The following is a 55,649-nucleotide window of genomic DNA, read 5'->3' on the forward strand; positions in this document are numbered from 1 at the left end:
CTTCCCGCTCCCGCTCCCAGCCCAGCCCCCACCTCCAGCCCGGCGCCCGATCCTCACCTCGCACCCGTCCCCAGCCCGGCACCCGCTTCCAACCCGGCCCCCACCGCCAATCTGGCGTCCGCGGTCGTCTCCGCGCTCACCACCGGCGGGGCGAACGCAACCGCGCCGTCCCCCGTCCCGGACGTCGTGGTCGCCTGCGTGGGCGGCGGATCGAACGCGGCCGGCACGTTCACCGCCTTCACCGGCACCACGGCCCGCCTGGTCGGCGTCGAGGCCGCCGGGGGAGCCGCCATGAGCCACGGCACTCCCGGAGTGGTCCACGGCACCCGGTCGATGGTCCTGCAGGACGAGGCGGGCCAGATCGCCGAAGCCCACTCGATCGCCGCCGGCCTCGACTATCCCGGCGTAGGCCCCGAGCACGCCCACTGGGGCACCTCCGGCCGGGCCACCTACGTCACGGTGAACGACGACGAAGTGCTCGCCGCGCTGACCACCCTCGCCCGCACCGAAGGCATCATCTGCGCCCTCGAGTCGGCACACGCCGTGGCCTGGGTCCTGCGCGCCGCCGGAACGCCCGAGCTGCCCCATGGTTCGACCGTCCTCCTCACCCTTTCCGGCCGCGGCGACAAGGACATGGCCCAGCTCGCCGAGGACTCCCTGCTTGGAACGGCCGAGCATGCCGCCGCCCCACCGGCACCCCGTCATCCGGCCACTCCTGCCGGAACGGCACGCCCGTGACCCTGAACCTGCGCCCCGGCGGCGCACTCCTCGTCCCGTACCTCACCGGTGCCATCACCCCCGACTGGACCGACCACCTCCTCGCCTGCCAGGACGCGGGCGCCGACGCCGTCGAGGTCGGGCTGCCCTTCTCCGACCCCATGCTGGACGGCACCACCATCCAGCTCGCTTCCGACCGCGCCCTGGCCCGCGGGGCCACCCCGGCCGGCATCCTCGACGACCTCGCCGCCGTCCGCGACCGCCTCACCATCCCTGTCGTCGTCATGACCTACGCCAACCTCGCTCTCCGCCTCGGACCCGCCCGCCTGGCCACCGCGGGCGTGTCCGGCCTGATCGTTCCCGACCTCCCGCTCGAGGAGTCGGAAGAGCTCGAAGCCGCCTCGGCCGCCGCCGGCGTCGACCTCGTGCTCCTGGCTGCCCCGTCCACCCCGGACGACCGCCTCCGCGAGATCTGCCGCCGCTCCCGGGGCTTCGTCTACGCCGTCAGCACCATGGGCACCACCGGCGAACGCGCCCGTCTCGACCCCGCGGCGGCCGTCCTCGCCACCCGCCTTCGCCGCGCCGTCCGGGACGCCCGGCCGCCCCTGAGCCCGCCGGACCCGCTGCCCGTACTCGTGGGCTTCGGGGTGTCGACGCCGGAACAGGCCGCCGAAGCGGGACGCGCCGGGGACGGGGTGATCGTCGGGGCGGCCCTGATGCGTAGGGTGCTGGACGGGGCCACACCAGCCGAACTTCGGCGCGACGTGGCGGCCCTGCGCGCCGCACTCGGCGTGCCCCGCCTCCCGGCCGTGCGCGGCGCGGAGGCCGGGCCGCCGTCCGACCAGGGGGTGTCCACTGCCACCGCGTACGCCGAAGTACCAGGTGATCGCCGATGACCTGACCAGCAGAATCCGCAGCGGCGAGCTGGCGCCGGACACCATGCTGCCGCCGCAGAAGGAGCTCAGCGCCACCTACGGCGTCACGCTCGCCACGCTGCGTCAGGCCCTGCAACGCCTGGAGAGCGAGGGCCTGATCTCCCAGCAGCCGGGGCGCGGCACCTTCGTGGCGTCGCCCCGGCTCGCCTACCGCCTCGACTCCCTGCGCGGTTTCGCCGAGGACCTGCGGGCCCAGGGGCAGACCGTCACCACCCTGATCGTCGCCCAGGACATGCGCCGCCCGCCGTCCTGGGCGGCGGCGCGTCTGGACCTTCCGGCCACCCGCCGTGTGCTTCGCCTGGAACGGCTCCGCCTGCTCGCCGGCCGCCCCGCGGTCCACCAGCTCTCGTGGGTCCCGGACCATCCGGACGTCCACCTCGCCGACCTCGACTACAGCGGCGAGAGCCTCTACGCCGTCCTGGCCGCCCACGGCCTCACCGCCCACCGCGCCACCGAGTCGGTCCGGCCCGGCCTGCTCGACGACGGCACCGCCACGCTGATGCACCAGCCCGCCGGCACTCCGGTCTTCGTCTCCGAACGTCTCACCTTCGACCCGGACGACCACCCTCTCCTGCTGGACCGCGCCACCATCCTGGGCAGCGTGATGGAGATCCGCACGGACCGAGGCGCGGCCGGCCTCTCCATGCAGTGGACCCGCCACCAGAGCTGACCTCCTCGCCTCCGGGACCTGTGCCGAAGGTCGGGGACCGGGCCAGACACGGCGCACCGGGCCCCGCAGCGGGCCGGCCGCCGGGCCGGCGCTCCTCGTCATTCTCATAGCAGCCTCGCATCGCGCACGAGGACAGCCACCTGGCCCCGGTTGGTGAGGCTCAGCTTCCGAAACACGTTCGACGTGTACTTCTTCACCGTGGTGAGCTCCAGCCCCAGCTGCTCGGCGATCGTGGCATTGGTCCAGCACCGTCCTATCGCCACCGCCACATCGCGCTCGCGCTCCGTCAGCTTGGCCACCTCACGAAGCGCTACCTGCCGCCGCTGGTCGTCGGCCGGACCGGCGACCTGCTCGACGAGCGAGCGGACGACCTCCGGAGACATGCTGGGTGCGCCCGCCGCCACCGATCGGATGGCCGCCAGGATCTGCATGGGCGGCGATTCCTTGAGCAGGAAGCCGCTCGCCCCGGCCCGCAACGCATTGAGCACGTACTCGTCGACGTGGAAAGCGGTCAGCACGATGATCTGTGGTGGCCGGACCCGCGCCCGCAACCGCTTGGTCGTCTCGAGCCCGTCCCGCCTGGGCATGCGGATGTCCATCAGCAAGACGTCGGGCCGGTGCGCGTCGGTGATCGCCTCCGCTTCGATCCCGTCCGCGGCCTCGGCCACGACCTCCATGTCCGGTGACCCGCCCAGCAACAGCCGCAGCGCGGCGCGAACCATCGGGTCGTCGTCGACCAGCGCGATCCTGATCGGCCGGGCCGGCGCCGTCGTCCCGGGCCGCTCGCTCGTCACGGCAGCCATGGCAACTGCGCTCTCAACCGGAACTTGTCCTGCCTTGCTCCGTACTCCACGTGCCCTCCTGCCATTTCGACCCGCTCGGTGATGCCGACCAGCCCCATGCCGGATCCGGGAACGGAATCAGGGGCCGCATGCCCGAGCGGATTCACAATCTCCACTTCCAAGCCCTCGCCGATGGTGCCGCCGACGACGATGTCCACGTGGCATCCCGGTGCGTGCTTGCGGGCATTCGTCAGCCCCTCCTGCACCAGCCGGTACGCCGTCCGGCCGAGCAACGCGGACACCTGCTCCACCAGCGGGTCGCAGCGGTACTCCACAGTCATGCCGATGTCCCGCGCACTCGAGATGAGCTCCGGCACGTCACGAAGCTCCGGCTGCGGCAGCTCAGCTGCTACGACGGTGTCGTCGCGCAGCAGTCCGATGACTGCTCGCAGCTCCCGCAGTGCATCATGGGCGCTGCTGCGAATGGATTCGGCCACCGACGTGACGTCCCGTGGGTCGGCGTCGGGGCGGATCGACAGCGCTCCGGCGTGGAGGCTGATGAGTGAGATCCGGTGCGCGAGCACATCGTGCATCTCCCGGGCGATCCGCGTGCGCTCCGTGAGACGCGCCTGCTCCATCCGCAGCTGCTGCTCGGCCAGAGCCTGCGCGGCCCGGGCCCGCAACGAGTGCACCAATCTGCGGTAGGCCCCGATGAACTTGCCCCAGCCGAGCGCTGCCGTGCCCGTGACGATTCGGGCGATCAGATCGACCCAGATCGGGAACGCCGATGCCTCGTGCAGCTCGTGGTAGAGCGGCCCGGTCGCGACGAAGAACAGGAACAGCGCCGTGGCGACTCTGGTGCGGCACCGGATCGCGACGGTGAAGAGCGCCAGCGTCGCGGCGCCGCACGCCATCACCGACACCGCGCTGACCGGGACAAGTAACGAGGCCACGGCCACGGGCCACCGGCGCCGGGCCACCAGCGCCAGGCAACAGGCGGTGCCGATCGCCACGTCCACCGGCCATGGCAGGAAGGCCGACGGAGACATGGCATCGCCCAGTGGCACCGTCACAGCGCCGTAGAGGAGGGCAAGGAACACGACGAGGGCGTCGGCCAGCCGGTCACGCAGCACCGCGCGCCGGCTGCCCGGCGGCTTGGGCACGAGAAGCGCGAAGAGCAAGCCGTTCATGCCGCCGAGACTAGGGCGCCGGGCCGGAGCCGGACACCCTCCAAAGTAGGTACGGCACACCATCTTTGGTCCGGTGCCGGATCGCCGGCGCCGCGTCAGGATGGCCGCCATGAAACGAGCAATCGCAGTCGTCGTCCTCGCCGCAGCAGGGGGCATCGTGATGGGAATCAGCATGCCCCGCGGCCCGATGACCGGGTCGCAAGCCGTGCTGTCCGTCCTGCTCAGCATCGTCGTGGGCGGGCTGGCCGGCCTGATGTCGCGGTCCGGGTGGGCGCTTGTCGCAGCGCCGCTCCTCTTCTGGACGGCGGTCGAGATCATCCGCATCCGGGCTCGCGGACCCTCGGTGGATGCCCCTCATGCCAGCGCCTTCGGCCTGATCGCCCTCCTCAGCGGCCGGGGCATGCACCTGCTCCTGTCGGTGGTGCCGATGGCCCTGGCTGCTGCCTACGGTGCTGCATGGGCGCGGAAGAGCAGGCCAACGGGCATCGCGGCGCGGCTCCGCCAGATCACGGCCGCCGCCCTCTCGATCGGCACACTCACCCTGACGGTGGCCACCGTCGTCCCGCCGAGCACCCCGTCCATAGCCGGGGGAGTGGCCCAGCTCACCACGGTGGATGCGAACGGCTATCGGATCGGTGTCCTGCTCCGTGGTGCGAGCCCTGACCTGCCCGTGCTGCTGATCGTGCCCGGGCCACCGGGCGGCTCGGAGACGGGAGCCGTCCGGAAGAGCCTCGCGGCCCTCGAGCAGCGCTTCGTCGTCGCCACCATGGACCGGCGGGGTGGCGGGGCATCCTCTGCTGCCCTGGACGCTCACCCGGGACCGACGGTGGACACCGAGGTGGCGGACGTGCTGGCGGTGACGGACGAGTTGCGCCGCCGCTTCGCCGAGGACAAGATCGTCCTGGTCGGCCACTCCGGTGGCTCGGTCGTGAGCGTCCTTGCCGTGCAGCGGCACCCCGACAGATTCCGCGCCTACGTCGGCACGGGCCAGGCGGTCGACCTGCCCGAGACCGACCGGATCGCGTACGCCGACCTGCTCGCCTGGGCTCGGAGCACCGGCCGTGACGACGTGGCCGGCCGGGTGGCGCGGCAGGGTCCACCGCCCTACCACGACGTCTACGACTACGAGCCGATCATGCTTTACCAGCGGCAGGTCTATGCCCAGCGGGACGCGGGCTTCGTGATCGACGTGCCGGAGTATTCGCTGCTGCAGAAGGTGCACACCCTGTCCACGCTCCTCGACACCTGGGATGCGCTGTATCCACGGATGCAGGACATCGACCTGAGACGGGACGTTCCTCGCCTCGGCGTGCCGGTGTACTTCGTCCAGGGAGGCGAAGAGATGCGCAGCATGACGGGCTTGTTCGCCGACTGGTACCGGATCCTGCAGGCGCCGGCCAAGCAGCTGACCACGGTTCCCGGAGCCGGTCACCGGGTGATGTTCGAGGAGCCGGCCCGATTTGCCGAGGTGATGACCAGGGTGCTCGACGAGACGGCAGCCTCGTGAGCTCGGGGCGGATCCCGGCCCGTTCAGTGGCCGGCGCGCTGCGTCTCGTCGTCGATGGCTCCGGCCACCTCCGCGGTGGCGGGGCGGCCCGTGCGGAGACCGTCGAAAGCCATCGCGGTGACCGCGTCGGCGATGGCGGTGGCGTTGCCTCGCCCGGGCTCGTACCACTCGGCCAGAGAGTTGACCATGCCGAAAAGCAGCCGGGCGGCCGTGGCCGGATCCACGTCCGGGCGGACGCCGCCCTCGGCCTGAGCCGCCTTGACCAGCTCGGTCACCTCGTGGTCGAAGGCGCGCCGGCGGGCCAGCGCCGCGAGCTCCACCTCACTGTTGCCCCGAACGCGCAGCAGCAGTGTCACGTAGGGCAGGCGATCGGCCAGCACCAGGACGCTGAGCCGGATCAGTGTCTCGAGCCGGTCGAGGGCGCTCAGCCCGACCAATGCCCGCACCTCGGCCATCGCTGCGTCGAGACCGTCCAGGGCATGGCTCACCGCGAGGCGCAGCAGCTCCTCCTTGCCGCGCACGTGGTGATAGAGGCTGGATTTGGTGATGTTCAGGCGCCGGGCCACGTCGTCCATGCTCGCGGCGTCGTAACCCTGGGCGTTGAAGAGCGCGACCGCGGCGGCGAGCACGGCCTCGAGGTCGTGCCCAGGACGCCCCCGCCGAGCCCGGGGCGCGGTGCTCACCGCGGCCACCCGCCGCCCGCGTCATGCTCGCCGGTCATGATCGCATCGTAGACGGCGGCCATCGACGACCCGTCCCAGCCGGTCGGGAGGGCCGCTGCCGGTGCACCCATCCATCCCTCCCTCAGATCCTGCACATTCCCCGAAGCGTCTTGATTTACCGACCGACCGGACGGTAGGAAATACGTACAGCCCATCGCAAAGGAGCGCTGGTGACAACCCCCGCCGAGTTCTACGAGCGCCACCGTGAGCTGCTGGACCGCGCGATCCGGGCCACCGGCGCCCGCGACTTCTGGTCCGCCTTCCCCGAGTCGCCGAGCAAGAGTGTGTACGGCGAGGACGCCGCCCCGGCCGGGGAGCGGGCCTTCCGAGACCTGCTCGGCCGTCCGTTCCCGATCGAGGTGCCGGGCGCGACGACGAGCGTGTCGACGGAGCGCTCGCCGTACGGGGTCGAGCTGGACATCGCCTATCCCAAGGGCGAGCCCGCCGCCCTGCTCGCGGCCGCGACCGCCGGGGTCCGGGCCTGGCGTGACGCCGGGCCGCACGGGCGGGCCGGGGTCGCCGCCGAGATCCTGACCCGGCTCAACGGCCGCATCTTCGAGATCGCCCATGCGGTGCAGCACACCACCGGCCAAGCCTTCGTCATGGCGTTCCAGGCCGGCGGCGCGCACGCGCAGGACCGTGGCCTGGAGGCAGTCGCGGTCACGCTCGCCGAGACCACCCGCATTCCGGCACGCTCAACCTGGAGCAAGCCGCAGCGGTCCGGCGAGCCGCCCGTCCTCGAGCGCACCAGCACGGTCGCAGGGCGCGGCATTGGTCTGGTGATCGGGTGCACCACGTTCCCGACCTGGAACAGCTATCCGGGCTTGTTTGCGAGCCTGGTCGCCGGCAACCCGGTGATCGTCAAGCCGCATCCGGGGGCGGTGCTGCCGCTCGCCATCACCGTGCAGGTGGCGCGGGAGGTCCTGGCGGAGGCCGGCCTGGATCCGCACCTGGTAGGACTGGCAGTCGAGGAGCGCGGTGACGGCATCGCCGCCGAGCTCGCGACGCGGCCGGAGGTCCGGATCGTCGACTTCACCGGGTCCAGCGAGTTCGGATCCTGGCTGGAGGCCAACGCCCGGCAGGCGGTGGTGTATGCGGAGAAGGCCGGCCTCAACACGGTGGTGCTGGACTCGACCGCCGACTACAGGGGCCTGATGCGCAACCTGGCCTTCTCCCTGTCGCTCTACAGCGGCCAGATGTGCACGACTCCGCAGAACCTTCTCGTGCCTACCGGGGGCATCGGCACCGACGAGGGGCAGAAGAGCCCCGCACAATTCGCAGCCGACCTGGGCGCGGCCCTCGACAAGCTGCTCGGCGACCCGAAGCGGGCGGCCGGCACGCTCGGCGCGATCGTCAACGACGGCGTGCTCGCCCGCCTGACGGAGGCCGGCACACTTCCCGGCGTGCTGCACCCCTCCGCCACGATCACCGACGAGCAGTTTCCCGGGGCGATCATCCGCACGCCGCTGATCGCCCGGCTCGACGCCGAGGACGAGAAGGTCTACACGCGAGAGTGGTTCGGCCCGATCTCATTTGTGATCACCAGTGCGGACACGGCGCACAGCCTGCGTCTTCTCACGTCGACGATCCGCCAGCACGGCGCCCTGACAGCCTCGGTGCACTCGACGTCGGAGGAGGTCCTGGCTGCGGCCCGGGAGGCCGCGTTGGACGCCGGTGTGCACCTGGCGGAGAACTTCACCGGCGGCGTCTTCGTGAACCAGACGGCGGCCTTCGGTGACCTGCACGGCACCCCCGCCAACCCGGCGGCAACCGCGTCGCTGACCGATGCGGCCTTCGTGACAGGGCGGTTCGTGACGCTCGAGTCGCGACGGGAGGTCGCCCGATGACAACCGAGGCGGAGCCCGGTGAGAACGAGCGGATCTTCGCCCGGACCATCGAGCGGGATCAGCGGGTCGAGCCGCGGGACTGGATGCCGGAGGGCTATCGCAAGACGATGATCCGGCAGATCGCGCAGCACGCCCACTCGGAGATCATCGGGATGCAGCCGGAGGGCGAGTGGATCACCCGCGCGCCGACGCTGCGGCGCAAGGCGATCCTTCTCGCCAAGGTGCAGGACGAGGCGGGCCACGGGCTCTACCTCTACTCGGCCGCCGAGACGCTCGGCGCCGACCGCGCCGACCTGACCCGGCGCCTCATCGAGGGCCGGCAGAAGTACTCGTCGATCTTCAACTACCCGACGCTGTCCTTCGCCGACGTGGGCGTCATCGGCTGGCTGGTGGACGGCGCCGCGATCTGCAACCAGGTGCCGCTGTGCCGCAGCTCCTACGGCCCGTACGGGCGGGCGATGATCCGCATCTGCAAGGAGGAGTCGTTCCACCAGCGGCAGGGCTACGAGCTGCTGCTGACCATGATGGGCGGCACGACCCAGCAGCGTGACATGGTCCAGGATGCCGTGAATCGGTGGTGGTGTCCGTCGCTGATGATGTTCGGGCCGCCCGACGATCGCTCGCCCAACTCCGCGCAGTCCATGGCCTGGAAGATCAAGCGGCACAGCAACGACGAGCTGCGTCAGCGCTTCGTCGACATGACCGTCCCGCAGGCCGAGGCGATCGGTGTGACACTGCCGGACCCCGCGCTGACCTGGAACTCCGGCCGCGGCCACTACGACTTCGGCGAGCCCGACTGGTCCGAGCTGACGCGGGTCATCTCCGGGGACGGCCCGTGCAACGCCCGCCGGATCGCCCGCCGCCGGCAGGCCGACGAGGAGGGCGCCTGGGTCCGTGAGGCCGCCGCCGCCCACGCCGCCAAGCGCCAACACCCGCGGGACGCGGCGGCATGAGCGAGCCGAGCCGGCACGAGTGGCCGCTGTTCGAGGTGTTCGTGCGGGCCAAGCGGGGTCTCAACCACGTGCACGTCGGTTCGCTGCGCGCCGCCGACCATGACATGGCCCTGCACCACGCCCGCGACCTCTACACGCGTCGCAACGAGGGGGTCAGCATCTGGGTCGTCCGCTCCGACGACGTGGTGGCTTCCGCGCCGGCCGAGAAGGACGCCTTCTTCGAGCCGAGCGGCGACAAGGTCTACCGCCATCCGACCCACTACACGATCCCCGGCTCCGTGCCGCACATCTGAGGTGACGACCCGATGCCAGACGAGCCCGGCAGCGCCTACGACGCGCTGACCGATCACGAGGACGATGCCCGCTGGGCGTACGGGACGGGCTTCACCGACCCGCTCGCCGGGGTGCCGACCGCGGTGCCCGGCGGGGCCGACCGTGCGGCGCTGGCGGCTTACTGCCTGATGCTCGGCGACGACGCCTTGATCATGTCGCACCGGCTGCAGGAGTGGGTCACCCGGGCGCCCGAGATCGAGGACGAGCTGGCGCTGGCCAACATCGCCCTCGACCTGCTCGGGCAGGCGCGACTGTTGCTGGGGAGAGCTGCGGAGGTCGAAGGTGCGGGAGGCGACGAGGACACCCTGGCGTACGGGCGTGAGCCGGCCGAGTTCCGCAACGTCTGCCTGACCGAGCCGGCCGACGGGGACTTCGCCCATCTGATGGCGCGCCTGCTCGCCTTCGCCACGTGGCGGCTCGCTCTGTTGGACAGGCTGAGCGCGTCCGGCGACCCGGTGCTCGCGGCGATCGCGACGAAGGGAGTCAAGGAAGTCACCTATCACCGTGACTACGCGGCCCGCTGGGTCGTCCGGCTCGGCGACGGCACCGACCTGTCCCACCAGCGCATGCTGGCGGCGGTGGCGGACATCGCCGCGCAGGCGGGAGAGCTGTTCGCGGTCCACCCGATCGAGCGCGGCATGGCCGAGGCGGGTCTCGGTGTCGATCCCTCTGAGCTGCGCACGGAATTCGCGACGGTGTGGTCGCAAGTGCTGGAGGCCGCCACTCTGACGGCGTCGGCGGAGCTTGCGCCCGGAGTCTGCGCGGGGCGGGAAGGCCGGCACACGGCGGCACTCACCAGCATCCTCGACGAGTTGCAGAGCGTCGCCCGGGCGACTCCCGGCGGTGTGTGGTGACCGCTGCCATGGTGGCCGCCGAGGTCCAGGATCCTGAGCTGCCGCTGCTGACCCTCGCCGACCTGGGCATCCTGCGCGACGTGGACGAGCGCGACGGGCGCGTCGTCGTCACGATCACGCCGACCTACTCGGGATGCCCGGCGCTGCGGACGATCCGCGACGATCTCGGCTCCGCATTGCGGGCGGCCGGGTACCGCCAGGTCGAGGTGCGCGTGGCTCTCAGCCCCGCGTGGACCACCGACTGGATCACCCCTACCGGCCGGGAGAAACTCGCCGCGGCCGGGATTTCCCCACCAGGCCCGGTGCCGCGGCGGGCGTCCGGGCCGGTCCCGCTCACCCTCCATCCGATACGCACGGCGGTGCGCTGTCCCCGCTGTGGCCACCCGGACACCGAGCAGCTGTCGGCGTTCGGAGCGACCGCGTGCCGCTCCCTGCACCGGTGCCACGCGTGCCGTGAGCCGTTTGAGCACGTGAAGGAGATCTGACGTGACGGACGGCGGCAAACGGGAGTTCCATCCCCTGCGGGTCGCGGCCGTGGACCGGCTGTGCGCCGATGCGGTGGCCTTGTCGTTCGACGTGCCGCCGGAGCTGGTGGATCGGTTCACGTTCCGGCCGGGGCAGGCGCTGACGGTGCGGCACACCGGCGCGGGCCGGGACGAACGCCGTACCTATTCGATCTGCGCCCCCGCCGGCAGCAGGCCGCGGATCGGGGTGCGGGAGGTGCCCGGCGGTCTGGTCTCGTCCTGGCTGGTACACGACGTGCGGCCCGGCGACGTGGTCGAAGTGGCGCCACCCACCGGCACGTTCACGCCCCAGCTCGGGGTCGCCGGGGAGCATGTGCTCATCGCGGCGGGCTCCGGCATCACGCCCGTGCTGTCGATCGCAGCGTCGCTCCTGCAGGCGGGCGGCACGCGAGTCGTCATCCTGTACGGCAACCGGCGCGCCGACACGGTGATGTTCGCCGAGGAGTTGGCCGACCTCAAGGACTCCTGGCCGTCACGGGTGGAGCTGGTGCACCTGTTGTCGCGGGAGGCTCGGGAGACCGACCTGCTGACCGGCCGCTTGGACGCCGGCAAGCTGCGCCTGCTGCTGCCCCTGCTCCTCGATGTGCCGCGCGTGGACCATTGGTGGCTCTGCGGTCCGTACGGAATGGTCACCGCGGCCACCGGTGTGCTGGGTGAGCACGGCGTGGCGGCGGAGCGCATCCATCGGGAGCTGTTCTGGGTCGACGAGGCGCCGCCCGAACCGGTGCGGGACCAGGACTCCGCAGGCGACGCGGAGGGCCGGAAGGTCACAGTCATGCTCGACGGCCGCAGCACCACCGCGCTCGTACCGGCGGGCTTGTCGGTTCTGGATGGGGTGCAGCGGTCGCGGCCGGACCTTCCGTTCGCGTGCAAGGGCGGCGTGTGCGGGACGTGCCGGGCGCGGGTCACCGAGGGCGAGGTGCGGATGCGGCGCAACTTTGCCCTGGAGCCGGCCGAGATCGATGCGGGTTTCGTGCTGACCTGTCAAGCCCTCCCGATGTCACCCAATGTAGTGGTTGATTTCGATGTCTGACCGGCCGACCGGTACGGAGAGGATCATCGCTTGGTTCGATGATGTGAACAAACAAGCAGGACACGTCGTCCGGCGGTGCTTTGTGCGTATCAAGTGCACGAAGTTTCCGCGTAGAAGGGATGACGGAAATGCGGTTACGGACAGTTCTCTCCATCACGGCGGCGAGCGTGGTCGGTGCGGCCGGGCTCGCGGTCGCACCGCTCACCTTCGCCGCTCAGGCACCGGCGAACGCCTGCCCCGACGTGGAGGTCATCGGGGCCCGTGGCACGACCGAACGGCCCGGCCTCGGGGTGCTGCTCACCCCGCTGGCCCGGCAGCTCACCCAGGATCTGCCCCAGACGGTGCGGACGACGGCCGTGGACTACCCCGCGAACTTCAACTACACGGCGAGCGTGCGCCAGGGCGTGCAAGCGCTCGCCGGGGACATCGCGGACACGGCCGCGGAGTGCGAGGACACGAAGTTCGTGCTGATGGGCTACTCCCAGGGCGCCAACGTGGTCGGCGACGCCCTGGTCGGCAGCTCGGTGCGGGGCCGGGCGACCGGCCAGGCGGCGATCCCGGCGGAGCTGAGCGACCGGGTGGCGGCGGTTCTGCTGTTCGGCGATCCGACCTTCACCGCGGGCGAGTCCTTCAATGCCGGCACCGGCACGCGCAACGGCATTTTCTCGCGCGGCGCCGGCAGGCTCGACACGTTCGCGGACCGGACGCAGTCCTTCTGCAACCGCAACGACCAGTTCTGCCAGGGCGGGACGAGTCTGGCGGCGCACCTGGACTATGCCAAGTTCGCGGACGACGCCACGGAGTTCGTGGGTCAGCAGCTCGGCTGATCACCGGCTTCGCCCGAGCTGTGCAGCGCATCGCCACGGTCGCCGGTGCGAGCGTCACGTGGTGCACAGGGAACACCGGCGGTGGCAACGGAGGGGTCCGTCGCTGCCACCGCCGGCCCTCGCTGCGCAGCTCACCGCAGCACCGATCGAGAGGTACGGGAGGCGGGTCAGGCGCCGGAACGGCTGCTCAGGTCGTCGCCGAGCGGCGTGCGTTCGTACAGCAGGCGGCGGCCGGTGCGGTAGGCGGTGACCAGGCCCGCATCCCGCAGGATGGTGAGGTGGTGCGACGCGGTCGCCGGAGCGAGCGCCAGGGCGTCGGCCACCTCGCCGGTGCTGTGCGGCGCACCGACGAGCGAGAGCACAGCCGCGCGCGTGGGACCGAGCAAGGCTCCGAGCCGCGGCGAGACGGCAGGTGCCGTCCAGACCGCGCCGAAGCCGTAGGGCGGATAGAACAGCGCCCGGCCCGTGTCCGGCCGGGCCAGCGAAAGGACCTTGGGCCCGGTGAATGCCGATGGCACCAGGGTGAAGTGCAGGTCCCCGGCGGTGAAGTCGCCGTGGTGCTGCGGCCCGTAATCCACCGTCAGGGCCTCACCGTCCCACCTCACACCGGGGTGCAGCGCTGCGACGATGGCACGGGAGCCTTGTTCCGCCGCCGCCCGGCCACGCCGTGCGATGTCGGCCTCCGCCACGGCGCGGAGCCGTGGCCAGTAAGGAGCCAGCGCCACGGCGAAGTACTCCCTGATCTCCCCGATCAGGGCGTCCAGCGCACCGCGCGGGTCACGGGCGAAACGCGCGACTGCCGGCGGCGCCGACGCCCCGTCCCACGCCTCTGCTACCTCTGCGGCGACCCGGTCGAGCGGGGTCGCGGCCACCACGGCGAGCTCGTCGCGCAGCCGGGGCCGGACCACCGTCGGCACCGGCGTCAGAAAGTCCGGGACATGCCGGTGCGGACCGCGGACGAGCGCGTCGAAACTGCTCAAGCGCCGGCCGTCCAGCCGTGCGGAGACCTCCGCACGCCACGTCGCGTACATCTCGAAACGGGAGGACCGGCGCAGCGCGACAGCGCTCGCGACGACCTCGGCCATGGGGGAGTGGGCGAAGCGGACTCCGGCGAGATCCGCCGCGGTGAACTCGAAGCGGAGCATGCCGACATTCGAGCACGGTCGAACGCTTCGGAGCCACCGTCCGGACGTGCCTATGGTGCCGGGCATGGACTACACCGCCCTGGGGCGTACCGGCCTGCGGGTCTCCCGGATCTGTCTGGGCACTATGAACTTCGCCTGGCAGATCGGCGAGCAGGAGAGCCACGCGATCCTCGACCGGGCCCTCGGAGCGGGCGTCAACTTCGTGGACACCGCCAACATGTACGGCAGCCGCGACGGCGACGGGATGAGCGAGCAGTTCATCGGCAGCTGGTTCGCGAACTCCGGCGCACGCGACAAGATCGTGCTCGCGACGAAGGTGTACGCGCCGATGAGCGACTGGCCCAACGACGGCGGCCTGTCCGCGCGTCACATCATCGCGTCGTGCGAGGCATCCCTGCGGCGCCTGCGCACCGACTGGATCGACCTGTTCCAGATGCACCACATCCAGCGGGAGACCCCGTGGGAGGAGATCTGGCAGGCCATGGAAACCCTCACCGTCCAGGGCAAGATCCGCTACGCGGGCTCGTCGAACTTCGCGGGCTGGCACCTGGCCCGGGCGCAGGCGGCCGCGGATGCGCGCCATTATCTCGGCCTCGTGTCGGAACAGGCCAAGTACAACCTGCTCACCCGGCACGTGGAGCTGGAGGTGCTGCCCTCGGCCCGCGCCCTGGGGATCGGGATCCTGGCCTACTCGCCGCTGCACTTCGGTGCGCTCTCCGGGGCCCTGCGGAAACAACGAGATCAGCAGGGGGTACGCACTCTGATGCACGCCCCGGAGAGGGTCGAGCCGCACCGCGCGGCGCTGGAACGGTACGAGAAGTTGTGCGCCGGCCTGGGCCTGGCGCCGGCCACGGTGGCCCTCGCCTGGCTGCTGTCCCGGCCGGGGGTGACGGCGCCGGTGATCGGCCCCCGCACCCCCGAGCAGCTCGACGTGCCGCTGGAGGCCCTGACGACCAGGCTCGGCGACGAGGTGCTGCGCGAGCTCGATGCGATCTTCCCGCCGATAGGCGCCGGCGGGCCCGGCCCGGAAGCCTGGGCCTGGTAGAGCCGCCGCCATCCGGTCGCGCTGGCGGACAAGGAGGGCGTGCCGGCTTTCCCGCAGCCTCGCGAGGCGGGGTCACAGCTCGCCGGGGACCGGGCCGCACGGGGGTCGGCCCGGCCCCCGGCGTGAAATCCGTGGTGCGACGGCTCGTAATACGGCTGACCGCCATAGTGCTCGGCGGTGAGCCGCTCGGCCGAGCTGGCGAGTGTTGCCGGTCGATGCTGCGTGCTCTCGGCCTGCTGACGTGGACCCTCGGACGCGGGCGGCAGGTGCGGGCGCGTCCGGACGGGGTAAGACGGCGGGCGTGACAGAATTCCGCAGTTCGTGGACCGAGGTCGGGGGCTTGCGCCTGTACGACATGGCAAGCACGGCCGCGCCGGGGATGCCGGTGGTGTTCGTGCACGGGCTGGCGGTGTCGCACCGCTATCTGATGCCCACGGCGCGGCAGCTCGCGGCGCGGCACCCGGTGCTGGTGCCGGACCTGCCCGGGTTCGGGCGGAGCAGCAAGCCCCGCCGGGCGTACGACGTTAGTGAGCACGCTGCGTGCCTCGCCGCCTGGCTCGAGGCCCGGGCTCTCGGGCCGGTGTGCCTGGCCGGACACTCCTTCGGGGCGGAGGTCGCCGCGCGCGTCGCCGTCGACCGTCCCGGGCTGGTCGCCGGGCTCGTCCTCGCGAGCCCGACGACCGATCCCGCCGCCCGAAGCCGCCGGGCGCTGATCGGAAGGTGGTCGGGTGATCTGTTCGTGGAGCAGCCGTGGCAGGCGCCGGTCCTGATACGCGACATCGTCGACGCCCGGCCGTGGCGGGTGCTGGCCACGGTGGGGCACTCGGTGCGCAACGCGATCGAGGAGGACCTGTGCCGGCTGCGGGTGCGGCCGCTGGTGCTGGGCGGCTCGCTGGACCCGGTGGCGCCGCTGCGCTGGCGCGTGCAGGCCGCCGAGCTCAGCGGGGGGATCGAGGTCACCATCCCCGGCGCCGCCCACAACGTGCTGACGACGTCGGGCCGCCGCTCGGCCGCCGCCATCGCGGCCTATCTGGCCAGCGACGTGCCGCGCGCCGCCGTCCCGTGGCGGTGACCCGGGACGGCAGCGGCAGGGCGCGATGTCTGGGCTCGGTCAGCCATGGGCGAGCAGGCTGCGTGGCCGGGACTTTGAGAAAACGTGCGGAGCCGGGACCGCAACAACCGGTGCGCCATCGGAGCGTCGCCGAGTCGTTGGTGTTGGACGCCTTCCCTGCGCGTAGGGCTCCCATGCCGCGCGTGGGAATCCCGTGTCGAGGAGTGCGTGGCCAGGGCTCCCAGGGCGCCGGCGCGACGGAGGGTTTGTCGGCGGCAGTGAGTTGACGGTGGGTCCGGAGGCGTCAGCGCGACAGTGAGCGTCGACGGGGGATGGGGCCGACGTCCGAATGTCTGCCCGGCGCCTTGGCGGCGTGCTGTTGGCCGGGGCCGGGGCCAGAACGTGCGGCCAGGGCGTCGGCGACGGCGCCGGTCGTGAAGCCGTACACCGTCTTGTGCAGCAGGTCGACCGCGAGTTCGCGGCGGGGCCAGGTCCAGGGCGGCGCGCCTACGCCGGTGGCGTTCTCCAGGATCTGGTCGCTGGTCAGCCGGACCACCGTGAACATCGCCGACGCCCACGGGCCGCGGAGGCCGGCGTTGGCCATCAGACCGCGGACGACGCCGACCGCGGCCGCCTGGCCGGTGTGCATGGCCCAGTTCCACGAGTCCGGCTGCTTGCCGGGGTGCTCGGGGCGGCCGGCGAGCCGTTCGAGCACTCGCGCGGGGACGTAGGAGCCGGGCCGGCCGGTGCGGCTCTGCTCCAGCTTCTCGGTCACTGCCATGACCAGGGCGCCGGTGACTCCCGCAACGGCGCCCTGCCACAGGGAGCGTGTGAGCATGCCCATCAGGAACCCTGCGGCTGGTCTGCGGACTGCTCGTCGTCGCGGTCCGCCGAACTGTCGTCGCGGTCCGGCGCACCGGCGGTCTTGCTCGGCGGGGTGCGGCTCGCCTCGACATCGGTGGGCGTCACCGGGACGCCGTAGCCGTCCTCGGCCGCGCCACGCTCCACATCGCTGTCCGTCATGGTTCCTCCGGCGTCTCGTACGGTCAGATCGTTGCCGCCTACCCGCGCGACACCGGACGAAACTGCCCGGTGTCCGGACGGATCGAGGAGCTCAGAACTGACGCGGTTGGAGTACGGACGGATCTCGCAGAGCAGTAGACCGCCAGGACAGGCGAGAGGCGCGGGGTTCGAGCGGCACAGAACTGGAGCAGGCGACGGACGCGGGGACGGGCGCGCTGGACCAGGGCGTGTGATGGGCGCGGATCAGGGCAGCGAAGCGCCAGGGTGGGCGACGGGCGCGAGGCCGAGCGCGGAGCGGAGCAGGGGCGACTGGGGCGGGGCGGCGACGGGTGCGGGGCGCGGACGCCAGCGGGCACGGGGGCGGGCGGCTTGTCGCGGTCAGGAGGGTCCGTCGAGGCGGTTGAGGATCTGGGTGGTGAGGCGGTGCAGGACCTCGGCGTCGCCGGGTTGGAGGGCGTCGAAGAACAGGTTGCGGACGGCGCCGACGTGACCGGGTGCGGCCGCGGTGAGGGCTTCGCGGCCGGTTTCGGTAAGGACGATGTACGCGCCGCGGCCGTCGTCGTCGCACTCCTCGCGGCGGACGAGGCCTCGGCGTTGCATGCGGCTGAGGTGGTGGGAGAGGCGGCTCTGTTCCCAGTCGAGTTCGCGCTGGAGCTCGTAGGGGCGGAGGCGGCCGCTCGGGGTGTCGCTCAGCTTGACCAGGACGTCGTAGTCGGCCAGCGACAGCTGCGAGGTGGCCTGCAACTGCCGGTTCAGCTCGGTGGTCAGGCGGGCCTGCATGCGCAGGTACGCCCGCCAGGCCCGCTGCTCGTCGTCGGCCAGCCAGCGTGTGTCGGTCATCTCGGCTCCTCATGCTGCCTTGCGCCTCGAGAGCGCGTGCGTCTGCCGCGTGCGTGCGTCACCTGAAGCGCGTGCGTGTGCCGCCTGAAGCGCGTGCGTGCGTCACCTGAAGCGCGTGCGTGTGCCACGTGAGCGCGTACTTGCGCCTCGTGAGGGCGTGCATGCGCGACCTGAGCGCGTGCCTTGTCGTCTGCCGCGATCCGGGTTTGGAGCGTATGGCCACGTGCCGTGCGCATCGGGCGGGACACCGGGCGCCGGCTGGGCACGGTGCCGAGGCAGGTGCTCAGCCGCTGCCCGGTGGGGGACGGCCGCTTCGGTGGGTGACCGCTGCGGTGCCCCCGGCGGATCGCCGGGGGCGGTTGACGGTCGCCGGGTATTGGCTACCCCAGTGGTTGGCCACCCGGGTGCTGGGTCACCCCGGTGCTGGGTCACCGGGTGGTAGGTCAGAGGGCGGCGGGCGCCTCGTCGCGGACCTGGCCGGTCACGTCGTCGGCGGCGGCGTAGACGGTGGCGTCCTTCTCGCCGCCGGCCTTGGCGACCAGGCTGGCGTGGGTCGGGGCGTCCGGGACGTGGGCCGGCTTGAGGGCGGCGAACTCCTTGCGGAGCACCGGGACGACCTCCTCGCCCAGGATGTCCAGCTGCTCGAGGACCGTCTTCAGCGGCAGGCCGGCGTGGTCGATGAGGAACATCTGGCGCTGGTAGTCGCCGACGTAGTCGCGGAAGCCGAGCGTACGGTCGATGATCTGCTGGGGGCTGCCGACCGTGAGCGGCGTCTCCCGGCTGAAGTCCTCGAGCGAGGGGCCGTGGCCGTAGACGGGGGCGTTGTCGAAGTACGGCCGGAACTCCTTGACGGCGTCCTGGCTGTTCTTGCGGATGAACACCTGACCGCCGAGGCCGACGATGGCCTGGTCGGGGTCGCCGTGGCCGTAGTGGGCGAACCGCGTGCGGTACAGCTCCACCATGCGCTGGGTGTGCTCCTTCGGCCAGAAGATGTGGTTGTGGAAGAAGCCGTCACCGTAGAACGCGGCCTGCTCGGCGATCTCGGGGCTGCGGATCGAGCCGTGCCACACGAACGGCGGCACGCCGTCGAGCGGGCGCGGGGTCGAGGTGAAGCCCTGCAGCGGAGTGCGGAAGCGGCCCTTCCAGTCGACGACGTCCTCGCGCCAGAGCTTGTGCAGCAGGGCGTAGTTCTCGATGGCGAGCGGGATGCCGGCGCGGATGTCCTTGCCGAACCACGGGTAGACCGGGCCGGTGTTGCCGCGGCCCATCATCAGGTCGACGCGACCCTTGGAGAGGTGCTGCAGCATCGCGTAGTCCTCGGCGATCTTCACCGGGTCGTTCGTGGTGATGAGCGTCGTGGACGTGCTGAGCAGCAGCTTCTCGGTCTGCGCCGCGATGTAGGCGAGCGTCGTGGTGGGCGAGGAGGAGAAGAACGGCGGGTTGTGGTGCTCGCCGAGCGCGAAGACGTCGAGGCCGACCTCCTCGACCTTCTTGGCGATCGTGACGACCGCGTCGATGCGCGAAGCCTCGGACGGCGTCTTGCCCGTCGTGGGATCGGTGGTGATGTCGCTGACCGTGAAGACACCGAACTGCATGATCTCCACCCCGTCCTTCTAGATGATGTGTCATGTACGTGCCTCACAACCTACATGACGCGTCATGCATTCCGGAAGTGACGGGGACCACAGCACCGCCGGTCGAGATCATGGCGTATCGCGCATTCGTGCCACCCGAGGCCCGTCTGCGAGACGGCGCGGCGGGGAGCGGGCACCGTCGAGGAGGACAAGCACACGTACGAGATGGGGAGTCGACTGATGCGTACCCGTACCCCGCGCCTTGCGCTGTTCGCCACGGCTGCCCTGGGCGCGGCGCTCAGCCAGCAGGCGTGCTCGTCGTCGGCGGAACCGGTGACGAACGCCGCCGCGACGCCCTCCGCCTCGGCCGCCGCCGGTGGGGATGCCGAGGCGAGCGAAGACACCGCGGGCGACGAGGCGGGCGGAGACACGGCCGGAGACGCGGAGGACGCGGCCGACGACACGACCGGCGCTCCTGCCGCGCCGGCGGGCGACGCCGTCGCGGGGAAGAAGGTGCCCGCCTGTACGAACGACGACGTGAGCGTCGACATCACCGCGCAGGACCAGCGCACGTCCGGCGCGACCCGGATGGCGCTCGTCACGGTCACCAATACGTCGTCGTCGACGTGCCGGGTCGAGGGGCGCGCCGCGATCTCCTTGACCAATGCGGCGGCCGAAGTGGTGGACGTACCGGTGAAGAATGTGAACCAGCCCGGCAAGGCCGCGCCGATCCTCCTGCGCAAGGGCACGACCGCCTGGCAGGGGATCAAGTGGACCGTCTGCGACAAGGGCGACACGACGTGCGGCGCGGGCAACTCGCTGCGCTTCAACCTGCAGGCGTCCACGGACGGTCCGTACGCGAAGCTGGTCGGGTTCCCGGCGCCGGAGCGCAGTGACATCACGATGGCGTCGCTGCAGATCGGTACGTTGCAGCCGAGCAACCAGGGCGTCGTCGCCTGGTGATGCGCGGTTCACTGCAGTTGTGACGTGTGCGGCCCGCCGGACTCGACCGGCGGGCCGCCGTCCGTCACCGCGCGGGTGTGCGCCCTGTCACGGACTTGTGTGTCATCGAGTGGCGGCTTCGAGTGCCGCACGGACCTTGTCGACGCCGGCCGGCGTGCCCTTCGGGTCGTCGAACGAGCCGTAGGGCGGACCGTAGGCCGGCTGGCCCGGCTCCTGGCGCCAGCTGTCGGCGAGGGAACCCGCGTCCACGGTGTCGTAGCCGATCGCGTCGAGGAACGCCGCCGCGGTCTTCTTCGCCTCGTCGTCGTCGGCGGCCACGGGGAGGGCGCTGCGGTCGGGCGCTCCGGCGGGGCGGGCGAGCGAGGCGAGGTGGGCGTAGAAGATGTTGTTGAACACCTTGACGAGCCGCGCCGTACGGAGGGTGCGCTGCTCGAACTCGGTGTGGGTGACCGTGCCGTCGGAGAGCTCGGGGACGGCGCCGTCGCGGGCCGGGTAGAAGTTGTTCGTGTCGAGGACCACCTTGCCGGCGAGCTGCTCGGTCGGCAGACTCCGGAACGCCTTGTAGGGCACGCTGAGCACCACGAGTTCGCCGGCTTCGGCCGCGTCGGCAGCCGTGGCCGCCCGGGCGTGCGGGCCGAGTTCGGCCACGAGATCCGCGAGCGTCTCCGGGCCGCGCGAGTTGCTCACCACCACGTCGTAGCCGGCGGCGACCGCGAGCCGGGCAACCGTGCTGCCGATGTGACCGCTTCCGATGAAACCAACAGTCGTCATGTCGTCGCCAACAGTGCGTCCGGCGCCGTCATTTCGGGTCGGCGGCGACCGTCACAAGTGTGAACGCGCGAGGCGGGCGCGCGGATCGGCCGGTGGTGGCGTGGGGCTCGCTGTTGGGTGGTGCGGGCGCATGGCTTGATGGTCGTTTGCCAGCGGTCGCGCGGAGCAGACGGCTGCGCGTAGTCGGAGGGCCGGAGTTGGGAGGCGCGCGCAGTCAGGGGGCGGAGTTGGCGGGAGCGCAGAGTGGGGAGGCGTGCGGACGCAAGTGGGCGCGGAGTTGGCGGGCGCGCGGAGTTAGAGGGCACGGAGTTAGGGAGCACGCGGAGTTAGGGGCGCGCAGTTGGAGGGGCGGGCGGACTTGGAGGGGCGTGCGTGCCGATGGGCTGGGGCTGGTGGCCGCGTGGGGCTCGTGGACAGGCGGTGGCGGGAGCGTCGGTCCTGTGGCGTTCGGTGGTGGTGAGGTGGGTGGCGTAGGCGGTCAGAGGGCGGCGGCGGCCCAGAGGAGGCCGCGTTCGGTGATGGTGCGGGTCGGGGGGATGGTGAGGTCGGCCGGGCTGTGGCCGAGCGTGGAGACGAAGACGCGGCCGCGGCCGAAGCGGCGCACCCACACGACCGGCATCACCGCGCCGGCCGTTTCCGGGGCTTCGTGGTCGCCGGTGAAGGTGGTTGTGGCGAGGACCTCCAGCGTGGGGTCGACATGGCAGAAGTACTGCTCGGTGTGCACGGAGAACTCGGTGATGTCGCGCACGATCGGGTGGTCGGCGCTGACGGTGACGTCGTAGTCGACGAAGCCGCCCGGGTGGCACACGAAACGCCCGCCGACCATGAACTGGTATTGGGGCGCTTCGTAGCCGAAGGCCAGGATGCCGCCGTGCCAGCCCGCGAGCCCGGCGCCCGCGCGGACCCGGTCGACGAGGTTGTGCTCCTGTCGCTCGGTGAGGCCCCCGTTGGTCCAGCAGTGCACGATCAGGTCGGCCTCGGCGAGCGCCGCCGCGTCGTCGTAGGCGTCGAGGGATTCCGCCGTGCGGACGGTGAAGCCGTGCTCGCGCAGGAACGGGAGGAACAGCTCGGTGCAGGCCTCGGGCTCGTGCCCGTCCCAGCCACCGCGAACCACAAGAGCCCTCATGGTCACGGAAGCCTAATCCAGGTGATCACCGCTCGCTGTGTGGTGTGTCGCGATGGGTGGGGCGGCTGGTCGGTGCTGGTGGGTGGCGAGGGCGGTGTCGATGGGCAGGGGGAACGGCGGCTGGACGGTGGTGGGAGGTGGCGAGGGCGGTGTCGATGGGCTGGGAGAAGGGCGGCTGGACGGTGGTGGGTGGCGGAGGCGGTGTCGATGGGCGGGGATGCGAACAACCCCTCGTCCCCGTCGAGCTGGTGGCTGGGTGGGCGCGTCAGGTGGGTAGGTGTGGAGCGGGCCGCGTCAGGGCTTGCGGGCGACACCGGCCCAGCCGTTGGCGACCTGCGGCGAGAGGGGGCGGGGCGGGGGCGTCAGGCGGGGAGCTGGGCCAGGGCGAAGATCTGGCGCTCGGGTGGGCCGGCGGCCGGGGTGAAGTCGACCGTTTCGATGGTGGTGATGTCGAAGCCGGCGGCGGTGAGGCGGGCGGCGAGGGCGTCTTGCGGGTAGCCCGAGACCTTGACCGGGACGCCGAGGAACTCGACCGGGAGGCTGTCGGCGTCGAGCTCGACCATGCCGAGGGCGAGGTGGCCGCCCGGGGTGAGCCAGGAGGCGGCGCGCTCGAGGGTGGCCTCGATCTCGGCGCGGCTGAGCATGAGGAGGGAGAAGAAGGCCGTGATCGCGCCGAAGGGGCCGAGGTCGGCCGGGAGGTCGCGCAGGTCGGCGTGGCGGAACTCCGCCTCCGGGACCTGCTCGCGCGCGAGGCGCAGCATGCCCTCGGAGACGTCGACGCCGAGGACCTTGTGGCCGGCGGCGGTGAGGATCTGCGCCGTGGGCACGCCGGTGCCGCAGCCCAGGTCGAGGATCGTGGACGCGGCGGGGACGAGGGCGGCGACGCGCTCGGTGAGGGCCGCCTGGAACGGATTGTGGCTGTGCTCGCCCTGGTAGAGCTCGGCGAGTTGATCGAAGACCTCCATGGCGCAAGAACCTATCCGCTCCGCCCGGCGCTGACTACCTACCCTGGAGGGTGGATGAGCACCTACTTTGGAGGATGGACGACGGCACCCCGGGCTGTCAGGCTGACAACCCGGGGCGCGGTGGAGGTGCTTGTCAGTCCTCGGCTCCGGCGCGGCGGCGCCGGGTGATGCCGAGGGCGAGTGCGCCGCCCAGGATCAGGACGGCGCCGCCCAGGCTGATCGCCATCACGTTGGCGCCGGTGAGGGCGAGCTTGTTGTCCGAGGCGGGCAGGTCCTGGGCCACCTCGGCGTCCGTGGCTGCCTGGGCGTCCTGGCCCGCGTCGGGGGCGCCGGTGTCCTCGTCGTCCGTGGCCGCCACGGCCTGCGTCGACTTGCTGGCCTTCGGCGTGGCCTTGCCGGTCGAGGTCCCGGACTCGGTGTCCTCCGACGAGTCCCCGCTGGAGTCCGAGCCGGAGGAGTCGGAGCCGGAAGAGTCAGAGGAGTCAGAGTCGGAGGAAGAACCGGAGGTGTCGGAGGAGGAACCGGAGTCGGAGGAGGAGTCGGAACCCGAGCCCTTGGCGTCGTCGTTGCTGTTGCCCGAGGCGTCCTTGCCGTCCGAGCTGCTGTCGCCCTGCGTCGGCTTCGTCGTCTTGCCGGGCTTCGGGGACGCGGGGATGGTCACGGTCGGGCTCTTCGGGGGAGTGGTGCCCGTCTCGGTGTTCGGCGTCGTGGCACCGGGCTCCGGCTGGTCACCGTCGTCGCCCTGGTCACCGCCGTTGCCGCCGTTGCCCTGACCGTCGCCGTTGTCACCGCCGTCGCCGTTGTCACCGCCGGTGCCCTGGTCGCCCCCGTTGTTGTCACCGTCGCCCTGGCCGTCGCCGTTGCCCTGACCGTTGTCGCCGTCGCCCTGGCCGTCGTCCTGGCCGTTGTCGCCGTCGCCCTGGTTGCCGCCATTGCCCTGGTCGCCGTTGCCACCATTGCCCTGGTCGCCGCCATTGCCGCCGTCGCCCTGGTCGCCGCCGTTGCCGCCGTTGTCGTCGTCGCCGTCGGCGGCGGTGACCCGGACGCGGACCGCGTCGATGCCCGGGGTCTGGTTGGCGCGCTGCATCATCGGCACCCGGTGCGAGCCGTCACCGGCCCACGACGCGCACTGTGCGAGCCCCTCCTGCGGCAGCCCCGGCACCTGGATCGTCACGGTGTCCGGCTGCGCGCCGCCCTTGTTGTCCTCGGTGGCGACGAAGAACGCCGGCACCGGCGACGGGTCGGGCGCCTCGTCGGTGCTCTGCAGCATCCGGCACGCCGTGTGGAAGTGGCCGCGGACCAGGCCCTCGGCGGTCAGCACCGAGCTTTCCACGTAGTAGCCGCCCTGGCCGGCCGCGAGGAACCGGTCGCGAACGAGGTTGCGGGTGCTCACCTTGAGGGTGAACGGCTCGCCCGCCTTGACCTGCTCGGGGAACTCGGTGATGAGCAGCGTCGGGTTCTTGGCGGCCTCGCCGACCTCACCGAACTCGGTGGAGACGCACCGGTTGCCGATCTGGAACCCGTCGTGCGGGTCGAGGTCGCTGTCGTCGCACGTGTTGGTGAGAATCTCCAGGCCGTTGACGGTCTTCTTGACCGTGTCGCCGTCCTTGCACTCGGCGACCGGCTTCGCCTCGGGCGCCTTCTCGCCCTTGGCGAGCTGGCCGTCGCCCTTGTGCTGGACGTCGCCGTCCTTGTCGGTGTAGGTGCCGACCTTCGGATCGGTCGCCGCCCCGCTGCTCTTGGGCGCGGACGTGTCGGCGGCGGTGGTGGCGCAGGCCGCGACGTCGGTCTCGTCGGCGTTGGAGATCTGGGTGATGCCGACGACGCTGCCGGCGGCGAGGAGCACCGCTGCCGCGGCGATGAGACGACGGTCAAGACCGCGACGGGTAGCGGCCCGGCGGTAGGACGACCTTCGCATGGGTGGTACCTCTTCTGTAGTCTCTCGCTCATCGTCAGTCACCGTTTTGCGGTGTGCCGACGCCGTTTCCGGTCCCCTTATGAGCTGGCTTTGTGACGGTAAGGGGCGCGGGCCGGAAGCACTAATGAGCGCCAGATTCTTGAGGCATTCTTAGGGACTATTTAAAGAAGAAATATGCCGCCGGTCCCGAACGGCGGGGGTCATCCGAACGGATGATGTCCGGGGTTCACCGGCGCCCCGATTTTTTCTTCATCCAGGGGCGAAACGGACGTCCGGGCCGGGCGCGAAGGCCACCAGAAACGATCTCCGAGCAATGTTGCCAGGGCCGGCACGAGAACGGTACGGACCAGCAGCGTGTCGAGCAGAACACCTACGCCGACAATGACGCCGATCTGCGTGAGAGTGATCACCGGAAGCACGCCCAGAACGGCGAAGACCGCGGCGAGCAGGATGCCCGCGCTGGTGATGACGGCCCCGGTGGCGGCGAGGGCGTGGACCGTGCCGTCGCGGGTGCCCCGGTGCGCGGCCTCCTCGCGGGCACGGGTGACGAGGAAGATGTTGTAGTCGACGCCGAGGGCGACGAGGAAGAGGAAGGCGTACAGGGGGACCTGGTTGTCGAGGGCCGGATAGCCGAGCGCCACGCGGAAGAGCAGGGAGCCGGCACCGAGGGCCGCGGCGAAGCTGGCGATCACCGTGGCGATGAGCACGAGGGCGGCGACGGCGGCGCGCAGCAGGACGGCCAGGACGAGGAGCACCACGAGCAGGATCACCGGGACGATCACCCGGAGGTCGCGGCGGGAGGCGTCGCGGTCGTCGAGGGCCGTGGCGACGCTGCCGCCCACGAGGGCGCCGGCGCCGGGGACGGCGTGGACGGCGCTGCGCAGCGTACGGATGGTGGTGTAGCTCTCGTCCGTGTCCGGCGCTGCCGTGAGCGTGGCGTCGATCCGGACCACCGGCCCGGCCTGCGCGGGTGACGTGATGCGCGCCTGCGCGACGCCGGGAGTGGCGGTGACGGCGGCGAGGACCTGGTCCGCCTGTGCGGGGTTCGCGACGATGACGGCGGGGTCGGCGGCGCCCGCGGGGAAGGAGCGGCTCAGCGTCTCGAGGCCCGCGACGGACTCGGCCTCCACCCGGAACTGCTCGGTCTGCGACAGGCCGAGCCGGGTGCCCGGGATGCCGGCGGCGAGCCCGGCCAGCACCGCGACGGACAGGACGGTGACCAGCCCCGGGCGGCGGGCGACCGCGTGACCGACCCGGGACCACACGCCGTGGCGGAGCGTGTCGCCGACCCGGGGCACGAAGGGCCAGAACAGGCCGCGCCCGCACACCACCAGGGCCGGCGGCAGGACCGCCAGCGCGAACAGGGCCGCGACGCCGATGCCCAGGGCCGCGGTCACGCCGAGTGCCACGGTGTCGCCGAGGCTCGCGAGCAGCAGCGTGAGCAGGCTCAGCACCACGGTGGCCGCGCTCGCGACCACGGCCGGGCCCGCCCCGCGCAGGGCGCGCCGCATGGCCTCGCGCCGGTCCTCGTGCTGGTGCAGCTCCTCACGATAGCGGGAGATGAGCAGCAGGGCGTAATCCGTGCCCGCCCCGAACACGAGCACCGTGACGATGCCCACTGTGGAGTCGCCGACGGTCAGGCCGGTGTGCCGCGACAGCAGGGCGACCAGCTTGCTGCTGACCTGATCGGCGACGCCGACCACGGCGAGGGGCACAAGCCACAAGACCGGGCTCCGGTACGTCACCAGCAGCAGCACCGCGACCACGACGACCGTGACGACGAGCAGAGTCGTGTTCGCACCCGTGAAGCTGTCCGCGATGTCGGCGGCGAACCCGGCGCCCCCGGTGACCTGGGCCGTCAGCCCGTCGGGCAGGTCCGCGCCGGCGACGGCCCGCAGACCCGTGACCCGGGCGATGAGCTCGTCGGCGGACAGGTCGGCCGGCAGCGTGACGGCCAGCAGGGCGGCGGTGCGGTCCTCGGCGTAGATCGCGGGCGAGGCCGCCCGGACAGCCGTGGCGTCCGCGCTGATCTTCGCCTGATCGGCCGGCGTGAGCCGCGGGCCGCCGCGGCTGTAGACGATGAGCGCCGACGTGTCCTCGCCGGACGGCAGCTGGCGCAGCAGGGCGGCCACACGCGTGGACTCCGCGCCCTCGGGCAGGGTGGCGGTCGGGTCGTTCGACGTCCGGACGGAGCCGGCCAGGGCGATGACCGCTCCGGCGGCGGCGAGGGCCACGAGCAGGACCAGCCAGGCCGTCAGGCGTCCGGTGAGGGTGCGCAGCACGAGCTTCCTCTCGATGGCAAAGTATCTCGACAGTAAAGATTCTCGGTCATGCGGCGACGGTCTGCAACACTGGGGTACGTGTATCGGCCACGGGAGTCGGAGCGGGACGTGCTCCGCGAGGAGATCGTCACGCTGCTGCGGACGTACAGTGTGCGGGCGCAGCATGTCGGCCAGGCCTTCGCCCACCGGCACGGCCTGCACCACACGGACCTGCAGGCGCTGATCGCGGTCATGCACGCCGAGGGGCGCGGGGCGCCGCTGACCCCCGGCCGGCTGGGCGAGGAGCTCGGCCTCTCCTCCGGCGCGACGACCGCCGCGATCGACCGCCTCGAACGGGCCGGCCACCTGCGGCGCAGCCGGGAGAGCGCGGACCGGCGGGTCGTGCACCTGCGCTACGGCGAGCCCGGCATGGCGCTGGCGCAGGACTTCTTCGGGCCGCTCGGGGGGCGTACGGACGCCGTGATGGCGGATTTCACCGACGCCGAGCTGGACACGGTCCGCCGCTTCCTCGCCGGCATGGACGCCGCCCTCGCCGAGCACCACCAGGAAGTCCGCTCCGGGCCCGGACACGGATAGGGGCCTGTCTCCGACGGGATCGCCGGCCGCGGCCCGGCGGTCGCGTCCGGAAGAGGCCCTACCATGGCGGCATGAACGAGCCGCCGTCGCTGGGACTCGGGCCGCTCTCCCGGGTGCGCCTGGACGAGCTGCTGCAGGAGATGCTGGACCGGGTCGGGGACGTGGTGGCCAGCCGGGAGCGGCTGCGGGCGCTGCTGGACGCCGTCGTCGGGATCGGCACCGACCTCGATCTGCGCAGCACGCTGGAGCGCATCGTGCAGGCGGCCTGCGCGCTGGCCGGGGCCCGTTACGGCGCGCTCGGGGTGCTGGCGCCCGACCGGCAGCGGCTGTCCGACTTCGTGACGCACGGCATCGATCCCGAGGCGCACGCGAAGATCGGTGATCTGCCCCACGGGCGGGGCGTGCTGGGGGTGCTCATCACCGATCCCCACCCGGTGCGGCTGCCCGACATCACCCGGCACCCCCACTCGTACGGTTTCCCGCCGCACCACCCGCCGATGCACAGCTTCCTGGGCGTGCCCGTCCGGACGCGGGAGCAGATCTTCGGCAACCTGTACCTGGCGGAGAAGCAGGGCGCCGACCAGTTCACCGAGGACGACGAGGAGATCGTGGTGGCCCTCGCCGCGGCGGCGGGCGTGGCCATCGACAACGCGCGGCTGTTCGCGCTCGCCAAGCGCCGGGAGCGCTGGCTGGCTGCCGCGGCGGAGATCACGTCGGTGCTGCTCGGTCCCGTACGCCGCCAGGAGGCCCTCGAGCTCGTCGCCCGCCGCGCCCGGGAGATCGCCGGAGCGGACCTGGTGCTGGTGCTGCTGGCCGCCGGCGACGGCGACGGGCGGTGGACCGTCGAGGTCGCGGACGGCGCGCAGAGCCTCGCGGGGCGCGTGCTGCCCGTGGACGTGGAGGCGTTGCAACAGCCCGGGGCGTGCCTGCGGGACGCGGCGGAGTGGCCGGCGGCCGTACCGGATGGTCCTGCGCTCGCGGCACCGCTCACCGGGTCGCAGGGTGTGTTGATCGTCGCAGGAGCCGCCGGCGGCGGGGACGACGAGGCGGCGCTGCTGGAGAGCTTCGCGGGGCAGGCAGCGCTCGCGCTGGAGCGGGCGCGGGCCCAGGAGGAACGGGAGCTGCTGGTGGTTCTGGAGGACCGCGAGCGGATCGCGCGGGACCTGCACGACGTCGTGATCCAGCGGCTGTTCGCGACGGGGATGCAGCTGCAGGCGCTGTCCCCGCACGCGCTGCGGCCCGAGGCGGCGGCCCGGATCGACGCGGCCGTCGACGACCTCGACGCGACGATCCGCGACATCCGCCGGTCGATCTTCGAGCTGCGGGCGCCCGCCGGGGCGTCGCTGCGCGCGGAGCTGCTCGAGGCGGCCGAGGCGGCGGCGGGCGCGCTGGGCTTCCGCCCTGTGCTCGACGTCACCGGGCCCGTCGACAGCGTGGTGCCCGACGACGTGGTGCCCGAGCTGCTGGCGGTCGTTCGCGAGGCGCTGTCCAACGCCGCGCGGCACGCGCACGCCAAGGCCGTACGCGTGTCGGTGCACGCCGCGGCGGAGGAGGTCAGCATCCGCGTCGAGGACGACGGGGTCGGCACGGACCCGGCGGCCGCCCGCGGCGGCCTGGTCAACATGGGCGAGCGCGCCGCCGACCTGGGCGGCAGCTTCGAGATCGCGCCGGCCCCCGGCGGCGGCACCGCCATAACCTGGCGCGTGCCCCTGCGATAGGGACTTTGGTCCCTGTCGGGCGAGCAGCCGGCGCGCGACCGTGGAGGCATGACGAACCCGTCCGATGCCCTCGCCGCGGCGGCCCGGACCGCCCTGCGCGCCCCCTCGGTCTTCAACACCCAGCCGTGGCGCTGGCGGATCGACGGCGACACCATGCTGCTGTGGGCCGACCGCGAGCGCGCCCTCACCGCCACCGACCCCGACGGCCGCCTCCTGCTGCTCAGCTGTGGCGCCGCCCTGCACCACGCCCGCGTGGCCCTGGCCGCCGCCGGATGGCTGGCCACGGTGGAGCGGCTTCCCGATCCGGGCGTGCCCGACCTGCTCGCCCGGATCACGTTCACCGGGGCGCGGCCGGCCGACCCCGGCGCCGTGCGGCTGCTCGAGGCCGTCGGGCGCCGGCGCTCCGACCGGCGGGCTTACGCGGACCGGCCCGTCACCGACGACCAGGTCACCGCGCTGCGGCGGGCGGCCGAGGCGGAGGGCGCCTATCTGCACCACGTGCGCGGCGACCAGGTGCCCCTGCTCGCCGTCTCGACCGACCTGGCCGGGGAGGCGGAGCGGCTCGACGACGACTACCGCGGCGAGCTGGCCCGGTGGACCCACCGGCCCGGGGCCGCCGGCGACGGCATCCCGGCCGGCACCGCCGTCCGCCCGGCGCTGCGCCGCGTCCCCGTGCGCGACTTCGCCCCCGACGGCGACGCGGGGCTGGAGGCCGGGCACGGGCACGACGCGGGCTCGGCCTACCTGCTGCTCTTCGGCACCACCGACCGGGCGGGCGACTTCCTGCGCGGCGGCGAGGCGCTGTCGGCGGTGCTGCTCACCGCGACCGCCGACGGGCTCGCCACCGACCCGATCAGCGACAGCATCGAGGTCGAGTGGTCCCGGCACCTGCTCACCGGGCTGCTCGCCGACGTCGGCGAGCCCTATGTGGTGGTGCGCACGGGCTATGCCGAGGGCGACGCGCCGCTGCCGCCCGCGCCGCGCCGGCACCCGGAAAGTGTCATAGAGGTCCGTTAGATTCCAGCGATGGAACGCTTCGTGGAGGTTCAGCCCGGCGTCGCCCTGTGGACCGAGGAGTCGGGGGACCCGGCCGCCCCGGCCCTGCTGCTGGTCATGGGGGCCAACGCGCCGGGGCTCACCTGGCCGGACGACCTCGTCGCCCGGCTCGCGGCGCGGCACCGGGTCATCCGCTACGACCATCGCGACACGGGACGATCGGCGTGGGCCTACGAGGAGCATCCGTACGCGATCGCGGACCTCGCGGGCGACGCGGTGGCGGTGCTGGACGCGTACGGGATCGACAGTGCGCACGTCGTCGGCATGTCCATGGGCGGGGTGCTCGTGCAGCTGCTCCTGCTCGACCATCCCACGCGGGTGCGCACCGCGACCATGCTGAACACCACGGCCCTGGGCTCCGGGTTGGCGGGCCCGGGGCAGGACGATCTGCCGCCGGTCGATCCGCGGCTGCTCGCGCTCTGGGCGGAGCTGGACGGCGAGCGCGACGAGGCCGCCGAGCTCGACTGGCGCGTGCGGCACTGGCGGCTGCTCAACGGCGACGCGCTGCCGTTCCCGGAGGAGGAGTTCCGGCGGTGGGAGGAGCGTGCGATCGCCCACGCCGGCCGGCACGACAACGCCGCCGCCCACGCGCTGGCCTCCCAGGAGGGGCTCGAGCGCGGCGCGGAGCTGGCCGGGGTCGCCATCCCCGCGCTGGTCATCGACGCGCCGCAGGATCCGGTCAACCCGCCCCCGCACGCCGAGCGCCTGGCGGCCGCGATTCCCGGTGCCCGGCTGGTGACGATCCCGGGCATGGGCCACGCGCTCAACCCGGTGATCGTCCCCTCCCTGGCCGGCGCGATCCTGGACTTCACGACGGCCCGCTGATGACCCGCGCCGGCCCGCCCCGCCGTGATCCGGATGGCCGCGGCCGCGGCCGCGATCATGGCCGGCCGAGCTGCGGGAGGCGCTGGACAGGGACGTTGAACTCCTCCCGGGCGAGCAGCGGGCGGATGCGGCGCTCGAAGGCCGGCGTGACGAAGGCCCGCTTGAGGACATCCCCGGCGAGCTCGTTGCCCAGCGCGCCCATGATCATGGACTGGTCGAGCGACAGGTGGCGCCGGGCGACCTGGCCGGTGCCCACGTTCACGGCGTCGGCGAAGCCGCCCGGGCCGTAGACGGCGAAGTCGCGGCGCAGGGCGGCCAGGTTCGCCAGGACCGGCCCGCGGGCGTACGGGAGGGCCAGGAACGCCGCGTGCGGGGTCACCACGCCGTCGCCGTAGTCCGGGGCGGGGCCGGGCTCGCGGCAGCCCTCGAAGCCGGCGTCGTAGCGGGTCGCCTGCGCGTCCGACGGGTAGCCGTTCGTGTCCATGCCCATCGCGTCGACGCCCCACACCGCGTAGCCGCCGGCCGGGTCCGCGGCGGGCGAGAAGCCCCAGTAGCCGTACCCGGCGTCGTGCAGGCCGTGCTCGATCTGCGCCGCCACCGTGGCCGGATGGTTGCGCCCCCACGAGCGCGGTCCCCACGCGGCCTCGGGCACGAACAGGTCCGGCATCAGCGCCTCGAACATGTCCCCGCCCCAGCTCGGCACGAACGTGATCCCGCGGTAGCGGTACGAGCCCTCGAACACGCTGCGGCCCAGGTGCGTCACCGTGAAGCCCGTCGGCCGCATCTCCTGCCACGCGTAGTCACAGGTGTCCGGCAGGGTGCGCATGGTGGCGAAGTACGCGTCCGGCGGGATCTGCCCGGCGGCGATCCCCAGGTACGTGGCGATGCGCGGCTCGGTCACCGTGATGTCGTAGTGGTTGCAGGTGAACCACACCCCGTCCTGCGGCACCGAGCAGTCCACCGGCGGCGGGGCCTCCCAGAAGCCGCCCCGGATCAGCCCCCGCTCCGGGTCGTGGAAGAAGCCGAAGTCCATCGGGGCGAGCACCCGGTCCACCGGCAGCCCGGGCATGGTGCCCTTGACCACGTGCAGCGCCGCCGCCAGCCAGCCGTTGTCCACACTCGACAGGAACGGGAAGTCCCGGGCCGAGACGGCGCCGGTCGCCGGGTCGTACCAGTTGTAGAACATGCCCGACACCGCGTGACGCGGCATCGTGGCCAGGGTGTCCAGGGTCCGCACCACCCGGGATCGGGCCTCCGCGCGGGAGATGATGCCGAGCCGGGAGGCGACGACGGCCGACCACAGGTACCCGCCGATGTTCGTGGGCGACGTGTAGTCGGCGCGCGTGGTGAGCGCGCTGTCGATCGAGTCGGCCACGAGCCCGGTCCGCGGGTCGGTCATCGCGGCGAGGGAGCGCCAGGTGTCCCGCGCGTAGCCGAGCAGCGGGTCCGGGGCCGCCAGGGCGGGCGCCGGCACGAGAACCAGACAGATGAGGAGCGCACAGAAGCGTCTCATGACAGATGACGGTAACCACGCATGACAGATGTCAGAAGGCGACAGGACTTTCGGCCCTGGGCGCGCGCCTTCGGACTTGGGTAAGAAAGAGGGGTGATTCGTGTCTTCCTGCTCGACGACCACGAGGTGGTCCGCCGGGGCCTCGCCGACCTGCTGCACGCCGCCGGCGACATCGAGGTGGTGGGGGAGTCGGGCTCGGCGCAGGAGGCCGCCCGCCGCATCCCGGCGCTGCGCCCCGACGTGGCGGTCCTCGACGCGCGGCTGCCCGACGGCAACGGCATCGACGTGTGCCGCGACGTGCGGGCGGTGGACTCGTCGATCCAGGGCCTGATCCTCACGTCGTACGAGGACGACGAGGCGCTCTTCGCCGCGATCATGGCCGGGGCGGCGGGCTACGTGCTCAAGCAGATCCGCGGCACCGACCTGGTCGACGCCGTCCGCCGGGTCGCCGCCGGGCAGTCGCTGCTCGACCCGGCCGTCACCCAGCGCGTCCTCGAGCGCATCCGCAACGGCGTCGAGCAGCCCCGCGAGCTGGCGTCGCTGACCGACCAGGAGCGGCGCATCCTCGAGTACGTCGCCGAGGGCCTCACCAACCGCGAGATCGCCGGCAAGATGTTTCTCGCCGAGAAGACGGTCAAGAACTACGTCTCCAGCCTGCTCGCGAAGCTGGGCCTCGAACGCCGCACCCAGGCCGCCGTCCTCGCCACCCGCCTCCTCGGCGACCGCAGAAGCTGACCGCCACCCGCCTGCCCGGCGACTGCGGAGGCCGGCCGGGAAGTGCTGGGCGCTACCGCCTGCTCGGTGACCGCGGAGGCCGGCCGGGGAGTGCTGACCGCGATCCGCCTGCCCGGTGACCGCGGAGGCCGGCCGGGGGGGTGCTGACCGCGATCCGCCTGCGCGGCGACTGCGGAGGCTGGTCTGGTGCTGGGCGCCACCGCCTGCGCGGCGACCGCAAGGGGCGAGCGCGAGGGCCGGCTGCGAGGGCTGGCCACCACTCGCTCGCGCGACGGCCATAAGAGAGCGGCCGGAGGAGCCTGGCTGGAGGACAGTGGCTGAGGGGAGCGGCGGGAGGGGAGTGGCTGGGGGAGCGGCCGGAAGGGCTAGCCGCCGACCAGCGTGCGGATGACGGGGGCGCCGGGGGCGGTGAGGGTGAGGACGACGCGGGTCTTCTGCTCGACGGCCGGGTCCTCGGTCAGCCGGCCCCGGTGGTCGCCGAGGTCGACGCGCAGGCCGAGCAGCGGGGCCTCGGCGGGGGTCAGCGCGCCCGTGAGGACGGCCGCCGCGAGCGGGTCGTGCAGCGGGACGCGGCGCTCGCCGAACTGGGGCTCGTAGAAGTCGTAGTAGCCGGTCAGCATCTCGCCCAGCACCGGGGCCAGGGGCGCGGTCGAGGTCAGGAGGGTCTCGCGGTCGGCGGCGTCGAAGCAGTGGTTCATGGTGACGTCGAGGGGCACCAGCGTGACCGGCCACGGGGCGGCGAGGACCTCGGCAGCGGCCTCGGGGTCGTTGTGGATGTTGGCCTCGGCGCGGCCGGTGATGTTGCCCGGTGCGCGCACGGCGCCGCCCATGACGGTGACGTCGCGTACCAGGGCGGGCAGGCGCGGCTCGCGGCGCAGGGCGATCGCCAGGTTGGTGAGCGGCCCGGTGGCCAGGATGCGCAGCTCGCCGGGGCGGGCGCGGGCGATGGCCAGCAGCAGCTCGGCGGCGTCGGACGGGATCGGGTCGGCCGCCGAGCGCGGCAGCTCCACGCCGTGGATGCCGTTCCCGCCGTGGACGCTGGTCGCGCCCCCGGCGAAGGCGCCGGCCAGCGGGTGGGCCGCCCCGACCGCGACGGGTACGCCGGGCCGCCCGCCCAGCGCGAGCAGATCGAGCGTGTTGCGGGCGGCCTGCGCCGCGCCGGTGTTCCCGCTGACCGTGCCGATGCCGACGAGGTCCACCTCGGGACTGGCGAGCAGCAGGGCGATCGCGATCGCGTCGTCGACTCCGGTGTCACAGTCCAGGTACAGCGCGTCGGCCACGGCTCGTCCCTCTCACGCGGGTTGACGGTGGGTCAGACAGTAGACGCCGCCGGCCGGGTCGCGCATGACGGTCCACTCCGGGAACTCGGCGACGAAGGTGGCGCCCAGCGACTCGTGCCGCGCGCGTTCGGCTGCCACGTCGGTGCACGCGAGGTCGAGGTGGGCGGAGGGCGGCTGCTCGCCGTCCGTACGCTGCAGGAGAAGGTGCACCGGCAGGCCCGGCGGCCGGACGAGGCGGTGGAACTCCGGGGGGAAGGCCCGCAGCTCCCAGCCGGTGAGCGCGGCCCAGAAGGCGACCTCGGTGTCGTACGCGCCGGGGGAGATGTCCAGGCAGACCTGGTCGACAAGGCTGGTCCGGCGCTCGGGCGGCGGATGCCCGCCCGTCCAGGGCACGACCGTGAACGGGAAGCCGCCGGGTGACCGCAGCTCCAGCCGGTCACCGTGGCGGGCGACCACCTCGGCCCGCGCCGGATCGCCGCCACGTTGCCGAAGATGCTGCTCGAACGCTGCCACGTCGTCCACGCACAGCTCGGGGTGGGCCGGGCCCGGGCCGTCCGTCCTGAGCCAAGGGCCGCCGCACCGCGCCCAGAAGTCCTCGGCGCCGGACGTGACCGCGTACGTCCACCGGATCATGCCTCCAAGGTAGGACTCAGGTTGTGTCCCGCACGAGCGGGGTAGGTAGTGCGGCCATGACGGACTACGGCCTTCACTGTTCGCACGAGCAGATCCCGCCCGCCGACCTCCTGACCGCGGTGATCGCGGCCGAGCGCGCGGGCTTCGACGCCGCCATGTGCTCGGACCACTTCTCGCCGTGGAGCGAGCGGCAGGGACAGTCCGCCTTCGCCTGGTCGTGGCTGGGCGCCGCGCTGCAGGCCACCAACCTGTCCTTCGGCGTGGTCAACGCGCCCGGCCAGCGCTACCACCCGGCGATCATCGCCCAGGCCATCGGCACGCTGGGCAGCATGTTCCCGGGCCGGTTCTGGGCGGCGCTGGGCAGCGGCGAGTACAGCAACGAGCACATCACGGGCGAGCCCTGGCCGCGCAAGGAGATCCGCAACGAGCGGCTGCTGGCCAGTGTCGGCGTCATCCGCGACCTGCTCGACGGCAAGGAGGTCACCCGGGACGGCCTGATCAAGGTGGACCGCGCGCGGCTGTGGACCCGCCCCGAGACCCCACCGATGCTCATCGGCGCCGCGGTCAGCGTGGCCACCGCCCGCTGGTGCGCGAGCTGGGCCGACGGCCTGGTCACGGTCAACGCCCCCGAGGAGCACCTGCGCGAGATGATCGCCGCCTACCGCGACGCCGGCGGCCGGGGCCCGGTCTGCCTGCAGGTCCACCTGAGCTGGGCGCCCACCGAGCAGGAGGCCGAGCGGATCGCCCACGAGCAGTGGCGCAGCAACATCTTCCCGCCGCCGGTCTGCTGGGACCTCGAGACCGCCGAGCACTTCGACGCCGTCTCCGAGCACGTCACCGTCGAGCAGGTCCGCGAGACCGTCAACATCTCCGCGGACCTCGACAAGCACATCGAGTGGCTGCGCTCCTACGAGGCACTCGGCTTCGACCGCATCTACCTGCACCACGTGGGCCAGGAGCTGCTGCCCTTCATCGAGACCTTCGGCGCCAAGGTCCTGCCCGCGCTGCGCTGAAACCGCACAGGCCGGTGCCCCGGGAGTGCGGGGCGCCGGCCGGTCAGCGGAGCTTGGCGTGCGTCCGCGTCAGCTCGACGACCCGGCGCTGCGATCAAGGGCACAGGGACAGGACGAGACGGCGCCCCACCGGATCGATCTCGACAACCGTGACGACCACCTCGTCGCCGACCCGCACGGACGGATCTCGCTGCGGGACCAGTCCCTCGATGTCGTCGCGGACCCGCACGAAGGCGCCGAAGGTCGTCAGCTTGGTGACCCGTCCCGCAAGGGACTGGCCGCGCTGCGCCGTCGTGGCGAAACGCTGGAACGGATCGTGCTGCGTCGCGCGGAGCGACAGCCGCGCTTCGCCGTTGCTCGTGTCGGCCAGCAGGAACTCACATTCGACGCGTTGTCCTTCGGTCACCACCTCGGCCGGATCGTCGAACCTGTGCCACGACAGTTCCGGCATGGTGATGAACCCGACGCCGGGAAGGGCGGGATGCGGCGGCCCGTCGTCCAGCATCACGAAGACCCCGAAGCGCTCGACGGCGGCCACGGTGCCGGACAGGCGTTGTCCCGGGCGAAGTGCCTGGAGGAAGGCCCAGAGGCCGGGGTTCTCGGTCGCCGCGAGCGACAGCAGCACCCGTCGCCGGTCCCTGTCGATGGCAATGACCTGTGCACGGATGCGGTCCCCGCGCTGCGGAGGCTCAGCGCCGCGCCAGGAAAGGTCGAGGGAACCGATGAAGCCGGCCGGAGCGCCGGCGTGACCGTCGAGCGCCACCCCGGCGCCCGACCGCGTCACCTCCGTCACCGTGCCATGCACGATCTCGCCCGGGCGCACCGCTGCGAAGGAATCTGCCACCGTCTCATGATGCCCGCCGGCGATCTTCGGCAATTGCCGCCGGTGGCTGGGAGGAGGCTGAAGCGCAGGTCACGGGGCTGTAACGGGGGGAGTCGATCATGTGCGGGAAACGTGAGGCTGTTAGGTTAGGCATCCCTTACAGCGCACGAAGTGGAGTTCGCCAATATGCGCCCCAACCGGATCCTGGCGGGAGTCGCCGCCCTGGCCGCGGCGCTCGCCCTCGCTGCTTGTGGCGGCGGGTCGTCGGACAGCGACGAGCCCGCGGCCGTCTCGAGCGGAGCCGCCGCTGCCGCCTTCCCCGTGACGATCAAGCACGCGCTCGGCACGACGACCATCGAGAAGAAGCCCGAGCGGGTCGCCACCGTGCAGTGGGCGAACCAGGAGGTGCCGCTGGCGCTCGGCATCACGCCGGTCGGCATGGCCGCCGCGAACTTCGGCGACGACAACGGCGACGGGGTGCTGCCCTGGGTGACGGACAAGCTCAAGGAGCTCGGCAGCCCGACGCCGGTGCTCTTCGACGAGAACGACGGCATCGACTTCGAGGGCGTGGCCAACACCAAGCCCGACGTCATCCTCGCGGCCTACTCGGGCCTGACGCAGGAGGACTACGACAAGCTCAGCAAGATCGCGCCGACCGTCGCCTTCCCGACGGCCGCGTGGGCCACGGCGTGGCGCGACACGATCAAGCTGGAGAGCCAGGCGCTCGGCCTGTCCGCCGAGGGTGACAAGCTGATCGCCGACCTCGAGGCGCAGATGAAGGCCGACGTGGCCGCCTACCCGGGCCTGGCCGGCAAGTCGGTCATGTTCGTCACGCACATCGACCCGGCCGACCTGAGCAAGATCAGCTACTACACGACCAAGGACACCCGGGTGCAGTTCTTCACCGACCTGGGCCTCAAGCAGCCGGCCAGCGTCGAGAAGGCCTCCGCGGCCAGCGAGCTCTTCGCCCTCGACACCAGCGCCGAGCAGATCGAGACGTTCAACGACGTCGACATCATCGTGACCTACGGCGACGCCAAGCTGGTGTCGGCGCTGCAGGCGAACCCGCTGCTCGCCAAGATGCCGGCCATCAAGAACGGCGCGGTCGTCGCGCTCGACGGCAGCGGCCCGGCGGGCACGGCGGCGAACCCGACCCCGCTCGCCATCCCGTACGTCACCAAGGACTACGTGAAGCAGCTGGCCGACGCGGCCGCCAAGGTGAAGTGACCACTCCCGTCACCACGACCGAGCCGGATGCTGCCCCGCGGCGGCGTCCGGCTCCGGTCCGTACCCTCTGGGTGGTCCTGGCCGTCGCCGTGCTGGTCGCGCTGACGCTGGCGTCCGTGGCGGTGGGATCGCGGCAGGTCGGCTGGACCGACATCCTGCGGGCGCTGCAGGGTCACGACGAGACGATGAACACCGCCGCCGTCACCGTACGCATCCCGCGCACGCTGCTCGCGGTCGTCGCCGGGGCCGCGCTCGCCCTGGCCGGCGCCGTCATGCAGGGCGTGACCCGCAACCCCCTCGCCGACCCGGGCATCCTCGGCGTGAACACCGGGGCCGCGCTCGCCGTGGTCACCGGCATGGCGTCGTTCGGGCTGAGCACCCCGTCGAGCTACGTCTGGGTGGCGATCGGCGGGGCCGCCGTCGCCGCCGTCTTCGTCTACGTGGTCGGCTCGCTCGGGCGCGGCGGCGCCACCCCGCTCAAGCTCGCGCTGGCCGGAGCCGCCACCTCCGCGGCGCTGTCCTCGCTGATCAGCGCCCTGTTGCTGGGCCGCGGCGACCTCGGCGAGAACTTCCAGTCCTGGCAGATCGGCGGCGTCGGCGGGGCCACCTTCGCCACCCTCCGGCTGGTGCTGCCCTTCCTGGCCGTGGGCCTCGCGATCAGCTTCCTGGCGGCGCGCCCGCTCAACTCCCTCGCGCTCGGCGACGAGCTCGCCGCCGGCCTCGGCGAGCGGGTCGCGCTGACCCGGGCCGTCGCGGCGCTCGGCGCGGTGCTGCTGTGCGGCGCGACCACCGCCGTCGCCGGGCCGATCGGCTTCGTCGGCCTGGTCGTCCCGCACGTGTGCCGGCTGCTCATCGGCCTCGACCACCGCTGGCTGCTGCCCTTCTCGGCGCTGGTCGGCGCGTCGCTGCTGACCGCCGCCGACATCCTCGGGCGCATCGTCGCGCGCCCCGGCGAGATCGACGTCGGCATCATCACCGCGCTGATCGGCGCCCCGTTCTTCATCTATATCGTCCGCAGGCAGAAGGTGCGCGAGCTGTGACCACCACGACCCTGCAGGCCGTCACCCGCGGCCGGGTCCGCCGGGCGCTGCGCCGGCGCCTGCTGATGACGGTCCTCGGCGTGCTCATCGTGGCGATGCTCGCGATCAGCCTGATGTTCGGGCAGACCTACTATCCGCCCGCCGACATCTGGCACGTGATCCTCGGCGAGACCGTGCCCGGGGCGTCCTTCACGGTCGGCGAGCTGCGGCTGCCGCGTACGGCGATGGCCCTGCTCGTGGGTCTGTGCTTCGGCATGGGCGGCGTGACCTTCCAGACCATGCTGCGCAACCCCCTGGCCAGCCCGGACATCATCGGCATCACGTCCGGGGCGAGCGCCGCGGCGACGCTGGGCATCGTGACGCTCAAGCTGACCGGCGCCGAGGTGTCCGCCTTCGCGATCGCCGCCGGGCTCGCCGTCGCGCTGATCGTGTACGTGCTGTCGTTCAAGGACGGCGTCGCCGGGACCCGGCTGGTGCTGATCGGCATCGGCATTGCGGCGATGCTCGACAGCGTGACGGCGTACCAGCTGAGCCGCGCCGGGCAATGGGACCTGCAGCAGGCGCTGCGCTGGCTCACCGGCAGCCTCAACGGCGCGAACTGGCACGAGGTGGTGCCCGTGCTCATCGCCCTGCTCGTGCTCGGCCCGGTGCTGCTCGCGCGCGGCCGGGACCTGACGATGATGCAGCTGGGCGACGACGCCGCCGGCGCTCTGGGCGTACGCATGGAGCGCACCCGCCTCGTCGTCATCGTCGCCGCCGTCGGGCTGATCGCGTTCGCCACGGCGGCTTCCGGCCCGATCGCGTTCGTCGCGTTCCTGTCCGGCCCGATCGCCGCCCGCCTCTTCGGCAACGGCGGCTCGCTGCTCCTGCCCGCCGGCCTCATCGGGTCGCTGCTGGTGCTCGTCGCGGACTTCGTCGGGCAGTTCGCCTTCGACCACCGCTACCCGGTCGGCGTCGTCACCGGGGTGCTCGGGGCGCCGTACCTCATCTATCTGATCGTCCGCACGAACCGGGCCGGAGGCTCGCTGTGACCGCATCGCACACCCTCGACGTCGAGCAGCTCACCCTGGGCTACAAGGACCGGGCGGTCATCGAGTCGCTCGACCTCGTCGTGCCGCCCGGTCGCATCACGGCCATCGTCGGCGCGAACGCGTGCGGCAAGTCCACGCTGCTGCGCTCGATGTCGCGGCTGCTGGCCCCGCGTACGGGTCACGTCCTGCTCGACGGCCGCGAGGTGCACAGGATGCCGCCCAAGGAGCTGGCCCGCACGCTCGGCCTGCTCCCGCAGTCGCCCATCGCCCCGGAGGGCATCACCGTCGCCGACCTGGTCAGCCGCGGCCGCCACCCGCACCAGCGCATGCTCGCCCGCTGGAGCAGGGACGACGACGCCGCCGTGGCGGCCGCGCTCGACGCGACGCACACCGCCGACCTGGCCGACCGCGCCGTCGACGAGCTCTCCGGCGGCCAGCGCCAGCGCGTCTGGATCGCCATGGCCCTGGCCCAGCAGACCGACGTGCTGCTGCTCGACGAGCCCACGACCTTCCTCGACGTCAGCCACCAGGTCGAGGTGCTCGACCTGCTCACCGACCTCAACCGCGACCGCGGCACGACCATCGTCATGGTGCTGCACGACCTCAACCTGGCGGCCCGCTACGCGGACCACCTCATCGCGCTGGCGGACGGCAAGCTGCACGCGGCGGGCACGCCGGGGGAGGTGCTGACCGAGGACTGCGTACGGGCGGTCTTCGGCCTGGAGAGCCGCATCATCGACGACCCGACCTCCGGCAAGCCGCTGATGCTGCCCCTGGGCCGCCATCACGCGACCGCCTGACGTGGGGTAGACAGTGTCTACGTCGCCCTGGTAGACAGTGTCCATGCCCGACGACCTGCGTGATCGGCTCGTCGCCGCCGGGGTCGCGCTGGTGGCCGAGAGCGGCAGCGGCGCCCTCTCCCTGCGCGAGATCGCCCGCCGGGCCGGGGTGTCGCACGGCGCCCCGCGGCGCTACTTCCCGACGCACCGGGAGCTGCTCGCCGCGGTCGCCCGGGTCGGCTACGAGGACCTGACCGCCCGGGTCGCCCGGCTGCCCGGCGACTGCGACCTGCTCGACATCGGGCGGCTCTACCTCGGGTTCGCGCGGGAGCAGCGCGGGATGTTCGAGCTGATGTTCCGCCACGAGCTGCTGCGCGGGAACCACGAGCAGCTGCGGGCCGCCAGCAAGCCGCTGTTCGGCGTACTCGTCGAGCGGGTGGGGTCCGTCGTCGCGGCCGGGGCGCTGTGGGCGAACCTGCACGGCATCGCCCAGCTGTGGTTGTGGGGCAGCCTGCAGATGACCACCGGCGCCGACGACGCCGAGGAGCTGCTGCGGGCGGCCGTGACCGCGTACACGAGGGAGCCGGCGTGATCGTTCCGCGCATGGTCCGCGCCGGGCTGGTGCCGTTGTCGCGGGTGGCGTTCCGCCCCACCGTCGAGGGGCGCGCGTTCGTGCCGCGGACGGGACCGGTGATCTTCGCCGTCAACCACATCTCGGCGCTGGACAGCTTCCTCGTGCCGCTGGTGAGCCCCCGCCCGGTGTCGTTCCTGGCCAAGGAGGAGTACTTCACCGGCGCCGGCCCGCTCGGGCGGCTGCTGCGCGCCGGCCTGCTGTCCATCGACGCCATCCCGGTCCCGCGCGGCGCCCACCGCGCGGCGCAGCAGGCGTTGGAGACGGCGCTCGAGGTGCTGCGGGACGGGCGGGCCTTCGGCATCCACCCGGAGGGCACGCGCTCGCGGGACGGGCGGCTCTATCGCGGGCGTACGGGCGTGGCGTGGCTGGCCCTCGCCTCGGGGGCGCCGGTCGTGCCGGTCGGCGTGCTCGGCACCGACAAGGTGCAGCCGGTGGGCGCGCCCCTCCCGCGGCCGGGCAAGGTCACCGTCCGCTTCGGTGAACCCCTGCACTTCAGCCAGGGTACGGCGACCGCCGCGCGAGCCCGCCGGGAAGCCACCGACGACATCATGGACGCCATCGCCAAGCTGTCGGGACAGGACCGCGCCCCCGGCTACCACGAGCTGTCCACTGGAGACTGATAGTCTTCGATCCATGACCGACCGGCGCCGCGCCTGGCCGCACGTGACCGTGGGTGCCGTGGCCGACGCGGTCAGCCTGCTGCTCGCCGCGGGTGCGGCCCTGTCCTTCCTGCTCGGCCACGGCGGCTGGACCCTCGCCGCCAGTTGCGCCGCCCTCCTCGCCGGGACCGTCGCCCTCGTCCTGGGCTGGCGCCGCCGCCACCCGGTCGCCGCCGCCGTGGCCGTCCTGGTCATCGCGGTGGGGGCGGCGGGCCTCGGCACCTTCTCCCGCGGCGAGCCGGCGGTCACGCTGGCCTTCGACCCGCAGGCGGACCCGGTGCCGTACTGCCGCTCGTACGAGGGCACCGGCCGCATCCCGGACGGTCACCAGGTGCTCCTCTTCGACCGGGCGACCGCCGATGTCACCGGTGCCTACTACTTCCACGGGCAGGCGGCGCGCACGGACCACGGCTGGCTCGCCCGCGGCGTCGAGATCGGGCGCCTGCCCACCGCGGCCGAGCCCGAGCTGGACCGGGGCGTCACCTTCGACGTGTACGCCCAGCTGGTCGCCGAGGAGACCGCCCGCATCCTGCGCGACCGGGACAACATCGTCATCTTCCCGCGCGACGAGCAGCAGCCGCCGGTGTGGCTCCTGCGTGAGCTGCCCGGCCGGACCGCTGCCACGCTCCGCGTCACCCGCGGCGCCGCCCCTGGCGAGTGCGACTGATCCTCTACGCTCTGCGGCCGTGGATCTCGCGCCGCCGCCGGTCGGCACCCGTCGCCGCCGGCTACCCGTACTCATCGCTGGGCTCGTCGTCGTCGTGCTCGCGGCCGGGGCTGTCACCGCGTGGCTGCTGCTGCGGCCCGACGCCGGCGGCGGGCGCTTCCGCACGGCGCCTCCCGCGTGCGAGTCGGTCGAGGCGGTCGAGGAGCTGCTCGGCGTCGACTACGTGCTCAAGCCCAAGCAGAGCAGGAGCCCGCTCGCCTCGGGCTGCGACCTGTGGCTGCGACCGGACGACACCGGCTACGTCGACGCCGCGCAGATGTCCGTCGCGTTCCTGGTGACCACGGGCGACGATCCGGCCGCGGCGGCGAGCGCGCTGATGGCGGACGACCGGGAGGAGCCGATCGCCGGGCTGGGCGACGAGGCGTACTCGCCGGGCGACAACGTCTACGTGCGCGTGGACAACCTGGTCGTCGGCGTCCTGGTGTACCCGCTGCCGCCGAGCACCACCGAGCAGGTCCGCGCCTTCACTGCCGCGCTCGTCGGTCGTCTCCCGGCACATTGATCACGCTCGGCAGAGCCTGGCTCGTGGTCGTGCTCTGCGGGGCTGTCGCGGTCGTCAACTGGGTCGCGGTCGCCGGGGGCGCGGGCGCCTGGCAGTGGGCCGCCGCGGTGGGTGGGACGCTGGGCGTGCTGGCGAGCCTGCGGGAGGCGGCGGTGGTGATGCATCGACGGAAGAACGAGCGCAACGATCGCGGGGACACAGGCGTGTCACGGTCGTGACAGCCAAAGGGATGAGGGCGGGCGCCCCGCCGGGGGTGGCGCCACCGTCGAGTTTCGACGAGTTGTACGCCGCGCACTACGGCGACCTGACCGTGCAGCTCTACCTGTACTTCGGGGACCGGCAGGAAGCGCATGACGTCGTGCAGGAGGCGTTCTGCCGGGCCTATGCGCGGTGGCGGACCGTTTCCGAGTACGAGGACCCGGTCGGCTGGGTCCGCCGGGTCGCGTGGAACCTGGCGCTCAGCCGCTGGCGGCGTACCCGGTCGGCGCTGCGGTTCCTGGGCCGGCAGCGGCGCGCCGACCTCGCCGTCGACGGGCCCGGGCCGGAGCACGTGGCGGTCGTCGCCGCCCTGGCGACCCTGGCCGAGCAGCAGCGGCGCGTGGTCGTGCTCCGCTACCTGGCCGACCTCACCGTGCCGGAGATCGCCGAACGCGAAGGCGTGCCGGAAGGCACCGTGAAGTCCTGGCTGCACCGATCCCGGCTCGCCCTCGCCGCGCAGCTGAGCGACGAAGGAGGCGCGCGATGACCGATCGTCTCGACGAGGTGCTGGGGCGGGCCCGGCTGAGCGCCCTCGCGGAGGTCCGGCCGCCGGGCGCGGGCCAGGTCAGACGGACCGTACGCCGCCGGCGGGGCATCGCCGCCTCCGTGTCGGTGGCCGCCGCGGTGCTGCTGCTGGCCGGCGGGATCGCGCTGGCGCAGGAATCCCGTGAACCGCTGCCCTCCGGCCCGAGTCCGTCGCCTTCCGCCCCGCCGGAGCCGACGATCGACCCGACGACGCAGGCCCGCTACGAACGGGCATCCGAGGCACTCGGCGACCGCGATCTCGAACCCAACAGCGACTCCACGGCCGGGGTGGTGAGCGGCAGCTTCGGCAGCGGCGCGGCCCGGCTGGCGCCGGGCGAGTACCGGCTCTACGTCTACTGCTTCGGCGAGGGGTCGCTCGACATCCGGGTCACGCACGCGGGCAAGAAGCTCGCGGCGGGCACCGTGCCCTGCGCGGAGGAGGGCGGCTCGCTGCAGCTGTCGGTGCACCAGGAGTCGGACCAGGGGCCGGACCTGGAGCTGTCCGGCGACGAGCGGGCCGACGGCAAGGCCGCCTTCTCCTACAAGTTCGTCAACGAGCGGGACATCAAGGCGTCGGCCGGTGCCGAGACCAAGGCGAACGCCGAGGCTGCTGCCGCCGCGCTCGGCGTGACCGGCAAGGTGACCACCGAGGACGACAAGACGGTCGACGAGGCGGCGGGCGCGGCCGGGACCTACTCGGTGCGGCTGGTGTGCGCCGGGCCGGGCAAGCTGAGCTTCATCGTCCGGTCGGGTGCCACGTTGCGCGACGGCACGGTGGCGACGAACGGCCGCACCGAGTCGGCCCGGACGGTGGGCTGCGCGGACAAGCGACCGATCACCGTGGACGTCGCGCTGGCCGAGAAGTCCGGCATCAGCATCACCGCCGAGGCGGACGACGCGGCGCGGAACAGGGCGGGGTGGGCGTACTCGATCGACAGGAAGTGATGGGTTGCGCGCGGCGGCGGGGAGCGTTTAAGTTGCCTAACAGTTAATTCAACTTCCGGAAAATCCCCACCGGAGAAGAGTCCCCATGCGCAGATCCCCCCGCCGCGTGCTGCTCTCCGCAGGCGCGGCCGCTGCAGTCGTCCTGTCCCTTCTCACCGTGCGCGTGGCCGCCGACGCCGCGCCCACGAGCTTCCGGCATCCCGGCGTCCTGGTCAGCCGGGCACAGCTCGACTTCGTGAAGAGCAAGCTCGCCGACCAGCCCTGGGCCGCTGCTTATCAGCAGATGACCACCAGCCGGTACGCGTCGCTGTCGCGCACCCCGGCCCCGCGCGCCGTCGTCGAGTGCGGGAGCTACTCGAACCCCAACAACGGGTGCACCGACGAGCGCGAGGACGCGATCGCCGCGTACACGGACGCCCTGGTCTGGTATCTGACCGGGAACACCGCGTACGCGCAGAAGGCCATCCAGATCATGGACGCCTGGTCCGCCACGATCACCTCGCACACCAACAGCAACGCCCCGCTGCAGACGGCGTGGGCCGGGTCGGTGTGGCCGCGGGCCGCCGAGATCATCAAGCACGCGTACGGGACCTGGCCGAACCAGGCCCGCTTCGCGACGATGCTGCGCGAGGTCTATCTGCCCGTCGTCATTCCCGGCATCCACAGCAACGGCAACTGGGAACTGTCGATGATGGAGGCCGCCGTGGGCATTTCGGTGTTCCTCGACGACAAGGCCTCGTACGACCGGGCGATCGCACGATTCAAGCTGCGCGCGGCGTCGTACATCTATGTCACCGCCGACGGCACGCAGCCGAACTATCCGCCGGCCGGGGGCATCGACACCCGCGCCGAGCTGATCAGCTACTGGCAGGGGCAGAGCACCTTCGTCGACGGGCTGTCGCAGGAGACGTGCCGCGACTTCACGCACACCGGCTACGGCATCGCCGCGATCGCCCATGTCGCGGAGACGTCGCGCATCCAGGGCGAGGACCTCTACCCGGCGCTGCAGGACCGGCTGCGGCACGCGCTCGGATTCCACACCAAGTTCGAGAACGGTACGGCCGTCCCGTCGACGATCTGCGGCGGCTCGGTGACGAAGGGGCTCGGCCCGGTCACCGAGGTCGCGTACAACGCGCTGCACAACCGGCTCGGCATCGCCATGTCGCAGACGCAGGCCTACACCGAGGCCAAGCGCCCGCAGGGGACCAACAACCTCTTCGTCGCCTGGGAAACCCTCACGCACGCCGGGAACCCCGCATGAAACGACTCCTCGCCATCCTGCTGCCCGCCCTCCTGGGATTCGGCGCCGCGCCTGCCTTCGCCGCCACCACGGGCGCGATCGTCAGCGCGGCCACGGGCAAATGCCTCGACGTGACCGACGGGAGCACCGCCAACGGCACGCTGCCGCAGATGTGGTCGTGCGCGTCCGGGCCGCATCAGACCTGGACGTACGGGGACGATCTCTCGCTGCGCGGCCTGGGCAAGTGCCTGGACGTCGCCGGCGGCGCCACGAACGACGGCGCTGTCGTGCATCTGTGGGACTGCTACAGCGGGCTCACCTCGCAGCAGTGGACCTCCACCGCGGCCGGCGACCTCGTGAACGTCAAGGCGGACAAGTGCCTCGACGTGATCGGCGCCTCGACGGCGAACGGCGCGAAACTGCAGCTGTGGACCTGCTCGGGCGGCGGCAATCAGAAGTGGACCGGCCTCACCGCCGCCCCGGAATCGCCCTTCGGCCCGAACGTCACCGTCTTCGACCCGTCGATGCCGGCGGCGACGATCCAGGCCAAGCTGAACCAGATCTTCACCGCGCAGGTCACCAATCAGTTCGGCACGCAACGCTACGCGGTGCTGTTCAAGCCGGGCACCTATGACGTCGACGCCAACGTCGGCTTCTTCACCCAGGTCGCCGGGCTCGGGCTCACCCCGGACCAGGTGACGATCAACGGCCACGTGCACGCCGAGGCCGACTGGTGGCCGGACGGGTCGCAGAACGCGACGCAGAACTTCTGGCGCTCCGCCGAGGGGCTCTCCGTGACGCCGGGCGACGGGCTCGACCGGTGGGCGGTGTCGCAGGCGGCCCCCTACCGGCGGATGCACGTACGCGGGAATCTGGCCCTGTCCGACGGCGGCTGGTCGTCCGGCGGCTTCCTGGCCGACACGAGGATCGACGGGCAGATCCAGTCGGGCTCGCAGCAGCAGTGGCTGACCCGCAACGCGCAGATGGGCAGCTGGTCCGGCTCGAACTGGAACCAGGTCTTCGTCGGCGCGCAGGGTGCCCCGGCGAACTCGTTCCCGAGCCCGCCCTACACGACCGTCGCGCAGGCGCCGAAGGTCGCGGAGAAGCCCTACCTGTACGTCGACGGGACAGGCGGCTACCAGGTCTTCGTCCCGTCCGTGCGCTCGAACAGCACGGGCACGACGTGGGCGTCCGGCTCGCCGCAGGGCACGTCGCTGCCGCTGAGCACCTTCTACGTCGTCAAGCCGGGCGACACGTCGGCCACGATCAACGCGGCGCTGGCGGCGGGCAGGAACCTGCTCGTGACCCCGGCGACGTACCACCTGTCGGCGCCGCTGAACGTGACGCGCGCCAACACGGTCATTCTCGGTCTCGGGCTGGCGACCTTCATCCCCGACAACGGGGTGACCGCCGTCAATGTGGCGGACGTCGACGGCGTCCGCGTGGCCGGCCTGCTCATCGACGCGGGAACGACCAATTCCCCGGTGCTCATGGAGGTCGGCCCGGCGGGTTCATCGGCTGATCACAGCGCGAACCCGACCGTACTGTCGGACGTGTTCTTCCGCATCGGCGGCTCCATCGCCGGCCGGGCGAGCGTGTCGCTGCGCATCAACAGCGACGACGTCATCGGCGACCACGCCTGGATCTGGCGCGCAGACCACGGCAACGGCGGCACGGTGGGCTGGACGGTCAACACGGCCGCGAACGGCTTGGTGGTGAACGGCGACGACGTCACGTTCTACGGGCTGTTCGTCGAGCATTATCAGCAGTACCAGACGATCTGGAACGGCGAGAACGGCCGGACGTACTTCTACCAGAACGAGATGCCGTACGACCCGCCGAACCAGGCCGCGTACATGAACGGCGGCACGCAGGGCTGGGCCGCCTACAAGGTGGCCGACTCGGTGACCAGTCACCAGGCGTGGGGTCTGGGCAGTTACGCCTACTTCAACGTCAATCCCGCCGTGGTGAACGCCCGGGCCTTCGAGGTGCCGGCCAAGCCGGGCATCACGTTCACCGACATGGTGACGGTCTCGCTCGGCGGCACCGGCACGATCTCCCGCGTGATCAACGCCAAGGGCAACGCCGTCAACAGCGGTCACCAGGTCGAATATCTGGTCAGCGGCCCGTGAGCAGCGGAGGGGTGGGCGGCCCTGCCGGGGCTCACCCCTCCTGCGTGCCCTCGAGGCAGCCGCGGGCGAGGACGTGACCCTCGACCGCGGCGGTCAGCCCGGCGAAGCTCGTGACCCGGGGCAGCACTTCGTCGAGGGCGTACACGTGGAAGCCGTACCGGTGGACGCCGTGGCCCGGCAGGGCGCGCGGCCCCGCGTAGCCGGTGCGCCCCTGGAAGGCCGGCACCCACGTGACGTGCGGGTTGTCCGGCGTGAGGGCGCCCTCGGCGAAGTCGGTGCTGCCGGGGTCCAGCAAGGCGATCATGTGCAGGACCGGGCGCCGCAGCGGCACGTCCGGGTCCTCCATGATCAGCAGGAGCTGCGCGGTGGCGGCGGGCAGGCCGGCGACAGTGAGCTGCGGGGACAGGTTGTCGCCGCGGCCCGGGCCGGCCTGCCGGGTGCCGATCGGGCCGCCCGGCTCGAACGAGGCGCTGGTCACCTCGATCGTGGCCGGTGCGGCGTAGGGCGGCAGCGCGCGGACGCTGAGCGCCGGGTCGGCCCGCCGCGACCGCAGCAGCCGGCCCAGCGGCCGGACGGCTCTCTCCAGCATGCTCACCATCACCTCCGAAGATCGGCACCCGGAGCGTACGCCGCGCCGGCCGCCGGTCAGCGGCCCAGGGCGGCGAGGGCGTGGGAGAGGGCGCCGAGCAGCTGGTCGTACGTGCCGTCGGTGGCCGCGTGGCGCAGCGGCTTGACCCGGTCGACCGTGATCTCCGCCGGGGTGGGGTCGGTGGCGAGCAGGGCGACCGACTCCGCGATGAAGTCGGCGAGCGGCATCGCGGTCGGGCTGTCCGTGCCGCCCGGCATGAGCTCCGTGGCGACCTCCGGCGGGATCAGCTCGGCCACCTCGACGCCGGTGCCGTCGAGCTGCTTGCGCAGCGACTCGGTGTACGAGTGGACGGCCGCCTTCGTGGCGCCGTACGCCGGGGTGAGCGGGAACGGCACGTACGCCAGGCCGGACGACACCGTGACGATGGTGCCCGCGCCGCGCCGCAGGAAGTGCGGGGTGAACGCGTCGACGACCCGGATGGTGCCGAGCAGGTTGGTGTCGATCGTGCGCTCGGCCGTGGCGAAGTGGGCCGGGTCGCGCAGGTCCTCCGCGACCATGATGCCCGACATGGTGATCACCGCGGACAGGTCCGGGTGCTTGTCGAGGACGGCGTCCCGGGCGCGCGCCACGGAGGCGGCGTCGGTGACGTCGATCTCGACGGCGTCGAAGGAGTCCGCGAGCTTGGCGACGCTGCGGCCGCCGGCGATGACGCGGCTGCCCGCCTCGGTGAGGGCCCGGGCGAGGGCGAGGCCGATGCCCGAGGTGGCGCCGGGGATGAAGACGGTGCTGGTGGTGATGTCCATGCATCCAGCCTCGGCCGCCGCCGAGGCTGGATGAAGGCCTTCCCTACCCGGGGACAGGTTGTCCCCGGGTGCGCTCACAGGCGGTTGTAGCGGTGCCGCGCCCACAGGTAGCCGGCCAGGGCGATGCCCGCGCTCCACGCAGCCGCGGCGAGGATGTGGCTGCCCGCCGGGGCGCCGGTGAGCAGCGCGCGCAGTGCCTCCATGACCGGGGTGAAGGGCTGGTGCTCGGCGAACTGGCGCAGGCCCGCCGGCATCGTGTCGGTGGGGACGAAGCCGCTGCCCAGGAAGGGGAGCAGGGTCAGCGGCATCGGGGTGTTGCTGGCCTCCTCGACGCTGCGGGCGGCCAGGCCGAGGGCGACCGAGAGCCAGGTGATCGCGAAGGTCGTCATGAGCAGGACGGCGGCGACGCCGAGCCAGGCGGCCGGGCCGGCGCCGGTGCGGAAGCCGAGGGCCAGGGCGGTGGCGAGGACGATCAGCAGGCCGATGGTGGTCTGGATGAGGCTGCCCACGACGTGGCCGGTGAGGATCGAGACGCGGGCGATGGCCATCGTGCGGAAGCGGGCGACGATGCCCTCGGTCATGTCCGAGGCGACCGAGATCGCGGTGCCCGTGGCGCCCCCGGCGACGGTCATGACCAGCACGCCCGGCACCAGGTAGGCCAGGTAGCCGGCCCGGTCGCCGCCGAGCCCGGCCCCGATCGTGCCGCCGAGGACGTACGTGAACAGCAGCAGGAAGATGATCGGCAGCGCCGCCAGCATGAGCGTCAGCGACGGGTAGCGGAGCATCCGTTTGAGGTTGCGGCGCAGCATGGTGTTCGAGTCGCGCACCGCGTAGGTGAGAGCGGTCATAGGGCAGGCTCCTGCGAGGTGAGGGCGAGGAAGACGTCGTCGAGATCGGGGGTGTGCACGGCGAGCGACGCCAGCTCCGCCCCGACTTGATCCAATGTGGACATTAGGAGCCGCAGGGAGTGCACGCTGCCGTCGCCGGGGACCTCCAGGTCGAGGGAGTCCGCGGGCACGGCCAGCCCGAGCGCCGCCGCCGCGGTGCGCAGCGCCCGGTCGTCCGCGAAGGTCAGGGTCACGTGGCCGCCGGGGACCAGCCGCTTGAGCTCGCCGGGCGTGCCCTCGGCGGCGATCCGGCCCTGGTGCAGCACGGCGATGCGCCCGGCGAGCTGGTCGGCCTCCTCCAGGTACTGCGTGGTGAGGAAGACGGTGGTGCCCCCGGCGGCCAGCCCGCGGATCGTCTCCCACAGCATGCGGCGGGCCCGCGGGTCGAGGCCGGTCGTCGGCTCGTCGAGGAAGATCACCCGGGGCGTCGCGACCAGCCCCATCGCGATGTCCAGGCGCCGCCGCATGCCGCCGGAGTACGTCTGGGCCGGCCGGCGCGCCGCCTCGCGCAGGTCGAACTGGTCGATCAGCTCCGCGACCCGCGCCCGCCCGGCGCGGCGCCCGAGGTGGTTGAGGTCGGCCATGAGCGCCAGGTTCTCCTCGGCGGTGAGCAGCTGGTCGATCGCCACGAACTGCCCGGTGACGCCGATGGCCGCGCGCACGGCGCCGGGGTCGGTGCGCGGGTCGGCCCCGGCGACGCGGACCTCACCCGCGTCGGGGCGCACCAGCGTGGTGAGGATGCCGACGGTCGTGGTCTTGCCCGCGCCGTTCGGGCCGAGCAGGGCGAACACCGCGCCCTCCGGCACGTCGAGGTCGATGCCGCCGAGGACGGTCGTCGCCCCGTACGCCTTCCGCAGCCCCCGCACCCGGATCACGAGAGGGCCCGCACGATGTCGATGTTGCCCATGGACGTGCGCGCCCGGACCTGGACCGCCCGCTCGCCGCGCTCCGGTTCGCCGATCTGCTCGAGCTCGCTGCGCACCTTGCCGAAGTGGGTGTGCAGGTCCAGGTGCGCGGCGGTGCCCTGCGCGACGCCGATGTGCAGCGAGCCCGCGGCGGTCTGCAGCGAGACGGTGCCGGCGACGACCTCCTCCAGGCGCACGCTGCCGTTGGCCGTCGTCACGGTGACGTCGTCGCCCGCCCGGTGGACGGTGATGTCGCCGTTGGCGTTGCTGACCTTCAGGGCGCCGTCGACCCGGCCGATGCCGGTGAAGCCGTTGGAATTCTTCACGGTCGCGCCCGCGTGCAGACGGCCCGCCTCGACGCGGCCGGTCGCGGTGCTGATCCGCACGTCGCCCGCCGCCTCGCCGAGGCGCACCCCGCCGGCGGCCGTGGTCACCTGCAGCGAGCCGGTGCGCTCCAGGGCGACGTCGCCGGTGGCGGTCTTCACCGTGACGTCGCCGAGCGTGCCGGTCGCGTCGACGCCGCCGAGCGCGGAGGTGGCGTGCACCCGCGAGCCGGCCGGGAGGGCGATCTCCACCTCGATCGCGCCGGGCTTGCCGAACAGCGCGATGGCCCGGGTCTTGGGGGAGCGGACGAGCAGGCTGCCGTCCGCATACTCCACCTTGGTCTGCTCGGCGGCCTGCCGGTCGCGGTCGGAGGCCGGGTTGCGGGGGCGCACCTCGACGATCGTGTCGGGGCGCTCGGTGGCGGCGATGCGCACCTCGGCGACGTTGAGGTCGAGGGTGGCGGTGATCGGGCGAGGGGTGTCGAAGGTGGTCACGAGGAGTCCTTCCGGGAGCGGGGTGGTCATCGGGCCCAGCCGGTGAAGTGCTGGCCGGACCAGGGCGTGGACGTGGCCGGAGGCCGGGGCGGCTGCTGGACCGCGGCCGTGGCGGCGCGGACCAGCCAGGCGTTGACGGAGAGCCCGTCGCGGGCGGCGGCCTCCTCGATGCGGCCCTTGAGCTGGTCGGGGAGCCGGAAGTTGATGCGCGAGACCGTGCCGTCGTCCGGCTCGGGCGCCGCGGGTGGTGCCGGGGTGGCGCCACCGTGTGCCTCCGGCGGCGCCGGTGGTGCCACGACCACGAAGTCGAACTCGCCGGAGCGCATCCGCAGCTCCACCGAGCCCGGCGCGAGCTCACGGGTGATCTCGTCGGCCGCGGTGGACAGGGCGTCGAGGACGGCCAGCCGGAAGGCCGATTCCAGCGGGGTGGTGAGCCGCTCCGCCAGCGCCCTGGTGTCGGGGCCGCCGAGCTCGGCGGCGTTGGCCAGCTCCTCCCGCAGGCGGGAGACGTATGCCGTGAGGTCCATGGCGCCACTATGGCACCTTTATGGCGCCATGGCAAGCCATCAGGGTGCCACGCGATCCGAAACCGGCGGAGATGTATCTGGAGCGCAGATCAACCCGTCTGTCCGAGGCACCCACCGGTAGACACACGGGAGGACCGGTATGCAACGCAATCCTGCCCGCCTCTCCGCGCGCGGACCGATCGACGCGGAGAACGGCTTCCCCCGCTGGTACAAGGACGCCGCGGGCCGGCGCCTCGAGCTGGCGACCGACCCACGCGACCCGAACACCCAGGCCATGGGCGACCTGCCCGATCCGCTCGCGCCGGTGAGCTTCCCCGGCAACTTCCCCGACGAAGCGTTCTACTTCCTCGCCGAGGCCGAGATGCCGGTGGCGGGCGGGGCCCGGCCCGGCCGCGCCCGGCTGGTGCTCGCCCTCGAGGCCGCCTTCGCCACCGAGGTGGTGGCCGACGGCCAGCAGCAGGTCTTCGCGCGCGTCCGGGTCCGCCTCGACGGCGGTGTCCCCGGTGCGCTCTACACCTTCACCCATCCGTACGGGCAGACCGACCCGCTGCCCGCCGACGAGAACGGCCGCGTCTTCGTCACCGAGGACATCGGCGCCGGCGCCGGGCTCTTCGACGTCGCCGTGGCCGACGGGGAGGTGGCGCCGTTCCTGACGTGGAGCGCCGACGCCCCGCCCGGTTACGTGGGCGACGGCGCCACCGAGCACACGATCACCGGCAGCCCGCTCGGCACGAACTTCTTCCGCGTCGAGGGCCCCGGGGTGGGCGGTCTGGCCGGTCCCGACCCCGCCGACCCCACCAACCCGGACAAGATCTTCACCGACCTCTTCACGGTGCAGGGGCGCCTGGCCACCCGGGTCGGCGCCGAGGTGACCCGGGCCGTCTACTCGCGCAACGCGGGCGCGATCGTGCTCGACGTCTTCGCCACCAGCGAGCCGGGGCAGACCCTGCGCGCCGCCGGCACCACGCTGACCGGGGCGGACGGGCGCTACCACACCCGGGCCGCCGTGGGGGAGGTGCCGGCGACGCTGACCGTGGTCAACGCCACCGACCAGCCGCCCACCAGCGCGGAGGCCGTGGTGACCGACGCGGTGACCGTCACCGTGGCGGACTACGACACCGCCCAGCGCCAGCTCACCGTCGAGGCCGCGTCCAGCGACCTCGAGGACATCCCGGAGCTCGTGGTCACCGGATTCGGCCCGCTGACCGACGGCAAGCAGATCTTCGACGAGCTGGACGCGCCGCCCGCGGTCGTCGAGGTCGTCTCCGCGCACGGCGGCTCCGCGCGGCGGCACGTGCTCGTGACCGGCCCGGCCGGCCCCGGCGACCCGGTCACCGCGCTCGCCGGCCAGGACAGCATCGTGGCGGCCGGCGCGACCGTCACGCTCGACGGGACGGCCAGCCTCGGCGCCGGCCTGACCTTCCTGTGGGAGCAGATCGACGGGACGCCGGTGCAGCTCACCGACGCCGACCGGGCGCGCGCCACGTTCGTCGCCCCGGCGACGGGCGCGGTCGAGTTCCGGCTCACCGTCCAGGGCGCCGGCGGCACCGCCGTGGACACCGTGTCGATCCAGGTGGACCCGGCCGGGCCCATCGTGGACACGCTCGCCGTCAACGAGGCCGAGTTCCGCACCGCCTCGGGGCGCTGGCGGC

At 72.5% G+C, this 55,649-nt stretch carries 57 protein-coding genes (1 of these 57 running past the window's edge); 34 read left to right on the forward strand and 23 right to left on the reverse strand.

All coding sequences use genetic code 11. The features are described 5' to 3' along the window. From RBH18_RS13470 to RBH18_RS13480, 3 genes are all read left to right on the forward strand, one after another. Positions 1-738: pyridoxal-phosphate dependent enzyme (locus RBH18_RS13470; RefSeq protein WP_306207463.1), on the forward strand; the 738-nt coding region annotated here is incomplete at its 5' end. Then, positions 735-1,613 carry a tryptophan synthase subunit alpha gene (gene trpA / locus RBH18_RS13475; RefSeq protein ID WP_306207465.1) on the forward strand — a complete coding sequence of 293 codons (879 nt, stop codon included), beginning with the start codon at positions 735-737 and terminating at the stop codon, positions 1,611-1,613. The genes RBH18_RS13470 and trpA, both read left to right, overlap by 4 nt. Then, positions 1,600-2,322 carry a GntR family transcriptional regulator gene (locus RBH18_RS13480; protein WP_306207467.1) on the forward strand — a complete coding sequence of 241 codons (723 nt, stop codon included), beginning with the start codon at positions 1,600-1,602 and terminating at the stop codon, positions 2,320-2,322. Before trpA ends, RBH18_RS13480 begins: the two co-directional genes overlap by 14 nt. A gap of 104 nt (positions 2,323-2,426) precedes the next feature. Here the strand turns inward: RBH18_RS13480 and RBH18_RS13485 are convergent, their stop codons facing one another. Together RBH18_RS13485 and RBH18_RS13490 are read right to left on the reverse strand one after the other, a co-directional pair. Beyond that, positions 2,427-3,125 (reverse strand): response regulator transcription factor, encoded by a 699-nt coding sequence (locus RBH18_RS13485; RefSeq protein WP_306207468.1) that lies wholly within the window; start codon positions 3,123-3,125, stop codon positions 2,427-2,429. Continuing rightward, on the reverse strand, positions 3,113-4,294 hold the full coding sequence (locus RBH18_RS13490) for a sensor histidine kinase (RefSeq protein ID WP_306207470.1): 1,182 nt from the start codon (positions 4,292-4,294) through the stop codon (positions 3,113-3,115). The genes RBH18_RS13485 and RBH18_RS13490 overlap by 13 nt, the downstream gene beginning before the upstream one ends. Before the next feature lie 109 nt (positions 4,295-4,403). Here RBH18_RS13490 and RBH18_RS13495 point away from each other — a divergent pair, with 109 nt between their 5' ends. After that, positions 4,404-5,801, forward strand: a complete 1,398-nt coding sequence (locus tag RBH18_RS13495) for an alpha/beta fold hydrolase (protein ID WP_306207472.1) — start codon at positions 4,404-4,406, stop codon at positions 5,799-5,801. Positions 5,802-5,824: 23 nt separating this feature from the next. Here the strand turns inward: RBH18_RS13495 and RBH18_RS13500 are convergent, their stop codons facing one another. Next, a complete protein-coding gene (locus tag RBH18_RS13500; protein ID WP_306207474.1) occupies positions 5,825-6,484 on the reverse strand; it encodes a TetR/AcrR family transcriptional regulator in 660 nt (219 codons plus the stop codon). Between the two features lie 206 nt (positions 6,485-6,690). Here RBH18_RS13500 and paaN point away from each other — a divergent pair, with 206 nt between their 5' ends. From paaN to RBH18_RS13535, 7 genes are all read left to right on the forward strand, one after another. Next, positions 6,691-8,370, forward strand: coding sequence for a phenylacetic acid degradation protein PaaN (gene paaN / locus RBH18_RS13505; protein ID WP_372338909.1), 1,680 nt, complete (start codon positions 6,691-6,693; stop codon positions 8,368-8,370). Further along, a complete protein-coding gene (gene paaA, locus RBH18_RS13510) occupies positions 8,367-9,323 on the forward strand; it encodes a 1,2-phenylacetyl-CoA epoxidase subunit PaaA (protein ID WP_306207478.1) in 957 nt (318 codons plus the stop codon). Before paaN ends, paaA begins: the two co-directional genes overlap by 4 nt. Then, entirely contained in the window at positions 9,320-9,616 is a 297-nt protein-coding gene (paaB, locus tag RBH18_RS13515) for a 1,2-phenylacetyl-CoA epoxidase subunit PaaB (protein ID WP_306207480.1), read from the forward strand. The genes paaA and paaB overlap by 4 nt, the downstream gene beginning before the upstream one ends. A gap of 168 nt (positions 9,617-9,784) precedes the next feature. Next, positions 9,785-10,510, forward strand: a complete 726-nt coding sequence (gene paaC / locus RBH18_RS13520; protein ID WP_306207574.1) for a 1,2-phenylacetyl-CoA epoxidase subunit PaaC — start codon at positions 9,785-9,787, stop codon at positions 10,508-10,510. Continuing rightward, positions 10,504-10,995 (forward strand): 1,2-phenylacetyl-CoA epoxidase subunit PaaD, encoded by a 492-nt coding sequence (gene paaD / locus RBH18_RS13525; RefSeq protein ID WP_372338907.1) that lies wholly within the window; start codon positions 10,504-10,506, stop codon positions 10,993-10,995. The genes paaC and paaD overlap by 7 nt, the downstream gene beginning before the upstream one ends. Before the next feature lies 1 nt (position 10,996). Next, on the forward strand, positions 10,997-12,067 hold the full coding sequence (gene paaE / locus RBH18_RS13530; RefSeq protein ID WP_306207482.1) for a 1,2-phenylacetyl-CoA epoxidase subunit PaaE: 1,071 nt from the start codon (positions 10,997-10,999) through the stop codon (positions 12,065-12,067). 128 nt (positions 12,068-12,195) lie between these two features. Beyond that, positions 12,196-12,894 (forward strand): cutinase family protein, encoded by a 699-nt coding sequence (locus tag RBH18_RS13535; RefSeq protein WP_306207483.1) that lies wholly within the window; start codon positions 12,196-12,198, stop codon positions 12,892-12,894. 167 nt (positions 12,895-13,061) lie between these two features. On the opposite strand, the gene RBH18_RS13540 is transcribed toward RBH18_RS13535, so the two are convergent. Further along, positions 13,062-14,039 carry an ArsR/SmtB family transcription factor gene (locus RBH18_RS13540; protein ID WP_306207485.1) on the reverse strand — a complete coding sequence of 326 codons (978 nt, stop codon included), beginning with the start codon at positions 14,037-14,039 and terminating at the stop codon, positions 13,062-13,064. Between the two features lie 64 nt (positions 14,040-14,103). On the opposite strand from RBH18_RS13540, the gene RBH18_RS13545 reads away from it, so the two are divergent. Together RBH18_RS13545 and RBH18_RS13550 are read left to right on the forward strand one after the other, a co-directional pair. Next, a complete protein-coding gene (locus tag RBH18_RS13545) occupies positions 14,104-15,084 on the forward strand; it encodes an aldo/keto reductase (protein WP_306207487.1) in 981 nt (326 codons plus the stop codon). A 301-nt stretch (positions 15,085-15,385) separates the two neighbouring features. Further along, positions 15,386-16,156 (forward strand): alpha/beta fold hydrolase, encoded by a 771-nt coding sequence (locus RBH18_RS13550; protein WP_306207489.1) that lies wholly within the window; start codon positions 15,386-15,388, stop codon positions 16,154-16,156. Between the two features lie 283 nt (positions 16,157-16,439). On the opposite strand, the gene RBH18_RS13555 is transcribed toward RBH18_RS13550, so the two are convergent. From RBH18_RS13555 to RBH18_RS13570, 4 genes are all read right to left on the reverse strand, one after another. After that, positions 16,440-16,973 (reverse strand): hypothetical protein, encoded by a 534-nt coding sequence (locus RBH18_RS13555; RefSeq protein ID WP_306207491.1) that lies wholly within the window; start codon positions 16,971-16,973, stop codon positions 16,440-16,442. Between the two features lie 5 nt (positions 16,974-16,978). Further along, positions 16,979-17,158 carry a hypothetical protein gene (locus RBH18_RS13560; RefSeq protein WP_306207493.1) on the reverse strand — a complete coding sequence of 60 codons (180 nt, stop codon included), beginning with the start codon at positions 17,156-17,158 and terminating at the stop codon, positions 16,979-16,981. A 378-nt stretch (positions 17,159-17,536) separates the two neighbouring features. Next, complete coding sequence (locus RBH18_RS13565; protein ID WP_306207494.1) at positions 17,537-17,998, reverse strand: MarR family winged helix-turn-helix transcriptional regulator; 462 nt, start codon at positions 17,996-17,998, stop codon at positions 17,537-17,539. Positions 17,999-18,441: 443 nt separating this feature from the next. Then, positions 18,442-19,593 (reverse strand): LLM class flavin-dependent oxidoreductase, encoded by a 1,152-nt coding sequence (locus tag RBH18_RS13570; RefSeq protein WP_306207497.1) that lies wholly within the window; start codon positions 19,591-19,593, stop codon positions 18,442-18,444. Positions 19,594-19,812: 219 nt separating this feature from the next. Here RBH18_RS13570 and RBH18_RS13575 point away from each other — a divergent pair, with 219 nt between their 5' ends. After that, on the forward strand, positions 19,813-20,535 hold the full coding sequence (locus tag RBH18_RS13575) for a DUF4232 domain-containing protein (RefSeq protein WP_306207499.1): 723 nt from the start codon (positions 19,813-19,815) through the stop codon (positions 20,533-20,535). 102 nt (positions 20,536-20,637) lie between these two features. Here RBH18_RS13575 and RBH18_RS13580 read toward each other — a convergent pair whose 3' ends face one another. The 5 genes from RBH18_RS13580 to RBH18_RS13600 form a co-directional block, all read right to left on the reverse strand. Further along, entirely contained in the window at positions 20,638-21,306 is a 669-nt protein-coding gene (locus RBH18_RS13580; protein WP_306207501.1) for an NADPH-dependent F420 reductase, read from the reverse strand. 478 nt (positions 21,307-21,784) lie between these two features. Continuing rightward, positions 21,785-22,432 (reverse strand): ThuA domain-containing protein, encoded by a 648-nt coding sequence (locus RBH18_RS13585; protein WP_306207503.1) that lies wholly within the window; start codon positions 22,430-22,432, stop codon positions 21,785-21,787. A 362-nt stretch (positions 22,433-22,794) separates the two neighbouring features. Further along, the gene (locus RBH18_RS13590) at positions 22,795-23,397 is read right to left on the reverse strand and encodes a class I SAM-dependent methyltransferase (protein ID WP_306207505.1); all 603 of its coding nucleotides are present in this window, start codon (positions 23,395-23,397) and stop codon (positions 22,795-22,797) included. A gap of 133 nt (positions 23,398-23,530) precedes the next feature. After that, positions 23,531-25,315 (reverse strand): hypothetical protein, encoded by a 1,785-nt coding sequence (locus tag RBH18_RS13595; protein WP_306207507.1) that lies wholly within the window; start codon positions 25,313-25,315, stop codon positions 23,531-23,533. Between the two features lie 200 nt (positions 25,316-25,515). After that, a complete protein-coding gene (locus RBH18_RS13600; protein WP_306207509.1) occupies positions 25,516-27,597 on the reverse strand; it encodes an MMPL family transporter in 2,082 nt (693 codons plus the stop codon). Positions 27,598-27,675: 78 nt separating this feature from the next. On the opposite strand from RBH18_RS13600, the gene RBH18_RS13605 reads away from it, so the two are divergent. From RBH18_RS13605 to RBH18_RS13620, 4 genes are all read left to right on the forward strand, one after another. Next, complete coding sequence (locus tag RBH18_RS13605; RefSeq protein ID WP_306207511.1) at positions 27,676-28,173, forward strand: MarR family winged helix-turn-helix transcriptional regulator; 498 nt, start codon at positions 27,676-27,678, stop codon at positions 28,171-28,173. A 71-nt stretch (positions 28,174-28,244) separates the two neighbouring features. Beyond that, positions 28,245-29,891 carry a GAF domain-containing sensor histidine kinase gene (locus RBH18_RS13610; protein ID WP_306207513.1) on the forward strand — a complete coding sequence of 549 codons (1,647 nt, stop codon included), beginning with the start codon at positions 28,245-28,247 and terminating at the stop codon, positions 29,889-29,891. Positions 29,892-29,939: 48 nt separating this feature from the next. Beyond that, complete coding sequence (locus RBH18_RS13615; RefSeq protein ID WP_306207515.1) at positions 29,940-30,908, forward strand: Acg family FMN-binding oxidoreductase; 969 nt, start codon at positions 29,940-29,942, stop codon at positions 30,906-30,908. A 9-nt stretch (positions 30,909-30,917) separates the two neighbouring features. Next, a complete protein-coding gene (locus RBH18_RS13620) occupies positions 30,918-31,772 on the forward strand; it encodes an alpha/beta fold hydrolase (RefSeq protein WP_306207517.1) in 855 nt (284 codons plus the stop codon). Positions 31,773-31,827: 55 nt separating this feature from the next. Here RBH18_RS13620 and RBH18_RS13625 read toward each other — a convergent pair whose 3' ends face one another. Then, positions 31,828-33,285, reverse strand: a complete 1,458-nt coding sequence (locus RBH18_RS13625; protein WP_306207519.1) for a glucoamylase family protein — start codon at positions 33,283-33,285, stop codon at positions 31,828-31,830. Positions 33,286-33,378: 93 nt separating this feature from the next. On the opposite strand from RBH18_RS13625, the gene RBH18_RS13630 reads away from it, so the two are divergent. Next, a complete protein-coding gene (locus RBH18_RS13630; protein WP_306207521.1) occupies positions 33,379-34,020 on the forward strand; it encodes a response regulator in 642 nt (213 codons plus the stop codon). A gap of 365 nt (positions 34,021-34,385) precedes the next feature. On the opposite strand, the gene RBH18_RS13635 is transcribed toward RBH18_RS13630, so the two are convergent. Both RBH18_RS13635 and RBH18_RS13640 read right to left on the reverse strand, forming a co-directional pair. After that, positions 34,386-35,300: a nucleoside hydrolase gene (locus RBH18_RS13635; RefSeq protein WP_306207523.1), complete on the reverse strand. Its 915-nt coding sequence runs from the start codon at positions 35,298-35,300 to the stop codon at positions 34,386-34,388. Between the two features lie 12 nt (positions 35,301-35,312). Then, positions 35,313-35,933 (reverse strand): VOC family protein, encoded by a 621-nt coding sequence (locus RBH18_RS13640; protein ID WP_306207526.1) that lies wholly within the window; start codon positions 35,931-35,933, stop codon positions 35,313-35,315. Positions 35,934-35,989: 56 nt separating this feature from the next. Here RBH18_RS13640 and RBH18_RS13645 point away from each other — a divergent pair, with 56 nt between their 5' ends. Then, positions 35,990-36,946, forward strand: a complete 957-nt coding sequence (locus RBH18_RS13645) for a TIGR03885 family FMN-dependent LLM class oxidoreductase (protein WP_306207528.1) — start codon at positions 35,990-35,992, stop codon at positions 36,944-36,946. Between the two features lie 94 nt (positions 36,947-37,040). On the opposite strand, the gene RBH18_RS13650 is transcribed toward RBH18_RS13645, so the two are convergent. After that, positions 37,041-37,823: a S1 RNA-binding domain-containing protein gene (locus tag RBH18_RS13650; protein ID WP_306207530.1), complete on the reverse strand. Its 783-nt coding sequence runs from the start codon at positions 37,821-37,823 to the stop codon at positions 37,041-37,043. Positions 37,824-37,940: 117 nt separating this feature from the next. Between RBH18_RS13650 and RBH18_RS13655 the strand changes: the two genes are divergently transcribed. The 13 genes from RBH18_RS13655 (at position 37,941) to RBH18_RS13715 (ending at position 49,468) form a co-directional block, all read left to right on the forward strand. Continuing rightward, positions 37,941-38,996 carry an iron-siderophore ABC transporter substrate-binding protein gene (locus tag RBH18_RS13655; protein WP_306207532.1) on the forward strand — a complete coding sequence of 352 codons (1,056 nt, stop codon included), beginning with the start codon at positions 37,941-37,943 and terminating at the stop codon, positions 38,994-38,996. Further along, complete coding sequence (locus RBH18_RS13660) at positions 38,993-40,036, forward strand: FecCD family ABC transporter permease (protein ID WP_306207534.1); 1,044 nt, start codon at positions 38,993-38,995, stop codon at positions 40,034-40,036. Before RBH18_RS13655 ends, RBH18_RS13660 begins: the two co-directional genes overlap by 4 nt. Then, positions 40,033-41,067 (forward strand): FecCD family ABC transporter permease, encoded by a 1,035-nt coding sequence (locus RBH18_RS13665; protein WP_306207536.1) that lies wholly within the window; start codon positions 40,033-40,035, stop codon positions 41,065-41,067. The genes RBH18_RS13660 and RBH18_RS13665 overlap by 4 nt, the downstream gene beginning before the upstream one ends. Next, entirely contained in the window at positions 41,064-41,867 is an 804-nt protein-coding gene (locus tag RBH18_RS13670; RefSeq protein ID WP_306207538.1) for an ABC transporter ATP-binding protein, read from the forward strand. The genes RBH18_RS13665 and RBH18_RS13670 overlap by 4 nt, the downstream gene beginning before the upstream one ends. Positions 41,868-41,910: 43 nt before the next feature. After that, positions 41,911-42,438 carry a TetR/AcrR family transcriptional regulator gene (locus RBH18_RS13675; protein WP_306207540.1) on the forward strand — a complete coding sequence of 176 codons (528 nt, stop codon included), beginning with the start codon at positions 41,911-41,913 and terminating at the stop codon, positions 42,436-42,438. 11 nt (positions 42,439-42,449) lie between these two features. Beyond that, positions 42,450-43,100: a lysophospholipid acyltransferase family protein gene (locus RBH18_RS13680; RefSeq protein WP_372338911.1), complete on the forward strand. Its 651-nt coding sequence runs from the start codon at positions 42,450-42,452 to the stop codon at positions 43,098-43,100. Between the two features lie 13 nt (positions 43,101-43,113). Beyond that, positions 43,114-43,806, forward strand: coding sequence for a hypothetical protein (locus RBH18_RS13685; RefSeq protein WP_306207544.1), 693 nt, complete (start codon positions 43,114-43,116; stop codon positions 43,804-43,806). 19 nt (positions 43,807-43,825) lie between these two features. Beyond that, positions 43,826-44,368 carry a hypothetical protein gene (locus RBH18_RS13690; protein WP_306207547.1) on the forward strand — a complete coding sequence of 181 codons (543 nt, stop codon included), beginning with the start codon at positions 43,826-43,828 and terminating at the stop codon, positions 44,366-44,368. 23 nt (positions 44,369-44,391) lie between these two features. Continuing rightward, positions 44,392-44,586 (forward strand): hypothetical protein, encoded by a 195-nt coding sequence (locus RBH18_RS13695; RefSeq protein ID WP_306207549.1) that lies wholly within the window; start codon positions 44,392-44,394, stop codon positions 44,584-44,586. Between the two features lie 11 nt (positions 44,587-44,597). Next, entirely contained in the window at positions 44,598-45,113 is a 516-nt protein-coding gene (locus RBH18_RS13700) for an RNA polymerase sigma factor (RefSeq protein ID WP_306207550.1), read from the forward strand. Then, the gene (locus RBH18_RS13705) at positions 45,110-46,096 is read left to right on the forward strand and encodes a hypothetical protein (RefSeq protein WP_306207552.1); all 987 of its coding nucleotides are present in this window, start codon (positions 45,110-45,112) and stop codon (positions 46,094-46,096) included. The genes RBH18_RS13700 and RBH18_RS13705 overlap by 4 nt, the downstream gene beginning before the upstream one ends. Positions 46,097-46,181: 85 nt before the next feature. Then, on the forward strand, positions 46,182-47,357 hold the full coding sequence (locus RBH18_RS13710; protein WP_306207554.1) for an alginate lyase family protein: 1,176 nt from the start codon (positions 46,182-46,184) through the stop codon (positions 47,355-47,357). Beyond that, positions 47,354-49,468 carry an RICIN domain-containing protein gene (locus RBH18_RS13715; RefSeq protein ID WP_306207556.1) on the forward strand — a complete coding sequence of 705 codons (2,115 nt, stop codon included), beginning with the start codon at positions 47,354-47,356 and terminating at the stop codon, positions 49,466-49,468. Before RBH18_RS13710 ends, RBH18_RS13715 begins: the two co-directional genes overlap by 4 nt. Positions 49,469-49,499: 31 nt before the next feature. Here the strand turns inward: RBH18_RS13715 and RBH18_RS13720 are convergent, their stop codons facing one another. The 6 genes from RBH18_RS13720 to RBH18_RS13745 form a co-directional block, all read right to left on the reverse strand. Next, positions 49,500-50,057, reverse strand: a complete 558-nt coding sequence (locus tag RBH18_RS13720) for a YbhB/YbcL family Raf kinase inhibitor-like protein (protein WP_306207559.1) — start codon at positions 50,055-50,057, stop codon at positions 49,500-49,502. Positions 50,058-50,113: 56 nt separating this feature from the next. Continuing rightward, positions 50,114-50,860 carry an SDR family oxidoreductase gene (locus RBH18_RS13725; protein WP_306207561.1) on the reverse strand — a complete coding sequence of 249 codons (747 nt, stop codon included), beginning with the start codon at positions 50,858-50,860 and terminating at the stop codon, positions 50,114-50,116. A 74-nt stretch (positions 50,861-50,934) separates the two neighbouring features. After that, positions 50,935-51,708: an ABC transporter permease gene (locus RBH18_RS13730; protein WP_306207562.1), complete on the reverse strand. Its 774-nt coding sequence runs from the start codon at positions 51,706-51,708 to the stop codon at positions 50,935-50,937. Continuing rightward, the gene (locus RBH18_RS13735; RefSeq protein ID WP_306207563.1) at positions 51,705-52,622 is read right to left on the reverse strand and encodes an ATP-binding cassette domain-containing protein; all 918 of its coding nucleotides are present in this window, start codon (positions 52,620-52,622) and stop codon (positions 51,705-51,707) included. The genes RBH18_RS13730 and RBH18_RS13735 overlap by 4 nt, the downstream gene beginning before the upstream one ends. Beyond that, positions 52,619-53,470: a DUF4097 family beta strand repeat-containing protein gene (locus RBH18_RS13740; RefSeq protein ID WP_306207564.1), complete on the reverse strand. Its 852-nt coding sequence runs from the start codon at positions 53,468-53,470 to the stop codon at positions 52,619-52,621. Before RBH18_RS13740 ends, RBH18_RS13735 begins: the two co-directional genes overlap by 4 nt. Before the next feature lie 26 nt (positions 53,471-53,496). Further along, positions 53,497-53,997, reverse strand: a complete 501-nt coding sequence (locus tag RBH18_RS13745) for a hypothetical protein (protein WP_306207565.1) — start codon at positions 53,995-53,997, stop codon at positions 53,497-53,499. Positions 53,998-54,136: 139 nt separating this feature from the next. On the opposite strand from RBH18_RS13745, the gene RBH18_RS13750 reads away from it, so the two are divergent. Then, positions 54,137-55,649, forward strand: partial view of a PKD domain-containing protein gene (locus tag RBH18_RS13750; RefSeq protein ID WP_306207566.1) — the 5' portion only. It continues 218 nt past the right edge of the window; the window shows 1,513 of its 1,731 coding nt (coding positions 1-1,513); the start codon lies at positions 54,137-54,139; its stop codon lies off the right edge, out of view.

The sequence above is a fragment of the Actinoplanes oryzae genome, assembly GCF_030757795.1.
Classification (GTDB): domain Bacteria; phylum Actinomycetota; class Actinomycetes; order Mycobacteriales; family Micromonosporaceae; genus Actinoplanes.

What these genes read in the sequence shown, in the direction of transcription:
- RBH18_RS13705 (WP_306207552.1), top strand. Translation starts at nt 45,110, where the DNA reads ATGACCGATCGTCTCGACGAGGTGCTGGGGCGGGCCCGGCTGAGCGCC.
- RBH18_RS13555 (WP_306207491.1), bottom strand. Translation starts at nt 16,973, where the DNA reads ATGCTCACACGCTCCCTGTGGCAGGGCGCCGTTGCGGGAGTCACCGGC.
- RBH18_RS13580 (WP_306207501.1), bottom strand. Translation starts at nt 21,306, where the DNA reads ATGACGACTGTTGGTTTCATCGGAAGCGGTCACATCGGCAGCACGGTT.
- paaC (WP_306207574.1), top strand. Translation starts at nt 9,785, where the DNA reads ATGCTCGGCGACGACGCCTTGATCATGTCGCACCGGCTGCAGGAGTGG.
- RBH18_RS13645 (WP_306207528.1), top strand. Translation starts at nt 35,990, where the DNA reads ATGACGGACTACGGCCTTCACTGTTCGCACGAGCAGATCCCGCCCGCC.
- RBH18_RS13720 (WP_306207559.1), bottom strand. Translation starts at nt 50,057, where the DNA reads ATGCTGGAGAGAGCCGTCCGGCCGCTGGGCCGGCTGCTGCGGTCGCGG.
- paaB (WP_306207480.1), top strand. Translation starts at nt 9,320, where the DNA reads ATGAGCGAGCCGAGCCGGCACGAGTGGCCGCTGTTCGAGGTGTTCGTG.
- paaA (WP_306207478.1), top strand. Translation starts at nt 8,367, where the DNA reads ATGACAACCGAGGCGGAGCCCGGTGAGAACGAGCGGATCTTCGCCCGG.
- RBH18_RS13680 (WP_372338911.1), top strand. Translation starts at nt 42,450, where the DNA reads ATGGTCCGCGCCGGGCTGGTGCCGTTGTCGCGGGTGGCGTTCCGCCCC.
- RBH18_RS13565 (WP_306207494.1), bottom strand. Translation starts at nt 17,998, where the DNA reads ATGACCGACACACGCTGGCTGGCCGACGACGAGCAGCGGGCCTGGCGG.
- RBH18_RS13540 (WP_306207485.1), bottom strand. Translation starts at nt 14,039, where the DNA reads ATGCTCCGCTTCGAGTTCACCGCGGCGGATCTCGCCGGAGTCCGCTTC.
- RBH18_RS13675 (WP_306207540.1), top strand. Translation starts at nt 41,911, where the DNA reads ATGCCCGACGACCTGCGTGATCGGCTCGTCGCCGCCGGGGTCGCGCTG.
- RBH18_RS13725 (WP_306207561.1), bottom strand. Translation starts at nt 50,860, where the DNA reads ATGGACATCACCACCAGCACCGTCTTCATCCCCGGCGCCACCTCGGGC.
- RBH18_RS13700 (WP_306207550.1), top strand. Translation starts at nt 44,598, where the DNA reads ATGAGGGCGGGCGCCCCGCCGGGGGTGGCGCCACCGTCGAGTTTCGAC.
- RBH18_RS13490 (WP_306207470.1), bottom strand. Translation starts at nt 4,294, where the DNA reads ATGAACGGCTTGCTCTTCGCGCTTCTCGTGCCCAAGCCGCCGGGCAGC.
- RBH18_RS13545 (WP_306207487.1), top strand. Translation starts at nt 14,104, where the DNA reads ATGGACTACACCGCCCTGGGGCGTACCGGCCTGCGGGTCTCCCGGATC.
- RBH18_RS13590 (WP_306207505.1), bottom strand. Translation starts at nt 23,397, where the DNA reads ATGGAGGTCTTCGATCAACTCGCCGAGCTCTACCAGGGCGAGCACAGC.
- RBH18_RS13685 (WP_306207544.1), top strand. Translation starts at nt 43,114, where the DNA reads ATGACCGACCGGCGCCGCGCCTGGCCGCACGTGACCGTGGGTGCCGTG.
- RBH18_RS13710 (WP_306207554.1), top strand. Translation starts at nt 46,182, where the DNA reads ATGCGCAGATCCCCCCGCCGCGTGCTGCTCTCCGCAGGCGCGGCCGCT.
- RBH18_RS13560 (WP_306207493.1), bottom strand. Translation starts at nt 17,158, where the DNA reads ATGACGGACAGCGATGTGGAGCGTGGCGCGGCCGAGGACGGCTACGGC.
- RBH18_RS13570 (WP_306207497.1), bottom strand. Translation starts at nt 19,593, where the DNA reads ATGCAGTTCGGTGTCTTCACGGTCAGCGACATCACCACCGATCCCACG.
- RBH18_RS13615 (WP_306207515.1), top strand. Translation starts at nt 29,940, where the DNA reads ATGACGAACCCGTCCGATGCCCTCGCCGCGGCGGCCCGGACCGCCCTG.
- RBH18_RS13485 (WP_306207468.1), bottom strand. Translation starts at nt 3,125, where the DNA reads ATGGCTGCCGTGACGAGCGAGCGGCCCGGGACGACGGCGCCGGCCCGG.
- RBH18_RS13620 (WP_306207517.1), top strand. Translation starts at nt 30,918, where the DNA reads ATGGAACGCTTCGTGGAGGTTCAGCCCGGCGTCGCCCTGTGGACCGAG.
- RBH18_RS13535 (WP_306207483.1), top strand. Translation starts at nt 12,196, where the DNA reads ATGCGGTTACGGACAGTTCTCTCCATCACGGCGGCGAGCGTGGTCGGT.
- RBH18_RS13585 (WP_306207503.1), bottom strand. Translation starts at nt 22,432, where the DNA reads ATGAGGGCTCTTGTGGTTCGCGGTGGCTGGGACGGGCACGAGCCCGAG.
- RBH18_RS13575 (WP_306207499.1), top strand. Translation starts at nt 19,813, where the DNA reads ATGCGTACCCGTACCCCGCGCCTTGCGCTGTTCGCCACGGCTGCCCTG.
- RBH18_RS13625 (WP_306207519.1), bottom strand. Translation starts at nt 33,285, where the DNA reads ATGAGACGCTTCTGTGCGCTCCTCATCTGTCTGGTTCTCGTGCCGGCG.
- RBH18_RS13495 (WP_306207472.1), top strand. Translation starts at nt 4,404, where the DNA reads ATGAAACGAGCAATCGCAGTCGTCGTCCTCGCCGCAGCAGGGGGCATC.
- RBH18_RS13610 (WP_306207513.1), top strand. Translation starts at nt 28,245, where the DNA reads ATGAACGAGCCGCCGTCGCTGGGACTCGGGCCGCTCTCCCGGGTGCGC.
- RBH18_RS13640 (WP_306207526.1), bottom strand. Translation starts at nt 35,933, where the DNA reads ATGATCCGGTGGACGTACGCGGTCACGTCCGGCGCCGAGGACTTCTGG.
- RBH18_RS13715 (WP_306207556.1), top strand. Translation starts at nt 47,354, where the DNA reads ATGAAACGACTCCTCGCCATCCTGCTGCCCGCCCTCCTGGGATTCGGC.
- RBH18_RS13745 (WP_306207565.1), bottom strand. Translation starts at nt 53,997, where the DNA reads ATGGACCTCACGGCATACGTCTCCCGCCTGCGGGAGGAGCTGGCCAAC.
- RBH18_RS13595 (WP_306207507.1), bottom strand. Translation starts at nt 25,315, where the DNA reads ATGCGAAGGTCGTCCTACCGCCGGGCCGCTACCCGTCGCGGTCTTGAC.
- RBH18_RS13730 (WP_306207562.1), bottom strand. Translation starts at nt 51,708, where the DNA reads ATGACCGCTCTCACCTACGCGGTGCGCGACTCGAACACCATGCTGCGC.